The organism is Rhodococcoides kyotonense (assembly GCF_001645385.1).
Lineage (GTDB): Bacteria > Actinomycetota > Actinomycetes > Mycobacteriales > Mycobacteriaceae > Rhodococcoides > Rhodococcoides kyotonensis_B.
The window spans coordinates 132816-189325 of record NZ_LVHI01000004.1 but is presented as its reverse complement, the minus strand read 5'-3'; the positions used below and the strand labels follow the sequence as shown (position 1 = coordinate 189325).

The following is a 56510-nucleotide window of genomic DNA, read 5'->3' as shown; positions in this document are numbered from 1 at the left end:
TGCTGTTCCTGGTCAAGCTCGTCACCGGCCGATCGAGGGTCTGACCCACAGCGCACACGCAGCTGCCGGGGCATCTCACGTACTCTGTGAGGCCCCGGCAGCTGTCGTTTCGTCGGGCCCTGAACACGCACGAGAAGAAGGAGCGAAGTGGCACGCCGTCCCACCCCGATCGGTCAGGAACAGCGCACCGGCGCAGCACACTTCGTCGAGTTGATTCGTGACACCGTCCCGCCGATGCACCCCGCAGGACTTCCGTTCGTCGCAGGCCCGCTGGCTGTGGCCGCTCTCGGACGCAGGCACAAGTGGGTGCGTCGCGCAGGCCTGACCGCCGCCGGTGCGTGCGCCACGTTCTTCCGCCACCCCGGCCGCGTCCCACCGAATCGACCGGGCGTCGTAGTGGCCCCTGCCGACGGCTTGATCACGCTCGTCGACACCGCGGTTCCGCCGGCCGAGCTCGATCTCGGCACGACGCCGGTGCCGCGCGTCAGCATCTTCCTGTCCGTCCTCGACGTGCACGTTCAGCGTGTTCCGGTCGGTGGCGAGGTCATCGAGGTCGTGCATCGGCGCGGCCAGTTCAAGTCCGCCGACCTCGCCGAGGCGAGCGAGGTGAACGAGCGCAACAGCATGCACATTCGTACGCCGTCGGGCCACGACGTCGCCGTCGTACAGATCGCCGGTCTGATCGCCCGCCGCATCGTCAACAACGCGAAGGTCGGCGATACGTTGACCATCGGCGACACGTACGGATTGATCCGATTCGGATCTCGCCTCGACACGTACTTCCCCGCGGGCACCGAGTTGCTCGTCGAGCGCGGTCAGCGCGCAGTCGGGGCCGAAACCGTGCTTGCCGAACTCCCCCGATAGTCGGTGCGATGATCACCAGACGAGCGCGACCTCCCGCTGCTGTTCGACTCCTGCCGTCGGTGGTGACGATTCTGGCGTTGTGCGCCGGGTTGTCCGCGCTGAAGTTCGCGCTCGACGGCGAACTCGGTGTCGCGCTGGCGATGATCGGTGCCGCTGCGATTCTCGACGCCCTCGACGGGCGAATCGCCCGCCTGCTCGACGCCACCAGCAAGATCGGCGCCGAACTCGACTCGCTGGCCGACGCCATCTCCTTCGGTGTCGCACCCGCCCTGGTGCTGTACGTGACACTGCTCGAAGGCAGCAGCGCCGGCTGGATCATCGCGCTGATCTACGTCGTCGCGATGGTCCTGCGCCTGGCTCGCTTCAACACCTTGCTCGACGACGACAACACACCGGCCTACGCCCGCGAGTACTTCACCGGCGTGCCGGCTCCCGCGGGCGCCCTCATCGTGTTGGCTCCGATCGCGGCGTTCCAGGAATGGGGCGACGGCTGGTGGGCGTCGTTCTACGTCGTCGTCGGGTGGACGCTCTTCACAGCGGGGCTGGCGGTCAGCCGCATCCCGACGCTCGCGCTCAAGACCGTATCCGTTCCTCCCCGCATGGCCGCCGCGCTGCTCATCCTCGTCGCACTCGCAGCCGCAGCGTTGATCACCTACCCGCTGATCCTGCTGATGGTCCTGGTACTCGTCTACCTGATCCACATTCCGTTCGCCGTGCGCTCGCAGCGATGGGTCGCGGCCCGTCCCTACGCGTGGGAGGCGAAACCCGCCGAGCGTCGCGCCGAGCGTCGCGCGATCCGACGCGCCCCCGGTAACACGCGTCGCTCCGCAGCCCGGTTGGGTCTGCGTCGACCCCGAGGGCCGCAGTGACAGCCCCGGAGCTGGTCCTCACGGCACGACTCAACACATCGGCGGCCGACGCCAGACGCGGCGTCGTTCGGCTGCACCCGGAGGTACTGGCCGCGCTCGGAATCCGCGAATGGGACGCCATCGCGGTGATCGGTGCGCGTCGCACGGCCGCGGTCGCCGGACGCGCGCCGGACGGAACGCCGCCCCGGACGGCCCTGCTCGACGACGTCACCCTGTCGAACGCGGGCATCAAGGAAGACGGTTCCATCGCCGTCGCACCGGTAACGGTCTACGGCGCGAAGACGGTGACGGTCAGCGGTTCGGCGCTGGCGACGGGTTCGATCTCCGAGTCGACGTTGCGCCAAGCGCTGCTCGGCAAGGTGGTCACCGTCGGCGATACGGTTTCGCTCCTGCCCCGCGACCTCGGCCCGGGCACGAGCACCACTGCCGCGACGCTGGCACTCTCTCGAACCTTCGGCTTCACGTGGACGAGCGAACTGCTGACGGTGTCGAGCACGTCGCCGTCGGGTCCGGTCAGCGTGCAACCGAACACGGCGGTCAGCTGGGGCGAAGCACCGGCGTCCACACCCACCACTGCACGCGACACCCCGGCCGCGCTGCCGGTCACCGAACTGGTCGGGGTGTCCGCACAGCAGGCGAAGCTGTCCGAATGGCTGCGTCTGGCGCTCGACGAGTCGGAGCTGCTCGCGCGGCTCGGCGCGTCGGCGCACCTCGGCGTCCTGATCACCGGACCCGCGGGCGTCGGAAAGTCCACACTCGCCCGCGCGGTCCTCGCCGGTCGTACCGTCGCAGAACTCGACGGCCCGTCGATCGGCGCGTTGGACGCATCCGCGCGTGTCGACGCCGTCTCCTCGGCGATCGACGGTCTCGCCGGCTCGGGCGTCCTGCTGATCACCGACATCGATGCCCTGTTGCCCGCCACGGCCGAACCCGCGTCGACCCTCGTGCTCGATCAGCTCCGCCGCGCGGTGGACACTGCAGGCTTGGCGTTCGTCGCCACGACCGCACACCCCGAGGCCACCGATTCTCGGCTCCGCGCGCAGGATCTCTGCGACCGCGAACTGACGCTGTCACTTCCCGACGCCGTTGGACGGTCCGCCCTGCTCGAACACCTGTTGCGCACGGCGCCGACCGACGGACTCTCGCTCGGCGAGATAGCCGCCAGGACACCGGGTTTCGTCGTCGCCGATCTGGCTGCACTGGTCCGAGAAGCTGCGTTGCGGGCCGCGTCGCGGGCGAGCTCCGAGGGGTCGGACCCGCAGCTCGTTCAATCGGATCTGCTGGGCGCCCTCGACGTCATTCGTCCACTGTCTCGTTCCGGCGCAGAGGAATTGGCGATCGGCAGCCTCACCCTCGACGACGTCGGCGACATGGTCGAGACGAAACAGGCACTCACCGAGGCCGTGCTGTGGCCGCTGCGGCATCCGGATTCGTTCTCTCGCTTGGGAATCGAGCCGCCCCGAGGCGTGCTGCTCTACGGCCCTCCCGGCTGCGGCAAGACGTTCCTCGTGCGCGCGCTGGCAAGTTCGGGCCAGCTGAGCGTCCATTCCGTCAAGGGCGCCGAGCTGATGGACAAGTGGGTCGGGTCGTCGGAAAAGGCTGTGCGCGAGCTGTTTCAGCGTGCGCGCGACTCGGCGCCGTCACTGATCTTCCTCGACGAGGTCGACGCACTGGCACCTCGACGCGGGCAGACCAGCGATTCCGGCGTCGGCGATCGCGTCGTCGCGGCACTGCTGACCGAACTGGACGGCGTCGAACCGCTACGTGACGTCGTCGTGCTCGGGGCGACCAATCGACCGGACCTGATCGACCCCGCACTGCTGCGTCCGGGCAGGCTCGAACGCCTCGTGTTCGTCCCGCCGCCCGACGCGGAGGCGCGGGCCGACATCCTGCGTGCGTCGAGCAAATCCGTGCCGCTGTCCGACGACGTCGACCTCGATCTGCTCGCCACCGACCTCGACGGCTACTCGGCCGCCGACTGTTCCGCGCTCCTGCGAGAGGCCGCGCTGACGGCCATGCGCCGCTCGTTGGATGCCGCGTTCGTCACGGGCGACGACGTCGAGACCGCGCGAAAAACGGTGCGCCCCTCGCTCGATCCCGAGCAAGTGGCGCACCTGGAGGCCTACGGGTCGTGAGTGCGAATGTACAGCGGGCTGTACATTCGCACGCACGGGGCGCGTCAGCGCCAGCGCGCCAACAACTTCGACGCCTCACCGGCGAGTGCACCCTGGAACAGCGGGCCGAAACTGATGCGCCCCACGCCGAGTGACGCGAAGTGCGAGAGGTCGCCGTCGGCCGGGTTGGCAATTGCGTTGACCGGCAACGGAAGTCCCTCGACGAGACGCTTGTAGTCGTCGTCGCTGTGGAAGCCGACCGGGTACAACGAGTCCGCCCCGGCAGCCGCGGCGAGCTTCATCCGCTCGATGGCGCGCTCGACCCGATCGCTCTCGTCACCGACCTGCTTGACGAACAGATCGGTGCGCGCGTTCAGCACCACGTGCACGTCGGTTGCGTCCGACGCCGCACGCAGGGCACCGACGAAGTCCGCATGCTCCTGCGCCTCACGCAGACGACCACCTTCGCTGTGCACGGTGTCCTCGATGTTCAGGCCGACTGCACCGGCCGAGATCAAGCCGTCGATCAGACGCTTCGGATCTTCGCCGTATCCCGACTCGATGTCCACGGACAGCGGAACGTCGACGGCCGCGGTGATCTGCGAGATGCGCGCGAGCAACTCGTCGAACGTGATGCCCTCGTTGTCCGGCTTACCGATCGAATCGGACACCGGGTGGCTTCCGACGGTCAGCGCGGTGAATCCCGCATCGACGGCGAGCTTCGCGGACCAGGCATCCCACACCGTGGGGAGAACGACCGGGTCACCCGGCTTGTGGAGTTCGAGGAGGGTTGTTGCCTTCTGCGCCAAGCTCGACATTGAAGCTCCTAAAGGTTGGGAGAACGTACGTTCTCCCACACCGTACCTGCTTCAGTCGATCAGATCGAGCTTCTTCATATGGTCGAACACCATGAGCGAGCCGGGAGCGACGTCGGGCATCGCCGCGTACTCGTCCCGCGTGAAGTACCTGATCTCGGCGATCTCACTGGTCGGCACCGGCTCGGAACCCAGCTCGGCGACGAAGCAATGAATCTCGAGCGGGGTCCCGGACGGATGCCCCCACGCGTCGCAGGCGAAGACGCCGAGGAACCGGGCGTCGACGACGTCGGCATCCAACTCCTCGCGTATCTCCCGATGCAGAGCCTGCTCGGGCGTCTCACCGGGGTCGATCTTCCCGCCTGCCATGTAGAACGCGGTTTTCCCGGTCGAGCGCGCCTGGAGCATTCGACGGTCTCTCACATACGCCAACCCAGCGGTACGAATCACGAAAGCAAGGTATCCAATCTCTCGTACCCCTCGGTGACGCCCTTCTCCATACCGCTCTGGGCCATGCCGTCGCGCGCCTCGATCGACGGGAAGGTGCTCTGCCCTTCGATGCGAGTGCGTCCGTCGCCGAGATCGACGAAGGTGATCGACTCGATACTGACGACGTCGGGAACGTCCTCGTACTCGAACGTCTGAATCACGAAGTCGTTCTCACGCACGACGTGGAAGACACCGTTGAAGGCGAACGTCGCCCCCTCCGGGTCGGTGTGCACGTAGCGGTAACGGCCTCCCGTCGAGAAGTCGTAGGTGTCGAGCTTCATGTCGTAGCCGTTCGGTCCGAGCCACTGCACCACGAGCTCGGGGTCTCGGTAGGCGCGAAAAACTGCGTCGACGGGCGCGTCGAACTCACGCGTGATCGTGATGAACGGGACGCCGTCGGGCACGGTGATGGTCACGGGATTAGTCATTGCCGTAGTCCTTGTCGTTGGCCAGCAGTGCATCGAGCTTCCTGAACTGCTGTTCGTGGATGATGCGGTATTTGTCGATCCATGCGGTCAGCTCCTCGAGGCGCGCCGAGTCCAGATGAACCGGACGACGCTGCGCGTCGCGTGACCGGGTCACGAGCCCTGCCGCCTCGAGAACCTGAATGTGCCGTGAGACGGCTTGCTTGCTGATCTCGAACGGTTCGGCGAGATCGTTCACCGTCAACGGCCCACGACTGAGTCGGGCGACGATGGCACGCCGAACCGGATCGGCGAGCGCCATGAACGCCCCGTCGAGCCTGTCGTCCGTGACGCTCATGATCAACCAACTCCTTTATCAATCCATACGTTGATTACGGTAGGCGCCGACGCCCTCGCCGTCAACAGGTCTGTCCTTTTTGCACCAGTCGAGAGCCGCGCGGCCACGCAAAGTAATATGGGAGCCAACCCATACTCGCCGGCCGAGCACACGGCTCGCGAGCTTGATTTCTCGTTTTGTTCGCCTACTCGACGCCGCCCAACGACCACCGCGTCACCCGTCGAGGGTGACGCGACCCGAGACGACGGAGTACCTTTTTGCTCGCTATTTTGATTGCGCACACGGTCGCGGCCGTGCTCGCTCCGCTTCTGGTTCGCTGGTGGGGCCGTAACGCATTCTTCCCACTCGCGCTCGTTCCGCTCGTCAGTCTGGTCTGGGTCGTCGCGAACTGGAACACCGAACAGTTCCTCAGCATCGAGTGGGCCCCCGGCCTGTCGATGAACGTCGACATGCGCTTCGACTCACTGGCCGCGATCATGTCGGTGCTGGTCCTCGGGATCGGCGCGCTCATTCTGCTCTACTGCGCCCGCTATTTCGAGGACGACGAGCCGCGCCTCGGCATCTTCGCCGCCGAGATGGTCGCGTTCTCCGGTGCCATGTTCGGTCTCATCACCAGCGACAACATGCTGGTCCTGTACACCTTCTGGGAAATCACGACCGTCCTGTCGTTCCTGCTGGTCGGCCACTACGCCGAACGTGCCTCGTCACGCCGTGCCGCGACGCAGGCCCTCTTAGTCACCACCGCCGGTGGCCTCGCGATGCTCGTCGGCATCATCGTCCTGGGTCAGGTCGCCGGCAGCTACAACCTGTCCGACGTCGTCGCCGACGCCCCGTCGGGATGGCTGCCCGGCGTCGCGATCGTCCTGATCCTGATCGGTGCATTGTCGAAATCGGCCATCGTTCCGATGCACTTCTGGCTGCCGGGCGCGATGGCGGCACCGACGCCCGTCAGTGGCTATCTGCATGCCGCGGCCATGGTCAAGGCCGGTATCTATCTCGTCGCACGGATGGCGCCCGGCTTCGCCGACTCCGGGCCGTGGCGCGCCACGGTCATCTCGCTCGGACTGCTGTCGATGATCCTGGCCGGCTGGCGAGCGCTGCGCGCGTTCGACCTCAAACTGGTCCTCGCGTTCGGCACCGTCAGTCAGCTCGGATTTCTGATGGTCCTCGTCGGGATCGGTACCGAGAAGGCGATGCTGGCGGGTCTGACGATGGTCGTCGCGCACGCGATGTTCAAGGCCACGCTGTTCATGGTCGTCGGCATCATCGACCACACGACCGGCACCCGCGACATCCGTAAGCTCGCCCACCTCGGCAAGAAGGCCCCGTGGTTGGCCGTCATCGCCGCGTTGGCTGCCGCCAGCATGGCAGGTCTGCCGCCGTTCCTCGGATTCGTCGGCAAGGAAGCGGCGCTGTCCGCGGTGATCGAGACGCCGGTCCTGAACCCGACCGTCAGCGTGCTCGTCGTCACCGGCCTGGTCGTCGGTTCCATCCTCACCGTGACCTACAGCATCCGCTTCGTGTGGGGAGCGTTCGGCCGCAAGCAGCTCAAGCGACCGAGCCCGGCCGTCAAGAACATGCACGCGCCGACGGCCCTCTTCATGGCGGCGCCTGCATTCCTCGCGGTGCTCGGTCTGGTGTCGGGCATCTTCTCGCCGGTCGTCGACACCCTTGTCAGCCCGTACGCGCGCACGCTCGACGCATACGGCCAGGCGTCGTACCACCTGTCGCTGTGGCACGGATTCAACCTGCCGCTGGGTCTGACGGTCATCGTCGTGGTCGGTGGTGTGTCCCTCTTCATCGCGCACCGCATGGTCAACCGCCTGAAGTTCGAGCACCCGCCACTCGGCAACGCCGACCGCGTCTACGACTCGGTTCTGAAGTCGATGGACACCATCTCGCTCCGACTGACCGGCACCACGCAGCGCGGTTCGCTTCCTCTGACGCAGGGAACCATCCTGCTCACGCTGGTTCTGCTGCCGATGCTGCTGCTCGCCTTCGGACGCGAACCGGGTCTGAACTTCGTCTGGTTCGACACTCCGCTGCAGGTCATCGTCTCGCTCATCATGATTTCCGGCGCCCTCGGCGCGACGGTGATGCGCAACCGTCTGGCCAGCGTCATCCTCGTCGGACTCACCGGTTACGGCTGCGGCGTCATCTTCGCCGTCCACGGCGCACCCGACCTGGCGCTGACGCAGTTCCTCGTCGAGACGCTGACGCTCGTCGTCTTCGTGCTCGTGCTGCGCAAGCTGCCCGCCGAGGTCGACGACCGTGGCTCGGCCGGTTCACGCCTCCCGCGGGCGGCGCTGGCCATCGCCGTCGGCGTCACCGTCACCGTTCTCGGCGCGTTCGCGATGAACGCGCGCAGCGCGGAGCCGATCTCGCTGCAACTCCCCGACGCGGCCTACTACCTCGGCGACGGCAAGAACATCGTCAACGTGCTGCTGGTCGACATTCGTGCGTGGGACACCCTCGGCGAGATCTCGGTGCTCCTCGTCGCTGCGACCGGCGTCGCGAGCCTCGTGTTCCGCAACCGTCGCTTCGGCAGCGCACCGCGGGTGTCCGACGCCCCGGCCACGCAGTCCGACGGCGGCGTCGGCACCGATACGACGTGGCTGCTCGGCGGCGACCTGATCGATCCGCGGCATCGCTCGCTGATCCTCGAGGTCACGACGCGTCTGATCTTCCCGACGATCATGGTGCTGTCGGTGTACTTCTTCTTCTCCGGTCACAACGCGCCGGGAGGCGGATTCGCGGGCGGCCTGACGGCAGGTCTCGCCCTCGTTCTCCGTTACCTCGCCGGTGGTCGGTACGAACTCGGCGAAGCAGTTCCGATCGACGCGGGCAAGATTCTCGGCCTCGGTCTGATCTTCGCGTCGGGAACGGCGATCGCGTCGATGTTCCTGGGCGCGCCCGCATTGTCGTCGGCGACGATCGAGCTGACGCTGCCGGTGCTCGGTGACATCAAGTTGGTCACCGCGCTGTTCTTCGACCTCGGCGTGTACCTCATCGTGGTCGGTCTCGTACTCGACGTACTCCGAAGTCTCGGTGCACGTCTCGATGCACAGGTGGAGATGCAGAGCCAGGTGAACGCCCGATGATCGCGAACCTCGGAATGCTGATCGTCGTCGGCATCCTCGTCGCGACGGGGGTGTACCTGCTTCTGGAACGCTCGATCACCAAGATGCTGCTCGGACTTCTGTTGTTCGGCAACGGAATCAACATCCTCCTGCTGACGGTGGGAGGCCCGACGGGTACCCCGCCGATCGTCGGGCGCACGACGTCGATTCACGACACGATGGCAGATCCGTTGGCGCAGGCCATGATTCTGACCGCAATCGTCATCACGATGGGTATCGCGGCGTTCGTCCTGGCGCTCGCGTATCGCTCCTTCACGCTCAACACGAAGGACGACGTCGAGAACGACCCCGAGGACACCAAGGTCTCCAAGCGCCGGTCGATGGCCGAGATGCCCGACCGCGACCGGTCCGACGACCCCGTCACCGGCGAGCCGAGTTTCGGCGGCGACGCGTTCGACTCCGACGGCAACCCGATTCCGATCGAGGACCTCAAGAACCTCGAGGATCTCGAATGCTACGAGGATCTGCACGACGGTGACTTCGACGACGACGACGACGAACCCGAGATGAAAGGCCTCGACGGAATCGACAGCGCAGAAGAAGACCGAACCGCAGAACGCAGCGGTCAGAAGACGAAGCGGAAGAAGGGAGGCGCGAAATGACCATCCCCGTCGGCGCCATCTCCGCCCTCACTCCCCTGCCCGTCCTCATCCCGCTCTTCGCCGCCGCACTGACTCTGATCGCGGGTCGTCGTCCGCGGGTGCAACGGTTCATCACCGTCGTCGCGCTGACGGCCGTCGTCGTCGTGTCCGCCCTGCTGCTCTTCCTGGCCGACCGCGACGGCACGTTCGCGCTACAGGTCGGTGGCTGGGAGTCGCCGATCGGCATCTCGCTCGTCGTCGATCGCCTGTCGGCGTTGATGCTTCTGGTCAGCGCGATCGTGCTGCTGGCCGTCATGGTCTACTCGATCGGTCAGGGTATTCGCGACGGCAACGAGAACCAGCCCGTCTCGATCTTCCTGCCGACTTATCTCGCACTGAGCGCGGGCGTCTGCAACGCGTTCCTCGCCGGTGACCTCTTCAACCTGTTCGTCGGATTCGAAGTCCTGCTGGCCGCGTCGTTCGTGCTGCTGACTCTCGGTGCGAGCGCCGACCGCGTGCGAGCCGGTGTCTCGTACGTCATGGTGTCGATGGTGTCGTCGCTGATCTTCCTGTTCGGCATCGCACTGGTCTACGCGGCGACGGGCACGCTGAATCTCGCACACATGGCCACCCGCCTCGACGACGTGCCGTCGGGTACGAAAACGGCGATCTTCGCGGTTCTTCTCGTCGCATTCGGTATCAAGGCCGCGGTCTTCCCTCTGTCGACGTGGCTTCCCGACTCCTACCCCACGGCACCTGCCCCGGTGACCGCGGTGTTCGCCGGTTTGCTCACCAAGGTGGGTGTGTACGCGATCATTCGCGCGCACACGCTGCTCTTCCCGGACGGCAGCCTCGACAACGTGCTGATGGTGTGTGGCCTGTTGACGATGCTGGTCGGCATCTTCGGTTCCATTGCGCAGAGCGACATCAAACGACTGCTGTCCTTCACGCTCGTCAGCCACATCGGCTACATGGTGTTCGGTGTCGCGTTGTCGACGCAGTCGGGTCTGTCCGGTGCGATCTACTACGTCGCCCACCACATCATCGTGCAGACGACGCTGTTCCTGGTGGTCGGTCTGATCGAACGGCAGGCCGGATCGTCGTCGCTGCGACGCCTCGGCAGTCTCGCTGCCGCGAGTCCCGTTCTCGCGATCATCTTCCTGATCCCGGCGCTCAACCTCGGCGGCATTCCGCCGTTCTCCGGGTTCATCGGCAAGGTGGCGCTCCTGCAGGCCGGTAGCGCGCAGGGCAGCGTCCTCGCGTGGATTCTCGTCGCAGGCGGCACGGTGACCAGCCTGCTCACGCTCTACGTCATGGCCCGCGTCTGGACGAAGGCGTTCTGGCGTGCGCGTGCGGATGCTCCGGAGGGCGACCTGGCCGACAACAGCCCGTCGGTGCTGCTCGACGATTCGAGCGACATCCAGCTCGCCGACCGGGAGGACGTGGGCCGCATGCCCGCGTTCATGCTGATCCCGACGATCGGGCTCGTCGCGGTCGGGCTGGCGTTGACGGTGTTCGCCGGTCGCATCATCGACATCAGCGATCGTGCGGCCGCGGACCTACGCGATCGCTCGGTGTACATCGACGCGGTGCGAGGCGCCGAGTTCCTCGGGGACAAGACGATGGATCAGGTCGCGGGAGAAGAGGCAGGCCGATGACATTCCTCAACCGCTTCGTACTGCTTCGACTGTGGATCCTCGCGTGGCTGACGGCCGTCTGGGTGTTGTTGTGGGGCAACGTCAGTCCCGCGAACATCCTCGGCGGCATCGCCGTCGGAGTCCTCATCATGGTGCTGCTGCCGCTGCCGAAGGTTCCGGTCGAGGGTCGCGTCCACGTGTGGTCCCTGATCAAGCTCACCGCGTGGTTCTTCTACTACGCCGCCGAGTCGAGTGTGAACGTCGCATGGCTCGCGGTGCGGCCGAAGGCGCCCCCGGTCACCGGCGTGCTGCGGTGCCGTATCGCGATCAAGTCGGACCTCGTGCTGACTCTGTTCGTCGACGCGATGAATCTGGTGCCGGGAACGATGGTGCTCGAGATCGACCAGACCCGCAGGTTGCTGTACGTTCACGTCCTCGACATGGGCAGCCAGAAGGCCGTCGACTCGTTCTACGCGTACGTACGACATCTGGAGAAGCTCTTCATCGCCGGTTTCGAGCGTGACTCCGACTGGAAGCCGAGTCCGCTGCACTTCCAGGAGTACGAGCGCTACCACGGCGTTCTCGGCGACGACGTGACGACGTACCGCGAAGGCCGAGACGACAAGAAGACCGACGACGAGCGAAAGGGGAACTGGTCGTGACGATCGTTCTCGCCATCGCCGGCATCCTGCTGGTCGCGGCCGCCGTCGTCACGGCGTACCGCCTGCTCGACGGCCCGAGCACCCTCGACCGACTCGTCGCGATGGACACCATCCTCGCGGTGTCGATGTGCGGACTCGCGGTGTGGTCGGTCTACAGCAAGGACACGACGATCGTCCCCTCGATCGTCGCACTGTCGCTGGTCAGCTTCATCGGCTCGGTCAGCGTCGCACGATTCCGGGTGAGGGACGAATGAACATGTTGTTGGAAGTGATCTCGGCGATCCTGATTCTGCTCGGCGCGACGCTCGCGTTCACCGCTGCAGTCGGCATCGTCCGATTCCCGGACACACTGTCGCGCATGCACGCGGCGACCAAGCCTCAGGTCGTCGGCCTACTGCTCGTGCTGGCGGGTGCCGTCATCGAACTGCGGGGCAACGTCGACATCTGGATGCTCGTGCTCGTCGGCATCTTCACTCTCGTGACCGCACCTGTCATCGCGCACGTCGTCGGCCGCGTCGCCTACCGAGAACAGCGCGGACGCGACGGGCTGCTCATCGTCAACGAGATGGAGTCGGACGGAGACTAGGCCGGCCGCCCCACGTGGCCAGCGCCGTTCCCGGGGCGGCGAAGAACGTCGCGTAGAACATGCCGACGACGGCGCCCATCAGCACGAGGATCAGCGGACCGAACAGCTCGGGATAGTTGCCGAACTGCACGGCCAGGTAGCGGTAGCTCAGCAGAAGCACGACCATGATCATCGCCCCGAACGCAACGAGCCGCACCCGAGCGCGGTCCCAACCACGTTCCGGGTCGCGCAGGATCGACTCGAGCGTCAGACACAGTACGACGCCTGCAACGAGGTCGACGCCGTAGTGGTAGCCGAATCCGAGCGTCGCCGCGAGGGTGCAGACGAGCCATGCGGTTCCACCGAGCCGCAACCACCACGGGCCGCGTCGGGAATGCACGAAGAGCGCGAGTGCCCACGCGGTGTGCAGGCTCGGCATGCAGTTGCGCGGCGTCTCGCCGTCGAATCCGATGGCCGACGGGGTGCCGTCGAAAGGCACGACCGTCGGCCAGAAGTTGCCGAGTTGGAAGCCGTCGCCATCCGGACCGAACGCGAACACCGGACCGACCACGGGAAACAGAATGTAGAAGATCGGGCCGACGATGCCGATCAGCAGGAACGTGCGAACCAGATAGTGCGACGGCCACGCCCCGGTGGTCACGCCTCGGAGCTGGTAGATCGCGATCGCGATGGCGGCGACGGGCAGCTGGATGTAGACCCAGTGCAGCACCGCGTAGACACCGGGTCCGAGCTCGGCGAGTGCGCTGCCCACGAGCCACGACGGGTTGCCGAGCGCGTGATCGGCGAGCTGGGCGTATTCGTCGAGAACGTAGGGTCGCACGATCGTCGTGATCTGCAGCCACACGTCGCCGATCTTGGTCGCGAGGATCAGCAGACCCCCGAGGCACGCAGCTTTCAGTCCGCGCGGATCACGACGTGCGACGGCGTACAGCGCGAGACCGGTGAGCACGATGACGGCACCATTGCCGACCGAGAACGGCAGTCCCGCGTCGAGTCGTACGACGATCCCGACGAGATCGATGGCCACCGCGCTCGCCAACGCCCACACGCGCACGCGAGCCGCGACCCCGACCAACGCCAGAGCGAGCCCGCCCCACGGGACCGCCATCGATTTGGGGGTGCCGACGAAGTCGTTCACGATGCTCGGCAATGGACCGGAAAAACCGTAGCGCGACGCCACGAGTTGCAGCGACAACAACGACACCGCGACGACGGCAGCACCGATCGCGAAGGGACGCAGGGACCCCGACATCTGCGAGCCCGTGAGGGCGCGCTCTTCTCCCTGGAGCACGCCGTTCATAGTAAACGGTCGATGAACGGCGGATTACGACGAAACCGTCAGGCGTTCAGGTCCGTGACCAGCGACCGGACGACGGCCTTCAGGTCCCCGCCCGCGTCCGACGCGACGCGTCGCTGCCGCTGGTACGACGCGCCGAGACGGGGAATGTCGGCTACCGACGCCAGCTCGTCGGCGCACCCCAGGCGCTTGGCCGTCGGCGCCAACTTTTCGAGAAGGTCGTTCAGGTCGTCGGTGACCAGCCGCTCGTTGCTGTCGGCGTCGAGAATGATCTCGGCGTCGAGCCCGTATCGGGCGGCACGCCACTTGTTCTCCTGCACGTGCCACGGCGGGATGCTCGGAAGGTCTTCTCCCGCCTCGAGTCTGGTGTCGAGGTCGACGATCAGGCAGTGCGTCAGCGCGACGAGAGCGGCCAGCTCGCGCCTGGTGGACACACCGTCACAGACCCTGACCTCGATGGTTCCCCATTTCGGCGCCGGGCGAATGTCCCAGTGCATGCCACCGAGCTGTTCGATGACGCCGGTCTTCATCTGGTCCCGTACGAACCCTTCGAACTGACCCCAGTTCTCGAACTGGAACGGCAGACCGGCCGTCGGCAGCTGCTGGAACATCAGCGCCCTGTTGCTCGCGTATCCGGTGTCCGAACCCGCCCAGATCGGCGACGACGCGGACAACGCCAACAGGTGGGGATACTGCAGCAGCAGCGAATTGAGAATCGGGAAGACCTTGTGCGGAGACGAGACTCCGACGTGGACGTGCACACCCCAGATGAGCATCTGCCGACCCCACCACTGGGTACGTGCGATCAGCTCGTCGTAACTCGGCGAGCGCGTCAGCACCTGGGTCGACCATTCGGCGAACGGGTGCGTCCCCGCGCAGACCAAGTCGATTCCCAGCGGATCTGCCGCTCTCCGAACGAGATTCAGCGATTCGTCCAGATCGTCCATCGCTTCGCCGACGTTGTCACACACTCCGGTGACGAGTTCGACTGTGTTGCGGAGCAATTCCTTCGTGACCCGAGGCGTCTCGGCCCCGGCCAGCTCGGTGACACCGTCCATGACGGCGGCCGCCGAGTTGACCAGGTCCAGAGAGTCCTTGTCCACCAACGCTATTTCCCACTCGACTCCGAGAGTGGGGCGTGCCGAGCTGTTGAACGGAATCGCAGGTGGTGCGCCCGGCACGCTCGGAGAGTTCACCTACTGCAGAACTGCGCAGGCGGCGCGGCCGCCGGCGTCACCGGTCATCAACGTGTTCATGTCGGGAACCGCAGCGCCGTCGGGCAGCGTGTAGCGGGTCGGAATGTTCGCGAAGTTGTCGGCACCTTCGTGGATGATGACCGCGCGGCCACCGTCGGCACGCAGATCGTCGAGCGTGACGGCGTCGGTCGTCGTGACCAGGGTGCCGGTTCCGTCCTGTCCGATCTGCAGCGACGTCAGGTCACCGCTCGCGGGGTGCTCGGTGCGGCCGTCGACCTGAAGGTGACCGCCGGCGGACAGGAAGTTGCCCGGCTCTCCGCCTGTCGGAGCGGTCGAGTTCGGCTCGCACTTGCCGACGGTGTGGATGTGCAGGCCGTGGAAGCCGGGCGTCATGTTCTCGGCTTCGACGGTGACGACCAGATGGTCGCCCTCCTCGACGAAGGACACCGTGCCGACCGTGGTGCCCGACGCGTTCTCGAACTCCGCTTCGACGGTGCTCTCCGGATTGTCGGCAGCGACGCCGTGTCCGCTCGGATCCTCGTGTCCGGTCCACACCGGAGGAGTGGTTCCCGGAACGTCGGAGGGCGTCTCGGGGGCGCTGCAGGCAGTCAGGCCGAATGCCGCGACAGCGACGATCGGGGTAGCGAAACGCCAGGAGCGCATCTTCGATCGAGCTGTACTTGTCGGTGCCATGGGAGAAGCTCCTTCGTGGGGCCGGCGATACGGTTGCGTCGATCTTAACTATGCCCCGTAGTAGTAGCCGACCACGGGTTGTCAGCTGTTACTGCGTCACCATGACGATCACGCCGTCGCCGAATTCGCTGAGTGTCGCCGGGCGTGCTTGCGTGGTTGCGCCGAGTTGTTGGGCGATCTGCTGAGCCGCAGCCTGCTCGCCGGGGCCGGTTCCGTAGTAGACCGTCGTCGAGGGGATCTGAGAGGCGGCGTAGTTGCCGGTTTCGGCAATGGTCCAGCCGTCGGACGTCAGGGTTGCTGCGGTGTCGGCCGCCAGGCCGGACACGTCGCTGTTGTTGAGCACTCGCACATCGACATCGGCCGGGTCCACCGACGTCGTGGCCGACGCCGTCGCGGACGCCGACGTCGATCCAGCCGCAGAAGCCGACGTGGGGGCTGGCGCCGCTGCCGATGTGGGGGCCGCGGCCTGCTCGCTGGTCGTCGGTTCGGACGCTGTGTCGTCGCTGTCGTCCGAACCGGTCAAAGACAGTGCACCGATTGCCGCGAACAGAATCGCGAGCGAGATCAACACCATTGCCAGAGCGCGGAGCGGAGGACCGGACGATTCCGGGTTAGGACTGCTCACACCCGAAGACACTAGTTGATCGCAATCGCGGGCCTACGCACGTCAGATCTCGAAGCCGAGCCTGCGAGCCGCGCGGGCCTTCTGCCTACTTGCCCGCAGACGACGGAGTCGCTTGACCAACATCGGATCCGCGGCAAGAGCTTCCGGACGGTCGACGAGCGCGTTCAGCACCTGGTAGTAGCGGGTGGCGGACATCGAGAACAGTTCCTTGATGGCGTCTTCCTTCGCGCCCGCGTACTTCCACCACTGACGCTCGAAGGACAGGATGTCGTGCTCGCGACGGGTAAGGCCGTCGTCGCCCACCTCGTTGGGGTTCTTCGCATCGCCGGACTGCTGAGACTGGTTCGAGTCACGCGCTGCAGCGCCGTCCATCTCACTCCTCGACTTCTCGGACCCGCATCTGCGGAGTCGTTTCGCGGCCGAACATCCCGGCCCACTCGACCCGCACGAATTACACACGTGTGGTTCGCGATCATTCAACCACGCTGAGCACCGCCTACCGTGCGCGCGGCGCACGCGCGGCGCGTCGTACCCGGTTCACCGCGTGCACGGTCACGACCGGCCCGCCACTATTGTTGGTCAACATGGCAATTCTCCCCATCCGGATCGTCGGCGACCCGGTGCTGCACACCCCGACCGAAAAGGTCACCAAGACTCCCGCCGAACTCGCCGAACTCTTCGCGGACATGTACGAGACGCTCGACGCCGCGAACGGAGTCGGGCTTGCCGCGAACCAGGTCGGCGTACCGCTGAGACTGTTCATCTACGACTGCCCCGACCAGGGCCCGGACGGGAAGATGATCCGCCGGAAGGGCGAGGTCGTCAACCCGGTGCTGGAGACGTCGGCCATTCCCGAGACGATGCCCGATCCCGAGGACGACGACGAGGGCTGCCTCTCGGTTCCCGGCGAGCAGTTCCCGACGGGTCGTGCCGACTGGGCACGGGTCACGGGCACCGACGCCAAGGGCGATCCCGTCGACATCGAAGGCACCGGCTTCTTCGCGCGGATGCTGCAGCACGAGGTCGGCCACCTGGACGGATTCCTGTACGTCGACGTGCTCATCGGCCGCAACGCACGCGCGGCGAAGAAGGCGATCAAACGCGCCGGCTGGGGCAAGCCGGGACTGTCGTGGGTTCCGGGAACCGTCGAGGATCCCTTCGGTCACGAGGACTGAACCCGTGGGTCCACGGGTCGCGCTGCGCTACCTGCTGCCGTCCGGACAGAGTCACCCGATGACGGACGTCATCGGGGAACTCGTGGAGCACGACGAATCCGTCGTCGCGGTGCGGGCGTCGGACGGCCGGGTCGTGCGGGTGACGCCTGACCGCGTCGTCGCGTTGAAGGAGCTGGGCCCTCGACCGATTCGGACGTCGGAGATCAGGGGGCTCGAGCGGGCCGCAGCCGACGGGTGGCCGGGCGTCGAACAGGCGTGGATCGACGGATGGCTGCTGCGGGCCGGGCACGGTTTCACGGGCCGGGCGAACTCGGCGGTACCGGTCGAACCGTCGGCGTCGATGGAATCGCTTCCTCGGATAGTGCAGTGGTTCCACGCCCGCCTGCTGCCTCCGACGCTGCTGCTCCCGGACCGGCTCGGCGCGGTGCCGCCGGGATGGTCGACGCGCGACGAGACGCTCGTCATGGCGGCCGACATCTCGCAGGTGCCGCTTCCCACCGACTCGGTGTCGGTGATCGCGGATGCTCCCGGCGAGGACTGGCTCGGGTTGTATCGGTACCGCGGCCGCCGACTTCCGAGCCGCGCACTCGACGTCATCTCGTCGGTGCGGGACGGCGTGCTCGGCTTCGGCCGTATCGGCTCGGCGGCGAGCACGATGCTCGCCATCGGGCGGGCCGCGGTGACGGATGCTCCCGACGGCAGGCGCTGGGTCGGTCTGACGGCCGTCGAGGTGGCGCCCGCGCATCGACGCAACGGGCTCGGGACGCGGATGTGCGGCGAGCTCGTAGCGTGGGGGCGCGACCATGGTGCCACGCATGCCTACCTGCAGGTTTCCGCCGAGAACACCGGTGCGATCGCGATGTACCAGGGACTCGGATTTCTCGAGCATCACCGGTATCGGTACGCGGCTGCGCCACCCGTGCGCGCGAATGTATAGCGGGCTGCACATTCGCACGCACGGGTGCGAGCGCCTAAGGTGACGGCCGTGCGATTGGCTACCTGGAACGTGAACTCCGTCCGCTCTCGACAGGATCGGATCGTCGACTGGCTCGGCCGGTCCGACGTCGACGTGTTGGCGATGCAGGAAACCAAGTGCAAGGACGCGCAGTTCCCGTACGAGCGGTTCTCCGAGATCGGCTACGAGGTCGCGCACGTCGGGCTCAGCCAATGGAACGGCGTCGCGATCGCGTCGCGCATCGGTCTCGACGACGTGCGGATCGGCTTCGAGGATCAGCCCGGTTTCAGCAAGGATCCCGAGGTCGAGGCAGTCGTCGAGGCACGCGCCATCGGGGCCACGTGTGGCGGCGTTCAGGTGTGGAGCCTCTACGTCCCCAACGGTCGCGAACTCGCCGACCCGCACTACACCTACAAGCTCGAGTGGCTGGCCAAACTGCGCGCCGACGCCCAGGCCTGGGTCACCGCGGATCCCCAGGCGCAGATTGCCCTCGTCGGTGACTGGAACATCGCGCCCACCGACGACGACGTCTGGGATCCGGCCCTGTTCGAGGGCAAGACGCACACGTCGCAGGCCGAGCGCGACGCCTTCGAGGCATTCACCGAAGCCGGGTTCACCGAAGTCACGCGGCAATTCACGCCCGAACCGAAGACCTTCACCTACTGGGACTACACGCAGCTACGGTTCCCGAAGAAGCAGGGGCTGCGCATCGACATGGCGTTGACCTCGCCTGCGCTCGCGGCTCGCGTCAGCGGCGCCTTCATCGACCGCGAGGAACGCAAGGGCAAGGGCGCCAGCGATCACGCGCCGGTCGTCGTCGACATCTCCTGACGCGTCGGCGCCGAACGGACCGAGGGCGCCCCTGAGTCACTCCACGTGACCGAATGTCACCCTCGGTCCGGAAGCAGCCAATCACAGGTCACTCCGCCACGAGATCCAGGAACTCCGGATTCCGCGCGAGGTAGCGGCGGACGTACGTGCAGATGGGGACTATCCGCCATCCACGGTCTCGCGCAGTGTTCAGCGCGCCGCGCACGAGAACGCCTGCCCAGCCGCGGTCGCCGAACTCCTCTTTGACGACGGTGTGCATGAACGCCACCGCATCGTCGTCCGCGTCGCGATACCCGAGGATACCGACCAACTCGTCGCCGACGAACAGGTCGAAACGGTTGTGCGCGCAGTTGTCCTCGATACGCACTGCCGCGGCGACGGCCGCCTGCGACGTCAAGTCCATGTGATCCATGTCACTACTAGACCAGCAGCTCGACTTCTCGTCGACCGGACGTAGCGATTCGACGCCACGCCGAGTCGCAACCGTTACTTGTCGACAGGAACCATGAGGTCGGAGTACTCGGGATTCGCCGAGACGAATCGCTGCACGTACGTACAGACCGGCTTCACCTTCCAGCCGTAGGACCGCGCGTTGTCGAGCGAACGACGCACGAGGATCGCGGCGAGACCCTGATGCCCGAAATCTTCCGTGACGACGGTATGCATGAACGAGACGACACACGCGCGAGAACCGCGCTTTGCCGGACCTTCGAACTCGTAGAAGCCGACGATCCCTACCAGATCGCCGTTGAGCCTGAGTTCGAAACGGTTTTGATCCCTGTTTATGGAAACGTCAGCGCTGGGACTGCTCGCAAGCACGGGTCACCTCCTTTACCGAGGGTGATGTGTGTTGAATTCGTCGTGACCAATATGTGACCTGCACCACTATTAAACAGTGCACCGAGTGCCTTGTCACCCGTTTGTAGGAACAAACCTTCGGTGCCGTAGGTCCGCAACATAGATGCAACGTTCGGGCTGGTAACGCTCATAGCGGTTCACCATCGGCATTGTGATGCAACAACATTCATGCCGACGCATGCATCTGTCGTAGACGGTGAGACCGCGGCCGGTACTGTTTTCACTCGTGAAGTTCCTACCGCTGACCCCCCACGGCGCGACGCCCGTCCGCGCGCTCACGATCGCTGGAACGGACTCGGGCGGAGGCGCGGGAATCCAGGCGGACAGCCGCACGATGGCCATGTGCGGCGTCCATGCGTGCGTCGCCGTCGCCGCGGTGACGGTGCAGAACACGGTCGGCGTCAGCGGCTTCCACGAGATTCCTCCGACGGTCGTCGCCGATCAAATCCGGACCGTCGTGGGCGACATCGGCGTCGGCGCTGCGAAGACGGGAATGCTGGCGTCGTCGGCCATCATCGAAGCAGTGACCGCGACGTGCACCGAGGTCGGCATCGGCAACGCCGGCTCGATCCCGCTCGTCGTCGACCCGGTGTGCGCGTCGATGCACGGCGATCCCCTACTGCACGAAGAAGCCCTCGACGCCGTTCGGCACACCCTCTTCCCGATCGCGACCATCGTGACGCCCAACCTCGACGAAGTCCGATTGATCACCGGCATCGAGGTGGTCGACGACGCGTCGGCCCATCGTGCGGCGGAGGCCTTGCATGCGCTGGGTGCGCGGTATGCCCTCGTGAAGGGCGGACATCTGCGCACGTCCGAGCAGAGCACCGACATCTTGTTCGACGGCAACGAGTTCCTCGAGTTCACGAGCCCGCGCATCGACACCGGAAACGATCACGGTGGCGGCGACACTCTCGCTGCGGCGATCGCGAGCGCGCTGGCCAACGGTTACTCGATTCCCGACGCCGTCGCGTTCGGCAAGGAGTGGGTCACCCGCTGCCTGGCCGCGTCGTACGACCTGGGCGCGGGCCACGGCCCGGTGTCACCGCTCTGGCGTCTGCACGAGTCGCAGGATTCGTAGGTCCTCGGGTACGCCGTTCAGCTTCGGCGCGAAGAATCCGCGACGGTAGGGCCGCGCGGTCAGGCCGAGGTCGTCGAGCGTGCCGGGCGGCATGCTGTCGAGCGATCGCTGCGAGATCATCAGATTGCCGTTGCCGCCGGTCTCCATGACGCGGGAGGCGATCGTGACGTCGACGCCGAGCCAGTCCGATCCGATCTGCCGCGGATTTCCGGTGTGAATGCCTGCCCGCATGATCGGTGTGTAGCCGTCGACGTCGACGTAGGTCAGCGCCCTCCGGGCAGCCGCGACGGCGTACAGCGCTTTCTCGGGTCGATAGAAGACGGCCATCAAACCATCGCCCATCCGCTTCACGACGCGGCCCTGATGGGTTTCGATCGCCGGCTCGATCGCCTTCGACACCTGCCTCAGCAGCGTCAGCGTGTCGCTGTCCCCTGCGACGAGCGACCACGACGAGAACCCGACGAGGTCGGTGAACACGATGGTGACGTCGTGCTCCCCGCGACCTCGACCTGCTCGTTCGAGGAGAGCCTGCCACAGCTGAAGCGCACCGAGCCCGACCTCACGGGATGCACCGGGCTCGTCGTCCAGAAACCGATCGGCGACGCGTGCGACGGCGAGCGCCGAGCCCGGACCCGCCATCGACAGCGGGTCCCCGAACGACGGGTCCCCGGGCAGCACGTTCCGGATTCGTCGCACCGCGTCGACGATCACGGGACTGCGATCGACCGCGCGAACCCGGTCGATCGTCGACGTCCAGTACGAAGGCACGGATTCGAGCGTAACCGACGGTCACATGTACTTCACTCCCCCGAACGCGCCTCCGTGCGTGCGGCACCGACGGGAACGCCGTCCGGACCCTCGACGGATTGGGCGTAGGTGCCGATACCGAACGCCACTGCGGACGCGTTCTCGGCGAGCGCGGCGCGGTCGACGTTGGCGAGGGTGTCCTCGGCGGTGTGGTAGTTCTGGTCGAACGTCTCGTCGGCCGTACCGCCCCACTTCGCGGCTTGTTCCGGAGTCTTCTTCTCGTCCGCGCCGCTGAACACTCCGCCTGCCGGAATGCCGACCTCGATGAACGGGCCGTAATCCGATCGGCCGTCGAAGTCGGTGCCGTCGGCGGCGATGCCCTCCTGCTCGAGACGCTGCAGGAAGACCCGCTCGATGGCGTCGGAGCCGGGTGGTCCGGCGGGCGCGCCGACCTGGTCCGAGTCGTCACCGTCGTAGGCGAGGTAGCCGGCGTTGTGCGAGCCGATCATGTCGAAGTTGAGGTACAGCGCGATGTTCTGCTTGTCCTCGTCGCTGAGACCCTCGACGTACTTCGTGGATCCGACGAGACCCAGTTCTTCCGCGCCCCAGAACGTGAATCGCACGGCGTTGGTGACGTCGGGTTCGCTGCCCATCCGCAGCGCCGACTCGAGAACCGCAGCGGTTCCGGATCCGTTGTCGTTGATGCCGGGGCCTTCCGGCACGCTGTCGAGGTGCGCGCCCGCGACGACGACGTTCGCCGTGTCCCCGGTCTTCGTCTGCGCAATGATGTTGCGGCTCTTGGTCGTGGTCGTCTCGGTGTCGAGCGTCAACGTCAGCTCGGGTGCCGACGCGACCGCCGCGCCGTCCTCCTGCCCGACGCCGCCGGCAGGGATGCGCGCGATGTCCGAACCGCCGAGCGTCGCGCCGTCGAGCGGACCCGGTTCGTTGTTGACCACGACGATCGCCGACGCACCGAGATCGGCTGCGACAGTCTGCTTCTGGCCGAACGGACAGACGCCACGATCGACCACGACGACGGCGCCCTTGGGATCGAGGCCGTCGTAATCCGTTGCCTCGCAACCGGGTGAGTCGTCCTTGGGTGCGGCGACGACTCGGGCCGTCACACCGCCGTCCGGCGTCGAGGGTGAGTACTGCAACGCGCTCACCGGGATCTCCTGCCCGCCTGCCGACAGCGTCTGCGTCGTCGCCTCGAATTGGTCGAACTCGAATTCCGGTGTCTCCACTTCGAATCCAGCGGATTCCAACTGGTCGACGACGTAGTCGACGCTCGCGTCGTAACCCGGCGTGCCCGCGGCTCGATTCCCGTTGTTGTCGACGGCAATTCGTTCGAGCTGTTCGAGGTGCGCCACCACTGCGTCACCGGTGACGGCGTCGGCCAGACCTGGACCGTCCGGCGTCGCGACCGGGGTGGGTGCAGAACTGGCCGGTGGTTCGTCCCCCGAGGAGGACGAACAACCGGCCAGTACGAGTGCTCCGACTGCGACGCTTGCGAGAAGGGTCATCCGCTGCATGGATGCACCCTAGCCGCAACCTACGTCACGCGTCTCGGCGATTGGTCACGAACAGTGCGGCGCCGAAGACGATCGCGGTGAACGCGATGAAGTAGATAAGGCTTCCCCACGGTCCCCAGTGATAGTCGACTCCGCCGGCCTGGCCGAGGAAATGATTCGCGTTCCCGAAGGGGAGAAAGGGCTGAATTGCGCGGCCGAACGATCCGAACAGTCCGAAGAGCGACTCCACGAGCAGCGGCCACAGAAGAAGCAGCGCGATGGCTCCCGCCGACTGACGAAGCAGCGCACCGACACCGACGGCGACGAACACCTGCAGGAACGCGAGGATCGCGGTTCCGTAGATGACCCGCCACGTTCCGTCGACGTCGAAGCTCAACAACGCACCGGCGTCGGGACCTGCGACGGCCTTGCCGACGTAGAACGCCAGAATGCCGAGCACGAAGGACAGGACGAATCCGAACACACCGATCAACGACGCCTTCGCGACGAGCACCGAGGCACGGTTCGGAATGGCCTGGAACGTCGTGCGAATGATGCCGAAGCGGTACTCGCTGGTGACCGTCAGCGCCGCAAGGATCATGAGAACCATGACTCCCATACCGCCGACGCCGCTACCGACTACCTCGAACACGGTGGGCAGGTACGGGTCGAAGTCGGGCGTGTTACCGCTTGTCACCTCGTTCTCGTAGGACTGCATGCCGAGTTTGGCGGCGAGTCCGACGAAGAACGCCAGGCCGAGTCCGAGCACGATGATGGCGACGGTGCACCACCACGGCGATTTCGTCGACGTGATCTTGATGCGTTCTGCTGCAAGAACTCCCATTACAGTGCACCTCCCATGGCGTCGGTACCTTCACCGTGATACTGGACGTCTTGTCCGGTGAGCTTCATGAACGCCTCTTCCAAAGATCCTCGCTGCGAGGACAATTCGTGTAGAACGATGCCGTTTCGGCCGGCGATGTCTCCGATGGCGTCGGTCGTCGAATTCGTGACGACGAGCGACGGCTGCAGCTCGCCCTTGTCCGCAGGTTCGCGCACCGTCAGTCCGGCGGACGTCAGTGCACTGCGGAGAGCATCGAGCTGCGGGCTTCGGACGCGTACCGACGCCTCGGACGCATGATTGATGAAGTCCTGGACCGACGTGTCCGCCACCAGACGTCCGCGGCCGATGACGACGAGATGCTCTGCGGTCTGGGCCATCTCGGACAGCAGGTGACTCGACACGAGGACGGTACGTCCCTCGGCGGCAAGGCGCTGCATGAACTTTCGGATCCAGACGATGCCCTCGGGGTCGAGACCGTTGACCGGCTCGTCGAACAACAGGACCTTCGGGTCACCGAGCAGTGCGCCGGCGAGACCGAGCCGCTGCGACATGCCGAGCGAGAAGCCGCCTGCGTTCTTCTTCGCGACCTCGGAGAGACCGACGAGCCGCAGCACTTCCTCGACGCGCGACTTCGGGATGCCGTTCGACGCGGCCATCCACTCGAGATGCGCGCGGGCCGAACGATTGGGGTGCACCCACTTGGCGTCGAGAAGTGCTCCGACGGTACGCAGTGGCTGCGTGAGTTGGTTGTAGGGCTTGCCCTCGATGAGGGCCGTGCCGCTGGTCGGGCGGTCCAATCCGAGGATCATCCGCATGGTCGTCGACTTGCCAGCCCCGTTGGGGCCGAGAAAGCCTGTCACGATGCCCGGCTTCACCGTGAAGGTCAGATCGTCGACCGCTTTGGTGGCACCGTACTGCTTGGTCAGTCCCGTTACTTCGATCATGCGGACCACTGTCCCTCATGCGGGCCTGACCGCGCATCGGTCTGGGGTCGCGATGTATGTCATCCTTTCGGATGATGGCGGCTCCTACGTGCGTGCGAATGTATAGCCCGCTATACATTCGCACGCACGTAGGCCTTACATCGGCGAACTCGCCTGCGCCCAGAACCGCTTCGGGATGCGCCCGGCCCGACGGGCCTGAAATCCCGCTGCGACAGCGTGCTTCATCGCCGACGCCATGAGCGCCGGATCCTTCGCGCGTGTGACTGCCGTCGCGAGGAGGACTGCGTCGCAACCCAATTCCATTGCCAGCGCCGCGTCGCTCGCGGTACCGATGCCCGCGTCGAGAATGACCGGGACCCCTGCCGCGTCGACGATCATCTCGATGTTGTGCGGATTCGAGATGCCGAGACCGGTTCCGATCGGTGCGCCCAGCGGCATGACGGCGACGCATCCGACGTCCTCCAGCCTGCGCGCCAGCACCGGATCGTCGGTCGTGTACGGCAGCACGTTGAATCCGTCGTCGACCAGTTGTTCTGCGGCCTTGACCAATTCGATCGCGTCGGGCAGCAGGGTGCGCTCGTCGGCGATCACTTCGAGCTTCACCCAGTCGGTGTCGAGCGCTTCCCGGCCGAGCTGCGCCGTCAGCACCGCCTCCGCCGCACCGCGGCATCCGGCCGTGTTGGGCAGCGGCGCAATGTCGAGCTTGCGCAACAGATCCAGCACACCGGTGCCTCCGGCGGCGTCGACGCGTCGCATCGCGACAGTGGTCAGTTCGGTCCCGGAGGCGACGAGGGCCTCTTCCAGCACCGTCAGATTCGCGGCCCCACCCGTGCCCATGATGAGGCGGGAATCGAACGCCTTGTCGGCAATCTTCAGTGACTCAGCCACCCTGCACCGCCGTCAGAACCTCGATGTTGCAACCCTTTTCGACGGTCGTGGCGTCCCATCGGCTCTTCGGCAGCACGACACCGTCGACCGCGACGGCGATGCCCTTCTCCGGCATGGACAGTCGCGTCAACAACTGTGTCATGGTCAGCTGCTCGGTCAGCTCGTGGTCCTGCCCGTTGACGGTGATCATTGTTTCCTACCTATCTCGAATCGGGCTGGATCTGCAGCCTTCGCTTCGGGGAGTGCGTCGCCGGCGAGTAGTGCGGCGACGGCGTCTGCGGTGATGGGGGTCAGCAGAATTCCGTTGCGGCCGTGACCCGATGCGACGATGACGCGCTCGGAGATCCGGCCGATGACGGGAAGACCGTCGGGACTCATCGGTCGTAGTCCGGCTGCGGCTTCGTACAGTTCGTATTCGCCGATGCTGGGCATGAGGCGTTCGGCGTCGGCGATGAGGTCGCGTACGCCCGCGACGGTGACCTGCGTGTCGCGTCCGGATTCGTACTGGGTGGCGCCGACGACCAGGCCGTCGCCGCGCGGGACGAGGTAGATCGGCCGTCCGTGGACGCTGCCGCGAATGGTCCTGCTCGGAGCTTCGACGGCACTCGACCTGCGACGCAAGCGCAGGATCTCGCCTTTCACCGCACGGACGGGCACGTCGGGAAGCAGCGATGCCGTCCGATCTCCCGCCGCGACGACGATCTGATCGGCGTCCAGCGCGTCCATGTCGGTGACGGCTTCGGCGACGAACTCGACTCCTGTCGCAGCCTTCTGCAGCGCCGCGACGAGCAACCGGTTGTCGACGGCGAATTCGGTGGGCGCGAGCAGGCCGAGGCGGATGTTCTGCGCCAGCGACGGCTCCAGCTCGCGCACCTGGGCGCGGCTCAACACGTCGAGCCGATGCCCCTGCTCCCCGACGAATTCGGCGATGGTCCGCAGGTCCGCGGCATCGGCAGCGTCGAGCGCGACCGTCAGCGATCCCGTCGACGAGAAGACGTCGCCCGGGAGTGAACGCGCGAACTCCGGCCACCGCGCCAGCGAGTGAGCCCCGAGCTCGAGCAGGTCGTGTTCGCCTGGCCACCCTTCGGACAGCGGCGCGAGCATGCCGCCCGCGACCCAGGACGCTCCGGTTCCGACGGCCGGGTCGTACAGGCGCACCGACCAGCCGTCGCGTGCCGCGCGGACCGCCACGGCCAGGCCGATGACACCGCCGCCGACGACTGCCAGGGACTTGGACATTCTGTTCCACCTCACTCCCTGCGCCGGCATGATCCGGTTCAGGTATTGACGGTAAGGACCGGCGTGTCCACTCTCAGCCCTGCGAACCCCAGGACTCCCGTGTATCTACGTACTCCCGACAGACTACCGTTTGCAGAGTGCATCCCTACGAGAGTCCCCAGAACCAGACGGCGCGCGAGCGTTTGGCATCGGCTCGCCTCTACCTGTGCACCGACGCCAGGCGCGAGAAGGGCGATCTTGCCCAGTTCGCGGAAGCGGCCTTGTCGGGTGGCGTCGACATCATTCAGCTCCGCGACAAGAACTCGGCGGGCGAGCGCGAGTTCGGTCCGCTCGAAGCGAAGGACGAACTCGCCGCGTTGGCGATTCTGTCCGCCGCCACCAAGCGTCACGGGGCGCTTCTGGCCGTGAACGACCGCGCCGACCTCGCGTTGGCGTCGGGCGCCGATGTCCTGCATCTCGGCCAGGGCGACCTGCCGGTGCACTACGCGCGCGAGATCCTCGGTCCCGACGTCGTCATCGGCCGGTCGACGCAGAATCGCAACCAGGCTTCCCTCGCCGCGATCGAGGACGGCGTCGACTACTTCGCGACGGGCCCCGTGTGGGCGACGCCGACGAAGCCCAACCGTTCCGCGGCAGGCCTCGAACTCGTGCGCAGTACCGCCGAATCGGCTCCGGCGCGTCCGTGGTTCGCGATCGGCGGGGTCGACGCGACCAACGTCGACGAGGTCCTCGAGGCGGGCTGCGAGCGGATCGTCGTCGTTCGGGCCATCACTCAGGCACGGGATCCCCAGGCCGCGGCGCGAGAACTGGCGTCGAAGCTACGACGCTGAGCCCAACCACGCCAGCACCGTCGACGGGGCAAGCACGTGCACCGACGTCGGCACGCGTTGTCGAAGACCTCGGTCGGCGGTGACGAGCGCGGTCAGGCTGTCGGCCGCCTCGGCGCGGCGGGCGAGTTCGTCGTCGCCGCTACCCGGCGCATGGATGACGGGGACGCGGGCGTCGTCGAACGCCGCGCTACGCGCCTCGCCCTCGAGGACGGCGTCGATGTGAGTCAACCATCCGAAGTCGCCGCCGGGTAGTTCGACGGTTCTCGGCACGGCATCGGCGAGCGACGTCAGCAGCTCGCCGGTGGCGCCGCTGCGGTCGCGCCACCAGCCGTTCGGACGCGAGCCGAGCACGTTTGCCGTGTCGAGCAGGATGCGGAGCGGCGTCGCCCGGAGCGTCGGCCAGGCGATCTCGAAGCCGGGGTGCAGCGGCAGCTGATCGACCATGTCCTCGGGAACCCAACGCAGTTCGGTACTTTCACCGTTCGGCGTCGTCTCGAGTTGACCCGGGGCATCTGCGACGACGGTCGTGTACGTCCATCCACTGTCGGCGCGTGCGGTGACCTTCTCGCCGCGCACGTGCACGAATTCGGCTGCGATCGCCGCTTCTTCCTCCGCTTCGCGGACCGCGGCGTGCACGGTGGTCTCATGACTGTCGCGTGCCCCGCCCGGCAACGCCCATGTTCCGCCCTGGTGCGACCACAGCGCGCGGTGTTGCAGCAGCACGGTCGGTGTCCCGTCGGCAGCAGGAGCGCGCAACAACAAACCAGCGGCGCCGTGCCTGCCCCAGTGCCGCGTGCCGTTCTCGCCTACAACCCACCCGTCACCGTCGCCGCGCATACGACACACCTTAGGTGAACCGACATGCAGTGTGTTCACGGTCCGAGTACACGCGCTCACTGCTGCTTATATGCTCGACTCTGTGACTGTGGTCGGCACTACACCCTCTGCTGCCGTACCTCCCACGACTGCAGCCTCCGCCGCGAGCAGCGATCCGCGGCGGGACCTGCAGCGGCTGGTGCGTTCGACGCCCGTGCGCATGATCGCGTTCGGCGTCGTGCTGATCGTGGCATTCGTCGCCACCGGTCTCGTCACGTCGGTCGCCGTCTCCGATCGCGCGCGCACTCTCGACACCCTGCTCGTCCGCACCGAGCCTCTCGCCAATTCGGCCCAGAACCTGTACGGCGCTTTGTCGGTCGCCGACGCGGCCGCGTCGACCGCCTTTCTCGCAGGAGGTCTCGAACCGCAGGAGACCCGCGACCGCTACACACGGGCGATCGGCGACGCGGGGGCCGAGCTGATTCGGGCATCCAACGGTCTCGGCGACTCCGACGACGACGCGCGCACGGTGCTGATGGAGATCGCCGCGGGTCTGCCCGTGTACACCGGACTCGTCGAGACGGCCAGGACGAACAACCGAGTAGGCAATCCCGTCGGCGCCGCGTACCTCGGTGAAGCCTCGAATCAGATGCAGACGGTTCTGCTTCCGCGCGCCGAGCGCCTGTACACCGAGCAGTCCGCCCGCGTTGCGACCGACCAGGAGCGATTCATCCGTCCGCCGTTGTTCGCGATCGCGTTGGTCGTTCTCTGCCTCGTCCTTCTCGTGCTCGCCCAGATCTTTCTGGCGGGGCGCACCAACCGAACGTTCAACTGGGGCTTCCTCGGGGCGACTGCGACGATGACCGTTCTGCTGGGATGGATGCTGGTCGGCGGAATCGTCTCGTCGACGGCCACGGACCGTGCTCTCGATCGCGGCGTCGCGCCGTTGCAGAGTCTGACCTCCGGTTTCATCCTCGCCCAACAGGCACGTGCCGACGAGACCCTCGACCTGGTGCGCCGCGGGAGCAGCCGGGGCTACGACGCCGAATTCACCACCAACACAGACAAATTGACGACTTTGTTCGCCGACGATCCGGACATCTCCGCCACGCTGACCGCATGGAAGGCCTCGCACGCCCGAATCGCCGACGCTCTCGGCACCGGCGACTTCGCGACCGCTGTCCTCATCACCACGGGGAGCGGAGTCCAGGATTCGTCGACCCAGTTCCGTGCACTCGACAGCAAACTGGTCGACGGCATCGAACAGGCTCGAATCGAGTTACGTGGCAACGTCATTCGTGCGAAGTCGGCACTGGCGGGCATGGCGTCCGGCGCGGTGGCGCTGACGATCGTCGCTGCTGCTGCCGTCGCCGCCGGCATCGCACCGAGACTGCGGGAGTACCTGTGAAAACTTCTGTCGCAGTTGCCGTTCTGTTCATGATCGCGGTGCTCACGGCCGGATGCACGACGGATCCGCCCATCCCTGAGGTACCGGACGTCGAATACTCCGGCACACCGTTTCCCGACGGCGCAGGGCCCGCATCCGCCACGCAGGACCCGGGCCCCCAGGACGTGCAGTGCTCCAGACCGACTGCGAGCCTTCGTCCGACACCGGCGGGCACCGTGCCTGCTCCCCCCACCCCGACGGTCGACGCCATTCGCGAGCGCGGGCGTCTCATCGTCGGTCTCGACACGGGCAGCAACCTCTTCTCCTTCCTCGAGCCGATGGACGGCAAGCTCGTCGGCTTCGACGTCGACATCGCCCGCGAGATCGCGCGAGACCTGTTCGGCGATCCCGACCGCATCGACTTCCGCATCCTGACGTCCGCGGAACGCATCGAGGCACTGCAGAACTCGACGGTCGACGTCGTCGTCAAGACGATGACCATCACGTGTGCACGCAAGGAGCAGGTGTCGTTCTCGACCGTCTACTTCCAGGCTCAGCATCGTGTGCTGGCGGTGCGGAACTCGGGAATCAACGGCGTCGCCGACCTCGCGAACAAGCGGGTGTGCGCGGTGGACGGTACGACGTCGCTGCGTCGTCTCGAACGCATCGTTCCGACCGCGCAGATCGTCACGGCAGCGATGTGGTCGGATTGCCTTGTCGTACTGCAACAACGGCAGGTCGACGCCATCAGCACCGACGACACGATCCTCGCGGGTCTCGCCGCGCAGGACCCCTATCTCGAACTCGTCGGTACCAGCCTGAGCCCGGAGGCGTACGGCGTCGGCATCAAGAAGGAGAGCGACGACTTGGTCCGGTTCGTCAACGGCACGCTCGAACGCATTCGCGCCGACGGCACCTGGAACCGTCTGTATTCGCGCTGGCTCACGGTCATGGGTGCCTCGCCCGGTCCGCCGTCCCCGTCGTACGTGGACTGAGCAGGCACATGAAGGCACGCGATCCGGAAACCCCCACCGGGCCGGCAACAGCCCCAGCGGCGATGACCGCCGCGTCCGAACGTACTCAGGCTGCCGAACGAACGCAGGCTTCGGAACGCACCCAGGCGGCCGAGAGAACGCAGGCCGCGGAACGGACTCAGGCCGCGGTCATGGCTCGGTCGTCGCGCTCGTCGCGCACCTCGGGGCGGACGCGGTCGGGACGCACCAACGGAATTCGCCGACGGCTCGGCGCCGGGCTGGTCGACGTCCCTCGCGTCGATCCGGTCGATCCCGCCACGGCGGTCATGAAGGACCCGACGGTTCCGCAGAAGAAGCGGTTCTGCTGGAAGTGCAACTCACCGGTCGGCCGCAGCTCGGCAGGTGATCCCGATCAGGAATCGGGTACGTGCCCGCATTGCGGTGCGCACTACGACTTCTCACCGCTGCTCGAGCCGGGCGATCTGGTCGTCGGCCAGTACGAGGTGCAGGGCTGCATCGCGCACGGTGGCCTGGGCTGGATCTATCTCGCGATCGACCGCAACGTCAGCGACCGCTGGGTCGTCCTGAAGGGTTTGCTGCACTTCGGCGATGACGAGGCGCATGCCGTCGCGGTCGCCGAGCGACAGTTCCTCGCCGAGGTGGCGCATCCGGGCGTCGTGAAGATCTACAACTTCGTCGAACAGCCCCGCGGCGACGGAACCAAGGTCGGCTTCATCGTCATGGAGTACGTCGGCGGACGATCGCTGCGCGACATATTGTCCGCACGCGACGATCACGAGCGTATGCCGGTCGAGCAGGCCATCGCGTACGTCCTGGAAGTGCTGCCCGCGTTGTCGTACCTGCATTCGATCGGTCTGGTCTACAACGACCTCAAACCCGAGAACATCATGGTGACCGACGATCAGATCAAGCTGATCGATCTCGGCGCCGTCGCGGGTATCGAGGACTACGGATACCTGTACGGCACCGCCGGCTACCAGGCTCCGGAGATCGTCAAGACCGGGCCGACGATCGCATCCGACATCTACACGGTGGGAAGAACTCTCGCCGTACTGACACTCGAGATGCCGTCGACCGGTGGGCGTTACGACCCCGGCATTCCGTCACCCGACGATCACGAACTGCTGCGCACGTATCCGTCGTTCCATCGATTGTTGATGCGCGCCACCAATCCGGATCCGACGAGGCGCTTCGCGACGGCCGATGTGCTGGCCAGCCAAGCAACCGGTGTTCTGCGAGAAATCCTCGCGCAGCAGACCGGAACCGAGCGACCCGGCCTGTCCACCGCGTTCAGTCCTCCGCGCACGGTGTTCGGCACCGAGGAATCCGTCGGTCGGACCGATACGTACGTCGACGGCAAACTTCGCGGTGACAAGCTCGGTGCGCGAGAAGTCGTGTCGGCGTTGCCCGTTCCGCTCGTCGACCCGACCGATCCCAGTGCACCGCTGTTGGCCGCCGCCGTGCACAGCGAGCCGCAGCAGACTCTCGACTCGCTGGCGCACGCTCGTCGTAACGGCATCGAACGCTTCGCCGACGGCTCCACCGGTGGTCTCGAGATCACTCTGGCCGAGGTGAAGGCGCACATCGACCTCGGCGACGTGGCGACCGCGAATTCGGTGCTGTCACAGGTCAAGACCGGCGACGAGGACCCCTGGCGAGTGCAGTGGTACTCGGGACTGCTCGCTCTGCTCCGGGGCGAACTCGTCTCAGCGCACCGACATTTCGAGAAGGTGCTCGACGCCATGCCGGGCGAACTCGCGCCGAAGATCGCTCTGGCCGCGAGTGCCGAACTCATCGTCGAGAACAATCCGAACCTGGAGGCCGACGAACGCGACATGTGGCGCGACCGGGCGGAGTCGTACTACCGCGTCGTCTGGCGGACCAGCCGGGCGGTCGTCAGCTGTGCGTTCGGTCTGGCCCGCCAGCTCGCCTACCGGGGCGAGACGGACGCCGCAGTGGCCACCCTGGACCAGGTGCCGATCAGTTCGCGGCACTATTCGGTGGCCAGGATGACGTCCATCTTGACCTTGCTGATGGACCGGCCGTCGAAAGACCTGCAGGAGGAGGACTTTCGCGAGGCTGCGCGCCGCGTCGGGGCACTTCCCCGCAGCGAGGCCCGCGCGCTGCAGATGCGGACCCTCGTCCTGGCGATGGCGATGGACTGGATTCGGTCCGGTCACGCATCCGAGGCCGAACGCGAGCCCATCCTCGGGGTGCACTTCACCGACACCGGGCTCGCGAAGGGCACCGAGAAAGGCCTACGGGCTTTGGCGCGCAACGCGACCGACCGCGCTCATCGGTTCACGCTGGTCGACCTCGCGAACGCGATCAGGCCTCGGTCGCGGTTCTGACCATGAGCCCGCGGAACGACCATGTGCGTGGGAATGTACAGCCGGCTGTACATTCGCACGCACGGGTCGCGTCAGCGGCTGCTGACCAGGGCATCTGTCGCGCGGGCGATGGCGAGTTCCTCGTTGGTCGGCACGACCAACACCGTCACCGCTGATCCGTCCGTGGAGATCACCCGAGCGACTTTGCCGCGCTGCGCATTTCGTTCCGGATCGATCTCGATACCGAAGCCCTGGAGATTCGCGAGCGCATCCGCTCGGACCTGCGACGCGTTCTCGCCCACGCCTGCGGTGAAGGCGATGACGTCGAGGTGCCCGAGGTCGACCATGTAGGCGCCGATGTACTTGCGTAACCGGTGGATGTAGACGTCGTAGGCCAGGGCTGCGTCGCCGTCCCCGCCGTCGATACGCTGTTGCAGTGCACGGAAGTCGTTGATGCCGGACATCCCCTTGAGCCCTGACCTGCGGTTCAGCAATTCGTCGATGGCGTCGACGTCCATGTCGGCGCTGCGGCGCAGGTGCATCACGATTCCGGGGTCGATGTCGCCGCTGCGTGTCCCCATGACGAGCCCTTCGAGCGGCGTCAGCCCCATCGACGTGTCGATCGGCTCCCCTGCCCTGATCGCCGACGCGGACGCCCCGTTGCCGAGGTGCAGGACGATCTGGTCGAGCCCCTCCCTGCCGAGAAACTTCTCGACCTGCTGCGACACGTATTCGTGCGACGTTCCGTGGAAGCCGTAGCGCCGAATTCCATACTGGCGAGCGGTGTCTCGATCGATCGCATAGGTCGACGCGGCTGCGGGCAGCCCGTGGAAGAACGCCGTGTCGAACACTGCGACGTGCGGTACGTCGGGCAACTGACGCCTGGCGACCTCGATGCCGAGCACGTTCGGCGGATTGTGTAGCGGCGCCAGGCTGCTCAGCTCGTCGATCTGCTTCAGGACCGCGTCGTCGACGACCGTCGGCCGGTAGAACACTTCGCCGCCGTGTACGACGCGATGCCCGACGGCAGTGACGCTGTCATGGAGGTCGACGCCCGCGTCGGCCAGCATGTCGAACGCGATCTGCAGACCCTTGGCGTGATCCGGGATCTCGAGGCGCTTCTCGGACTCGTCCCCGGGAAGATCGAGTACGACGCGGCCCTCGGTCTCACCGATCTGCTCGACGAGACCGGTTGCGCCGGCGGTTCCGTCCTCCGGTTCGACGAGCTGGAACTTGATGGACGAGGAGCCGGAGTTGACGACGAGAACGGTCATGCTTCTTTCGACCCCTGAGCTTGGATGGCGGTGATGGCGACGGTGTTGACGATGTCCTCGACGAGTGCGCCGCGCGAGAGGTCGTTGACGGGTTTCGCCAGGCCCTGCAGCACCGGCCCGACGGCGACGGCTCCCGCGCTACGCTGTACCGCCTTGTACGTGTTGTTGCCGGTGTTGAGGTCCGGGAAGATGAACACCGTTGCGCGTCCGGCCACCTCGGAGTCGGGGAGCTTGGACTTCGCGACCGACGGCTCGATGGCCGCGTCGTACTGAATGGGCCCTTCCACCAACAGTTCCGGGCTGCGTTCGCGGACGAGCTTCGTCGCCTCGCGCACCTTGTCCACGTCGGCGCCCGATCCGGAGTCACCGGTCGAGTACGACAGCATCGCGACGCGCGGGTCGATGCCGAACTGCGCCGACGTCTGCGCCGACGAGATCGCGATGTCGGCCAGCTGCTCCGCCGTCGGATCCGGGACGATCGCGCAATCGCCGTATGCCAGAACACGATCGGACAGGCACATCAGGAAGATGCTGGACACGGTGTTCACGCCGGCTGCGGTCTTGATGATCTCGAACGACGGCCGAATGGTGTGCGCCGTCGTGTGCGCGGCGCCGGACACCATGCCGTCGGCAATTCCCTTGTGCACCATCATCGTTCCGAAGTACGAGATGTCGGTCATGATCTCGCGAGCACGTTCGATCGTCATGCCCTTGTGCTTACGAAGCTCGGTGTAGTCGGCGGCGAACTGCTCGGCGTGATCGGAGGTTTTCGGGTCGAGGACGGCGACGCCGTCGAGCGAGACGCCGAGTTCGGCTGCGCGCCTGCGGATCGGCCCCTCTTCGCCGAGGATCGTCAGTTCCGCGACCTGGCGCTGTAGTAATCGACCGGCCGCACGCAGGATTCGGTCGTCGTTGCCCTCCGGGAGCACGATGTGTTTGCGGTCCGCTCTGGCACGTTGGATGAGCTGGTACTCGAACATCTGCGGCGTCATGATCGACGGGATGCTGAGTTCGAGGCTGTCGAGCAGTGCCTGCGCGTCGACGCGCTGTTCCATCAGGCTGAGGGCGGTGTCCACCTTGCGCTGGGAGCCGACGGCGACGCGTCCACGTGCTTTCGCGGCTGCCGACGCGGTGTCGAACGTGCCGAGGTCCGTGGTCAGGATGGGCAGACGCGGCCCGAGGCCTGCGACGAGTCGCGCGATGGCCGGGTGCGGTTCGATTCCTCCGTTCATGATGATCCCGGCGAGTGACGGAAAGCCCTCTGCTTCATGCGCATTGACGAGCGCGAGCAGAACGTCCGATCGGTCGCCGGGCGCGATGACGACGACGCCTTCGGTGAGTCGTTCGAGGATGTGCTCCGCCGTCATACCGCCGACCATGACGCGGAGTGCCTCACGCTGCATCAATTCGGAGTCGCCGCTGTAGAGCGTGCCGTCGACGGCGTCGAGAAGTTCGGCCATGGTCGGTGCGACGAGCAAGGGAATCTCCGGCAGACTCCACGCAGGCACGCCGAGCGGTTCGAGTGCGGCGGTGACGTCGTCGAGGCGGTCGGGGTCGCATCGGTTCGCGACGATGGCCACCAGATGCGCGTGATTGGCGCGAAGCTCGGACTGGCTCAGCTGCGCCAGCTGCACGATCTCGTCCGGCGACCTCTCCGATCCGCGCAGCGACAACAGCACGGGCGCACCGAGATTCGCGGCGATACGAGCATTGAAGCTCAGTTCGCTCGGGCTGCCGACGTCGGTGTAGTCGCTGCCGACGATCACGACCGCGTCGCACTGCGCGGCGACGTCGTGGAAGCGCGAGACGATCTCGCCGAGGGCCGCGTCGGGATCGGCATGTACTTCCTCGTACGTGACGCCGAGAGACTGCTCGTACGAGAGATCCGCCGTCGTGTGATCGACGAGCAGCTCGAGAATGTAGTCGGGCTCGTCCGTCGAACGCGCAATAGGGCGGAAGACGCCGACGCGGGCCGCCGACGCGCACAACATCTGCAGCACGCCCAGCGCGATGGTCGATTTACCGGTGTCGCCCTCCGGAGAGGCGATGTAGATGCTCGATGCTCGCTCGGCCATGCCAGCCAGAGTAGCGGGTGAGTAGTTGACAGAAGGTGACCTGCCGTAGTCGGATCTGTCATGGCCGAATCACCGTTTCCCGACGTCCGCTGGGGCAGCGAGAACAGCATCATTCGTAAGCCTGCGATCGCGTTCGCCGCGACGAAGCCCGGGTCATGGGTCATCCGGAACCTCGCAGGCATCGACCGGAGACTTCTCGAGCGCACCGACGGGAAGTACACGATCCTCGGGCCCATCGCCGCGCCCGTCGTCTTGCTGACGACGACAGGTCGAAAGTCGGGGGCGCCACGGACCTCACCGCTGCTGTACTACCGGGAGGGCGACACGCTGTACGTCGTCGGCAGCAACTTCGGGCAACAGCATCACCCGGCCTGGACGTCGAACCTGCTCGCCGATCCGCATGCGTCCGTCGCGATCGGGGGCAAGAGAATTCCCGTCACGGCCACACCCGTTCTCGGGGACGAGAAAGTGCGGATCTACGACGCGTTCAACGACATGGTCCGGGTGTACGGCGAATACAAGACCCGGACCGATCGGGAAATGCGGATGTTTGCGTTGACTGCGGACTGACCGCCATCGCTTGCCCCCGGATCGGCATCGATGTCACGCGGCAACCGTCTATCGGATGCCACGGACCATCGATGCCGACAGGAGAGCCGACGAAAGCTCGCAAAACTACCCCAGCTTGCGCAACCGCGGCGCCAGGTCGCGCTCGAACAACTCCAGGAACCGCTTCTGGTCGTGACCTGGCGCGTGGAACACGAGGTGGTTGAGCCCGGCGTCGGTGTACTGCTTGACCTTCTCGACCGCCTCGTCCGGATCCGACGCCACGATCCACCGCTTCGCCACCTGCTCGATCGGCAATTCGTCGGCCGCCTTCTCCATCTCGATCGGGTCGTCGATCGAATGCTTCTGCTCCGGCGTCAGCGACAACGGCGCCCAGAAGCGAGTGTTCTCCAAAGCCAGATCCGGATCGGTGTCGTACGAAATCTTGATCTCGATCATCTTGTCGATCTCACCGGCATCGCGCTCGGCCTTGCCCGCACCCTCTTCGACGGCAGGCAGCAACTTGTCGGTGTAGAGCTCCATGCCCTTGCCCGACGTACAGATGAACCCGTCACCAGCCCGGCCTGCGTACCGTGCCACCACCGGACCACCCGCAGCGATGTACACCGGAATACCACCCTCGGGCACGTCGTAGATCGACGCGCCCTTCGTCGTGTAGTACTCGCCCTCGAAGTCGACGCGGTCGCCGAGCCACAGCTCGCGCATCAACCGCACAGACTCCCGCAACCGCGCGATACGCTCCTTGAACTCCGGCCACTCGCCGGTGAACCCGGTCGCGATCTCGTTGAGCGCCTCGCCGGTACCGACACCGAGCATGATGCGCCCCGGGTACAGGCAGCCCATCGTCGCGAAAGCCTGCGCAATCACCGACGGGTTGTACCGGAACGTCGGCGTCAGCACCGATGTGCCCAACTGAATCCGCTCGGTGCGCTCACCGACCGCCGTCATCCACGCCAACGAGAACGGCGCATGCCCACCTTCGTGACGCCACGGCTGGAAATGATCGCTGACGGTCGCCGAGTCCATCCCGTGCTGCTCGGCCAACACACCGAGTTCGACGAGCTCCCGCGGACCGAACTGCTCCGCCGACGCCTTGTACCCGAGCTTCAACGCCTGTGCCACGCTCTACTCCCTCGTCCTTAGTCATCAGTCACTTCGATTGTGCACGCCGAGTCCGCCGAGTCCTCTGCTTACTCGATTCCGAGCACCGTGATGACGGCTGCGAGGATCGCGATTCCACCGATTCCGACGGCGAACAGCCACAATTCCTTCGCCTCGGGCATCGGCGCGCCCTGTTCCAGCGCCTTGCGCACCTGCAGCCAGCGACGCAGGCCGACCATGGCCGCCGACGCAGCCATGAGGATGAGGACGAGTCCCAATCCGGTGCGCACCCAGCCGGTGCTGAAGTCCGGGACCAGGTGCACGATGGCGATGCCACCGGCCATCAGACCCAGTGATGTGCGCATCCACGCGAGGAACGTGCGTTCGCTGGCGAGGGTGAAACGTTCGTCCGGACGGGTCGACGGATCATCGGTCACGGACCAACAATAACGATCAGGCCGATTCGAACCATGGTCACTCCTGCCGCGACGCGTCCTGGGTCTGGCCGGCCCGGCTCGCGCGCGCCGCGAGCGAGGGTGACATCCGGTCACTCTGAGTGACCGGTTGGCCGCATTCGGTCCGGTCCCGCGGTCCGGTCAGCCAGGAATCCGTACGAGCGTCAGCCGAGATTCCTGCCGAAGCTCGAACCCGATCGACAGGTACAGCCGAATTGCGTGCGTGTTGGCTGCCGACGCGTGCAGGAACGGCTCCTCGCCACGCGCGCGGATGAGGTGCCCGACGGCCCGGACCAGGTCGGTCGCGAGCCCCCGCCCTCGGTAGGCGGGGTCCGTACATACGGCACTGATCTCGGTCCAACCCGCCGGATGCATTCGCTCCCCGGCCATCGCCACCAACGCCTCGCCGTCACGCACGCCGAGATAGGTTCCCAGCTCGAAGGTCCGAGGCAGGAACGGTCCCGGCTTGGTGCGCTCGACGAGGTCGAGCATCTCCGGCACGTCGTCGGCGCCGAGAACGATCGCGTCGGGATACGGCCGCGTCTCGAGGTGCGTGCCGACGAGCTGTACGAGCCCGAACTGGTCGACGACGTCCCACCCTGCGGGAACCCGGTGTCCGACGCCCGTCAGCGACACGATTTCGCCGGGCCCGAACAATGCGGCGATGTCGTCCCAGTCCCCTGTCTCGATGACGGGCGGGTGCCCGAGGAACGGCGCGACCTCGGGGTCGAACCGGAATACTCGTCCCGATCCCGACACCCGCGCGAACCGGGCATGCGCCCCCACCAGAGATCCTCTGACCGGGTCGTCCAGTGGGTGACCGTCGACGTCCTGCGTGCTCACTGCGTGCCTTTCGACGGTGCTTACCCGGTCACGTCGAGGATGTCGATGACGAAGACGAGGCTGTCGCCCGCCTCGATTCCCGCACGCGGTTGACCGTCGGGGTAACCGTCGGCGGACGTCATTGCGACGGCGACCTTCGAGCCGACCGTCTGGCCTGCGATGGCCTTCTGGAATCCGGTGACGACACCGGTCAGCGGGAATTCGGCGGGGGTACCGCGCTCGTAGCTGCTGTCGAAGACCGACCCGTCCCGCCCGTTGACGCCCATGTAGCACACCGCCACCTGAGCAGCGTCGGCCACAACGGGCCCGGACCCTTCGTTCAACGTGTGCACCTGGGTCTCGGACACCGCGAAGGGCGCCTCGACCTGGACCGACGGCGTGGTCGAGTCCGTCGAACCGATGACGGCGACGCTGCCCGTGTCGCCGTCCAAGGTCCACTCCGGGTCACCCGCATCGCTCGGCGCTTCTGTGGGGCAGGACGTGGTGGAGGGTGCCGAACCGGCATCGGCATCGGAAGGCTCGGAGGAATCCGAACTGCAGCCCGAGAGCATCAGGGCCAGTGCGGTCCCAACTACGAATCCGGTCGAGGACAGGCGAGAAGTTTTCACGCGCTCACGGTACAGACTCTCGTGCTGTTGCGGCGCGACGCACACTTTTCGGCGACGACATCGGCAGTGCCGCAGTGTGTTTGCTGGAACAGGTTTCGGATCCGCACGGAAGAGAGAACCATCGAGTCGGAAGTCGATCCCGAACTCGACAGTGAAGGAGACGCAATGAGCGACAACATCTACCGCGTGACCGAGATCGTCGGAACATCGACGGAGGGCACGGACGACGCGGTTCGCAAGGCGATAGCTCGCGCGAACGAAACGTTGACGAACCTCGACTGGTTCGAGGTCGTAGAGACGCGCGGCCACATCGAGAACGGGTCGATCGCCCACTTCCAAGTGACGATCAAGGTGGGCTTCAAGCTCGAATGACGTTCGCCTCGTGCGTGGGAATGTATAGCCCTCTATACATTCCCACGCACGTGCGGCGCAGCCGCTTCCTGCCAGCGAGAGAAGAGGAACAGAGTGACTGTCACGATCGACGCACACGAGTTGAAAGCGCAACTGGCGAGCGATGATCCGCCGGTTCTGCTCGACGTCCGGTGGGCTCTCGGTGACTCCGAGGGCCGTGAGCATTACCGCGACGCACACATTCCCGGTGCCGTGTTCGTCGACCTCGACAACGAGCTCGCGAGCCACGGCGAACCGTCCGACGGCCGCCACCCGCTCCCCGAGATCTCCGACCTGCAGAACGCCGCGCGTAGCTGGGGAATCGGTTCCGGCTCCCGCGTCGTGGCGTACGACAACACCGGTAATCTCGCGGCTGCACGCGCATGGTGGCTGCTGAGGTGGGGAGGCTTGACCGACGTCACTCTTCTCGACGGCGGACTGGCTTCCTGGACAGCGGCGGGTTTCGAGACCGCGTCTGGCGACGAGATCCCTGCGCCCGGCGACGTGGAGTTGACCCCAGGTCACCTTCCGACGCTGACGGCCGACGAAATCGAGAGCTACTCCGGCACGTTGCTCGACGCACGTGCACCCGAGCGTTATTCGGGTGAGACGGAACCGATCGACCCGAAGGCGGGCCACATCCCCGGCGCAATCAACGCACCGACTGCCGCCAACCTGGACGCCGACGGGCGGTTCCTGTCTGCCGATGCGTTGCGTGAGCGGTTCGACTCCGCCGGCGCGGACGTCGCCGTCTACTGCGGATCGGGAGTGACTGCGGCACATCAGATCGCGGCGTTGGCGATCGCAGGGATCGATGCGGCTCTGTACCCGGGTTCGTGGTCGCAGTGGTCGAATCAACCGAACAGGCCCGTCGCGACCGGCGCCTCAACTCGGTGACGAGCCTCCGGCAGTCAGCCGTGGACGGACAGATTTTCTGCGGCCCGCGCACAGGCGAGGCCACGCGCCGAGTGATCGTCGAACCACCCCAAGTCGAACACTCGCTTCAGCCACGTCATGTCCCCTATCGAACACCGTGACGCCACCGAGTGGAACAGTTCGAATCACCGAGATTCGAACTGCGGCAGTTCCAGGTTTTCCCGGAACGCAGCACCGAGGTAGTCGCGACCGACGATTCCCCGACGCCGTAGCTCCGGCAGCAACCCGTTCAACGCAAAGTCACGAGTCCGTGGGTCGGCGAGGCCGCCGATCGAGATGACGTCGAGAACGCCGGCGTCGTAGCGCTGCGCGATCGCGTCGGCCAGCTGATCGGGTGTCCCAGCCTCGGCCCAGTGACCCGTGTCCTTCGACGCAATGATCAACTCGCGCAGTGTCTTTCCCTCCGCCGCGAGCTTGCCGAAGATTTCGACGCGGCCGCGTCGGCGATTCACGGCCTTGGGGTCGGGCAGCAGATCGACCGGAATCGGCTTGTCCAGCTGCAGTTCCGACAGATCGACCTCCCCGCCGAGCATGTCGGCGAGCCGAACGCGCCCCGCGTCGAAGTCGGTCGACTCCTCCCGCTCCTTCACCAGTTGTCGCACCTCCGCCTCGGAAGCGCCGTAGGTGGCATGGAACGACGAGAAGATAAGCGGGAGCTTGTCTCCGCGACCCAATTCTGCTGCGCGAGAACGGATCGTCTTCGTGTAGGTGACCGCATCTTCGAGCGTCGCGAGCGACGTGAAGACCACTTCGGCGAACCGCGCACCGAGTTCGATCCCTCCCGCGGACTGACCGGCCTGGAACTGTACCGGCCGTCCCTGCGGCAGCGACGGAATGTTGAGCGGCCCCTGCACGGTGTAGTACTTCCCGCGGTAGTCGATCGGCTGCACGAGCGACGCGTCGAGCACGGCACCGTCCGTGCCCGGCGTCAGAGCACCGGGTTTCCAGCTGTCGTACAGCGCGTGGACCACCTCGAGGGATTCGGTGGCGCGTGCGTACCGCTCCTCCGGGCTCGGCAGATCCTGGTCGCCGTAGTTCTCTTCACCGAGTGACGACGTCACCGCATTCCACGCGGCTCTGCCGTTGCTGACGTGGTCGAGGGTCCCGAACAGCCGGGCCAGATTGTATGGGTGGTGGAACGTCGTGGTCACCGTGGCGATCAGTCCGACGTGCTTCGTCACCGCAGCCAGCGCCGCCAGATAGATCAACGGTTCCTGCGCACCGATCGCACCCTGTGCACCGAAGCTCAAGAGGTCGGCTGCGAACAACGCGTCGATCCTGTTGTCCTCGGCGATCTTTGCGACCTCCAACGACGTCGCCAGGGTGGACTGCGTCGGATCGACGGCCAGGTCGTAGATGTCGAGACCGCCGCTGACGCCGGTGACGGTCTTGAGTGTTCTGCGGCGCCCGGCGGATGTCATCCTGCGTGTGCCTTTCGCTGTCGAATCCCTCTCCAAACGCGCAATTTTAAGAACACAACGCCAACGGCACCAGGAATAAAATCACCGTGATTCTGGGTCGATACCTGCGTGTGGGATCACGGACGGACATGGTTACTGTCGTGCTGATCTCCCAGATTCCCCTGGGTTTCGTCGGACACGAGACAGAGTCGATCGAGGCACCATGACGAGCATTCCCGAACAGCACCGCATCGCGATCGTCGGCGCAGGCCCTCGCGGTACCGGTGTACTCGAGCGTCTGCTCGCCCATCTCGCGGACCTCGACGCGGCCGACACCACGTCGATTCATATCGTCGATCCCTTCCCCGCAGGCGCGGGCCGAATCTGGCGCGGCAACCAGTCCCCGTTGCTCTGGATGAACTCGGTCGCCGCAGACGTCACGATGTTCACCGACGAGACGACGACCGTCGACGGCCCGATCAAGCCCGGCCCGACGTTGGCCGAGTGGGTCCTGCCGAACATCGGGACACTGAAGTCGGATCCCGAAGTCGCGCCGGAGCTCGAGACGTTCACGGCCCAGTCCTTCGCGTCGCGGACACTGCAGAGCCGATATCTGGAGTGGGTGTTCGCGCAGGCCGTCACCGATGCACCGGCCACGGTCGAAGTCCACCGCAGCACCGTCGTCGACATCGCGGACTCACCGGACGGCTCGCAGACACTGACTCTCGACGACGGTTCGACGCTCGACGTAGACGTCGTCGTCCTCGCGCAGGGTCACCCGGACGCTCTTCCGTCGTCGGCCGAGACCTACCTGCAGAAGTTCGCCGATTCGCACGACCTGACATACGTGGGTCCCGGGTACACCGCGGACCTCGATCCGGACGTGGTGCCGTCGGACGAGCCGATCCTCGTCGCCGGTCTCGGACTCGCGTTCATCGACTGGATGGTTCTGCTCGCCGAGAGCCGCGGCGGTGTGTTCTCTCGTGGCATCGACGGCGACCTGATCTACGAGCCTTCCGGACGCGAACCGATCGTCTACGCAGGTTCGCGACGCGGCGTCCCGTATCACTCGAAGATCGGATACGACATCGCCGCCGCCCGACCTCCGCTGCCGAAGTACTTCACCGCCGACGCATTTCCCGGCGACGGGTGGCTCGATTTCCGACGCGACGTCTGGCCACTGGCCGCGAAAGAGCTTGCGGGAGCACACTTTCACGAGCTGTTCGCCTCCCATCCCGAACGCACCACCGGTGAGTGGGCGGATTTCGACGCGCGGTTCGCTGCCCTCGAGCGGGGATCGACCGAGGCACGCCGACTCGTGGAGGCGTTCGTGCCCAAGGACGACGACCGGATCGATCTCGACCTGATCGACCGACCGTTGACGGGTGAGTCCTACGACGACGTCGACGACGCCACCGCACGCATCATCGGATACATCGACGCCGATCTCGCACGCCGCGCCGATCACCACTACAGCAGTGACGCCGCAGTGTTCAGCGCTTTGCTGTCGGTCTACATGACCACCGGAGAACTGTTGCGCCGCGGCCGCATTCCGGCTGCGTCGGTCGCCATGGACATCGAAGGCTGGCTGCACTCCTTCTTCAGTTTCGTCGCCAGCGGTCCACCTCCGCAACGGCTCGACCAACTGCGCGCCCTGGCGTCATGCGGCGTCGTCAGGTTCCTCGGCCCCGACACTACGTTCAGCGCCGACACCACGGACGGGGTATTCGTCGCGCAGAGCGCAGCCCATCCCGAAATTATTACGGCGAGAACACTTGTCGACGCCCGCCTCCCGGTCGCGTCGATCCGGTCAAGTGGCGATGCGCTGCTGCGTACCCTGCACTCCCGCGGCGAGATGGTGGAGATCCGAGCGAACGAGCGCAGCGCCGCGAAGATCTCGGTCGACGGCAGATCTCGAATCATCAAGGCCGACGGCTCGGTTCACGAACAGCGCTACGCCGTCGGGCCATGGGTAGCCGGGCACAATTGGTCGTCGGCGTTTCCCCGGCCGCAGACGAACGCAGGATTCTTCCGCCACAACGACGCGTTGGCGCTCGAGTTGCTTCGGTAGCCGGTCGACCCCTACGAGCTCTATCCCGTCTCGATCAGCAGCACACCGCCGATGATCAGCGCTATCCCGGCCGACATCATGGCCGTCAACGGCTCCTTGAACAGAATCTTGCCCGCGATGGCCGTCAGAGCGACGCCTGATGCTGCCCACACGCCGTAGGCCACGCCGATCCCCATTCCTGCCGACAAGGCCAGCGCCAGAAACGTGAACGCGGCGCCGTAGCCGACGACGACCGGGACGAGCCACAGCTTCTTACGACCACCCTCGGACGCGCGCAGCGACAGCGTCGCGATGACTTCGGTGACGATGGCGCCGGCGAGAAAGAACCACATCAGGTAGTCACCTCACGCCGTGCAGCCCGACCCGCGCCGAATTCGACGAGCACGACGCCCGCGATGACCAGCAGAATGCCCCCGATCATCGGTGCGGTGAGCGCCTCGTCGAAGATCGCATTACCCAGGATCGCCGTCAACGCGATACCGGCCGCAGCCCAGATGCCGTACGTCTTGCCGATCGGTGCCCCGCCACGCAGGATCAACGACAGAAAGACGAACGACGCGCCATAACCTGCAACGACGACCGCGTACCACGCCGGTGTGTCGACAGCTGCCTTCATCGACAGGGACGCGGTTACTTCCACCGTGATCGCCGACGCGAGTAGCGCCCAGTACTTGTTGCCCACGCTACGGACCAACGAGCAGGAGCTGCCGAAGATTCCGCGCGAGAAGTCAGGGAATCAGTACGAACTTCCCCCGTGGGTGCTCGGCCTTCAGCTCCGCGTGCGCCGTGGCGGCGTCGTCGAGCGGGAACGTCTTCGCGATCGTGATGCTGATGTCCCCTGCTCCTGCGGAGTTCACGAGGTCCAGACGCGCCTTCTTGCGTCGTTCTGCGCTCTCCGGGTTTCCACCGCCGACGGACTGGAAGCCGTCCGTGCCCGCACGCTCGAAGGCCGCGATGGTCACGATCCGCTGCTTGTCGGCGACGAGTTCGAGTGAGACGTCGACGGCCTCGTCGGTACCGACGGTGTCGATCGCGACGTCGACGCCGTCGGGAGCGAGCTCTTTCACTCGACCCAGTAGGCCCTCACCATATTCGACGGGCTCGGCCCCGAGGCTGCGGAGTTCGTCGTGATTCACCTGGCGAGCTGTCCCGATGACCCGCGCGCCCCTCGCCGTCGCCCGCTGGACGACGACGGACCCGACGCCTCCTGCCGCGCCGTGCACGAGGACGGTGTCGCCTTTGCCGACGTTCGTCACCACCAGCGTGTCGTAGGCCGTCCCCGCGACGACCAACAGGCCTGCTGCCTCTTCCCAACCGAGAGACTCGGGCTTCGGCAAAACTGCATCGGCGGGAACCAGCAGCCTCTCCGCATAGGCTCCTTGAGCGCCCGACACGATGACCTCGTCGCCCACCGAGATGGGACCTGCAGGCCCGGTCGCCGCACTGCCCACCTCGAGAACGACGCCGCTGGCCTCGCTTCCGAGATGACGCGGGAGCGTCGACTCGTCACTACCGAACGCGCCGCTGTACACCTTGTAGTCGAACGGGTTGACGCCGATTGCCTTGACCTCGACGAGCACCTGCCCTGCAGACGGTTTCGCGAGCGCCTCGTCGACGATGCGTACTACCTCGGGTCCGCCGAATGCCGTTGCTACTGCTGTCCGTGTCATGTTTCGTTCCCCTTTTCGTGCTGCATCGTTGGTCCGTTGTACCTGTCTATCGGATGTCGCGGTCCATCGATGCGGAACTCAGACCCGCAACCGCGGCAAGCCCCACTCTTTGCCGAGCAGTTCGTAGGACCGAAGCCGGTCCGCGTGATCGTGAGTGATCGTCGTGACCACCAGTTCGTCTGCGCCCGTCGCCTTCTGCAGACCGTCCAACTTCTCTGCGACAGTCGCTGCGGACCCGACGAATTGCGTCGCGACCCGATCTTCCACCAAAACCTGCTGTTCGCCGGTCAGCGGCTCTGCGGTCTTCGGATCCGGGTACGGAATCGCGCCGTGGCCGCTACGAATGCTGTACACCCACTGCGGGAAAGACGACGCCAGATATGCTGCGTGCGAATCCAACTCGGCGACAACGACATCCGCCGATACTACGACGTACGGCTCGCGTGAAGTCGACGACGGCACGAATGCCGCGCGGTACGCCTCGACGGCGTCGAGCGTCGTCCCGGGGCTCACGTGATAGTTCGCGACGAACGGCAGACCGCGCGCGCCCGCGACCTGCGCACTCTGTCCGCCGCTGCTTCCGAACAACCACAGTTCGACGTCGGCGCCCGCGCCGGGTGTGGCCGTCAGCGCCAGCCCCGACGACGTCGTGAAGTCGTCGTTCAGGAATGCGATGACATCACCGACCTGCTCGTCGAAGTCGGGTATCTCCGCATGGGGGTGCTGGAGGACGTGCGCGACCTCCGCACGCCGCTCCGATCGCAGCACGCCGGCGGCATCGGGCGCACCCTCGTCCGCCGATGCTTCCGTGCGACGCTGGCTGGACCTGCCGATACCCAGGTCGATCCGCCCCGGGTACAGCGCGGCGACGGTTCCGAACGCCTCGACGACCGACGCGGCCGTGTGATGACCGATCTGCACCGCAGCCGATCCGACGCGAATCCTGTTGGTAGCAGCAGCGATCAGACCGATGAGAACGGCAGGTGACGAACTCGCCGCAGCCACGAAATGGTGTTCCGCCACCCAATACCGCTCGTAACCCCACTCCTCGGTCTGCCGCGCCAGATCGAGAGTGTTGCGCAGAGCCTGCTGAACAGTGGACCCCTCGCTGATCGGCGACAGGTCGAGAACGTTCAGCGGCACTCGCGTCACGCAGGGACCTCGAATTCCGGTGTCTTCTCCCCTGCTTCGACGGCGACGGTCAGCTTGTTTTCCGCGGGAGCGACCGGGCACGTCGCGTAGTCGGTGAACGCACACGGTAGGTTGGACGCCCGGTTGAAGTCGAGAGTGACACGACCATCGGCATCCGGATCCTCGACCGCGAGCGAACGGGACGCCGGATAGGTCGTCACACCACTCGTGGCGTCGGTGAACAAAATCTGCAGTCCACCCTTTTTACCGCCAAATGCGACGAACTGCTGACGCTCACCACCCAACTCGAAATCGATGGTTCCGACGGCGGTGTGATGATGCTCCAAGCCTTCGACGACGGCTCCCGTCGTCACGATCTTCACTTCCGGGTACGGCGTGAACGTGCCTGTGACAGTCCACCGTTCGGAGGGTGCGTACGCCGGAATGCCCTGGAACGACTGCAGGTGAGGCGATTTCGGATCGTGCACACGCAACGCCACCGACCCGGTCCGACGAATGACCTCGATGCGTCGCTCACCGTCCTCGACCAGAATGCCGGGGGCACCTTCGACGGGTTCCAGACGCTCGACGTCCAGACCCTCGATGTGAACGGCATCCGCGTCGGCCTTCCATCGGCCGGGAAGGTCGGCGACGGTCTCGAATTCGTCGGTGAGCCAATACAATCCGGTGAGCGCGACCCAGCCGAGCGGGTCACGATAGTAGCTCTCCCGCTCGGCGTGCCAGGTGTTCCACTGGATTTCCAAGCTGTGGACCGTAGTGGTCATGACGCTCGTACTCCTTCACGCTCGTCGGTGTCGTGTGGGTGGGCGAGTCCCAAGTGCTCGCGCAGCGACGTACCCGTGTACTCGGTGCGGAAGCTGCCACGTTCCTGCAGCAGCGGAACCACCTTGTCGACGAATTCGTCGAGGCCGGCGGGCGTGATGTGCGGGACGAGGATGAACCCGTCGCACGCGTCGTTCTGCACGTAGCTGTCGATCTCTGCAGCCACCTGGGCGGGAGTACCGACGAACTGCTGACGCGTCGTCACCTCGATGATCAATTCGCGGATGCTGAGGTTCTTCGCCACGGCGCGCTCGCGCCACTCACGCGCAACCTGAACCGGATCGCCGTGTCGGACGCGGCCCCGCGTGATGTTGACGTCGTCCGCCGGATCCTCGGAGGGCAGCGGTCCGTCGGGGTCGTACGACGACAGGTCACGGCCCCACACCTGTTCGAGGAACGAGATCGCAGTCTGCGGCCCGACCTGCTGGTGGCGGATGACGTCGCCACGCTCGTGCGCCTCGGCGTCGGTGTCACCGAGGACGAACGTGGCCGCGGGCAGCACCTTCAGATCGTCGTGCGCACGGCCGTACTTCGCGAGCCTGCCCTTCACGTCCGTGTAGAACGCCTGCCCGGCCGCGAGTGTTCCGTGGACCGTGAAGATCGCGTCGGCCTTGGCTGCGCCGAACTCGCGGCCTTCGTCGGAATCTCCTGCTTGCAGCAGAACCGGATGGCCCTGCGGGCTGCGCGGGACGGTGAACGCAGCGTCGATGTCGAACTGCTCCGCGCTGTGCCGGACGCGACCGACCGCGTCGGTACGTCCGAAGATGCCGTTCTCACGATCGACGACGAGGTCGTCCTCGCCCCAGCTGTCCCACAGCTTCCGTGCGACGTCGATGATCTCGCGGGCGCGGACGTACCGATCCTTCCGGTCCAGGTAGCCGCCGCGGCGGAAGTTCTCACCGGTGAACGCGTCGGACGACGTCACCATGTTCCACGCGGCGCGGCCGTTCGACAGATGATCGAGGGTCGCGAACTGCTTGGCCAGTTCGAACGGTTCGTTGAACGTCGTGTTGATCGTGCCTGCGAGTCCGAGATGCGTCGTGACGGCGGCGAGCGCGTTCAACACGATCAGCGTATCGGGACGCCCGACGACGTCGAGATCGTGAATTCTGCCCCGGTGCTCGCGCAGCCTCAGTCCTTCGGCGAGGAAGAAGAAGTCGAACAGACCGCGTTCGGCCGTCTTCGCGAGATGCACGAAGGAGTCGAACTCGATCTGGCTCTTCGACGCCGGATCGCTCCACACCGTCGTGTTGTTGACGCCGGGAAAATGCGCGCCGAGGTGAATCTGTTTCCTACGCTCGACCATCACAACGCTCCTTCTGCATAACGGTTCACCGGACGAGACAGGCCGAGACGTTCCCTCAGCAGTCCGGGTGCGCCGCCGCCCGATTTCGGCAGCGCGGCAACACCGGATACCAGTGCCAGCGGCCGGAACGTCACGCCGTCGACGATTCCCGACAGTTCCGTCACCACCGCCTCCAGCCCGGCGCGGTCACCCACGTACCGCACGGTGTCCGACGCATACGGCTCCCACGAGTCCAACTGTTCGACATCTGCTGCAGCAGAATCGGATACGAGCACATCGACGTCCAGCAGGACTGCCACGTTCACCGGGTCGCGCCCCTGTGCAACGACGGCCCGCCGGACACGTGCGGCGACGACGGCAGCCTCGGCGGTTGTCGCTGCCGTGACGCGTACGACGTCGGCGCGCGCGGCCGCGACGGCCAGCGAATGCTCGTCGGTGACGCGCACCGCCACGATGGGCTGCCCCTGCGGTGACCGCGGCGTGATCGACGGGCCCTTCACCGAGAAGTAGTCGCCCTCGAAGTCGATGTAGTGCAGTTTGTCTCGATCGATGAACCGCCCGGTGCTCTGATCGCGGATCTCCGCGTCGTCCTCCCAGCTGTCCCACAGCCGCGTCACGACCTCGACCGCGTCGTCGGCCTCACGCCACAGATCGGCCGCGTCCTGAACACCTTTGCGGCCGAACGCCTTCGCGTCGTCGACGCCGGGTGACACCGCGACCTCCCAGCCGGCGCGGCCGTGCGATGCGAAGTCGATGCTCGCGATCTGCTTCGAGACGTGGAACGGCTCGGTGTGCGTGACGGTGACCGTCGGGATCAGTCCGATCGACGAGGTGGCTGCCGCGGCACGTGCTGCGATCGATGCGGCGTCGAGTTGGCCGAACGACGCGGTCGTGTGCGCCCCGCGTGCGAACGAATCGGAGATGAACGCGAAGTCGACGCCCGCACGCTCGGCGAGTTCGAGCAGTTCGGTCCAGTAAGCCGCAGTGAACAGGTCCTCTGCGCGGGAATCCGCTCGCCGCCAGGACGCCGGATGCCTGCCGGTGCCCTGCAATTCGACAGCAGTGAGGAAAGCTCTGTCAGGCATGAAGTGTCTCCTTGTGGGTGCCCGGTATCGCTGCCAGCAGTTCGCGCGTGTACTCACGCTGGGGTGAATCGAAAATTGCTGCGGTCGTGCCGTATTCGACGATCGATCCGGACTGCATGACGGCAACGGTGTCACTGATCTGCCTGACCACCGCGAGATCGTGTGAGATGAACAGGTAGCTGAGCCCCAGTTCGTCCTGCAGATTCGAGAGCAACGTCAGAATCTGCGCCTGCACGGATACGTCCAATGCCGACACCGGCTCGTCGAGAACGAGCAGTTCCGGATGCAGCGCCAACGCGCGGGCGATCGCGACGCGTTGGCGCTGGCCGCCGGACAGTTCGGCAGGTCTACGGTGCAGATAGTCCGACCCGAGCGCGACATGGTCGAGCAGTTCGGCTGCGCGCGTCGTTCTTTCCGCCGACGAACCGACCTTGAATGCGTCGAGCGGTTCACGCACGATCTGTTCGACGCTCAACTTGGGGTTCAGTGACGCGTACGGGTTCTGGTAGACGATCTGCACGCGGCGACGCAGCGCTCGCAGCGCGGAGCCTTTCAACGTGGAGACCTCGGTCCCGTCGAACGTCACCGACCCCGACGTGGGTGTCTCGAGACCGATGGAGATGCGCGCCAGAGTGGACTTGCCCGAGCCCGATTCACCGACGAGCGACAGCGTCCGGCCGCGTTCGACGGTGATCGACGCCGTCTTCACGGCGTCGAGCGACACACCGCGGCCGATGCGGAACGTCTTGGACACGTCCGACACGGTCAGAATCGGATCCGACGCCGGACGCTCCTGCCGCACCTCGGTACTCAGACTGGGCGCCGCGGCGAGCAGGGACTTGGTGTACTCGTGCTGTGGATTCGCGAGAACGTCTGCCGTGCGGCCGGTTTCGACTATCTCGCCCTTGCTCATGACGACGAGCCGATCCGAACGGTCTGCGGCGACACCGAGATCGTGCGTGATGAGTAGAACCGCAGCGCCCGTCTCCGCGATCCGGGCATCGAGGTGGTCGAGAATGCGGCGCTGGACGGTCACGTCGAGCGCGCTGGTCGGCTCGTCGGCGATGACCAGTTCCGGCCTGCACGCCAGGGCAATGCCGATGAGTACACGCTGGCGTTGACCACCGGAGAGGTCCTGCGGGTACTGCCGAGCGCGGACCTCCGGGTTGTCGATGCCCGCTTCGGTGAGGATACGGATCGCTTCGACCTTCGCGGATCGCTTGGTCGCAAGACCGTGCACCCGAAGCACTTCGGCGACCTGGTCACCGATGCGGATGACCGGGTTCAGCGACGTCGTCGGATCCTGCGGGACCAGTCCGATGTGTGCGCCGCGGAGACGATCGAGCCTTTTCTCCGACGCGTCGTCGATGCGGTCCCCGTCGAACGTGACCGTGCCTCCGGTGACATGGCCGGAGCCGGCGAGCAGACCGATGATGGCGTGCGCCGTCGTCGACTTGCCCGAACCGGATTCACCGGCGACCGCGACGACCTCGCCCTTCTCGACGGACAGGCTGACGCCGCGCACCGCCGTCGACTCACCGTAGGAAACCTGAAGGTCCCGGACCTCGAGGATCGGGCTCATCGCTTTCCTCCTTCGATGGCATGACCGATTCGGTGGGCGGACAGCACGACGGCGACGATGACGAGGCCGGGAAGCGTCGTCATCCACCACGCCGTGGCGAGGAAATTACGTCCCTCGGAGATCAACGAACCCCATTCGGGAGTCGGCGGGACCGCCCCGAAGCCCAGGAAGCTGAGCGACGACACCGCCAGCACCGCCATACCGAATTCGACTGCGGCCAGCGCGATCACAGGTGCGTAGCTGTTCCGCAGGATATGGCGTCGGAACACGTCGTACCACCGCACGCCCGACGCGTATGCCGCCTCGACGTAGAGCGAACGCCTCACCCTGAGCACTTCGGACCGCATGACGCGGGCGAAATTCGCGACGAGCGAGACACCGACCGCGATGGCGACGTTGGTGGTACCGAAGCCGAGCGCGGTCACGAGAGCGAGTGACAGTAGCAATGCCGGAATCGACAGCAGGACGTCGACGATGCGCATGAGCACGGCGTCGAGCACACCGCCGACGGCACCGGACAGCAATCCGATGAGAGAGCCCGCGACGAGGGCGATACCGACGGCCAGCAGCGTCGCTGTCAGCGACAGGCCCGCGCCGTGCACGACGCGGGTGTACACGTCGCGTCCGATGTTGTCGGTGCCGAACCAGTGGGCGGCGCTCGGGCCCTGCAGCTTGTCGGCGGGTACGCCCTTCAACGGATCACCGCTGGCGAACACGGACGGAAACAGGGCGAACCCGACGGCGAGGAGCAGTACGACCGCCGACAGCACGAGCCAGACGTTCTTCAGCCAAGACCGCGGCGAGCGACGCCGCGGAGCGGATACCGACGGCGTGGACGACGGCGCTGGCGTGAGAACCTCGCGAATCAGAGTGTCAGACACCGACTTTCTCCTTCGTTGCGCTCGCAGGGCTTTCGGACTTTTTGTAGTCGGCAACGATCCGCGGGTCGATCAGCGGGTAGAGCACGTCGACGAGCAGGTTGATCGCGACGAACACCAACGACGTCAGGACGACGATGCCCTGGACTACGGGAATGTCCTGCGCCATCACCGAGGTCTGCGTCAATCGTCCGACGCCTGCCCGGGAGAAGACCGTTTCGACGACCACCGATCCGGCGAGGAGGTTGCCGACGAGGACGCCTGCGATCGTGAACGCCGGAATCGACGACAACCGGGCGACATGCTTGGTCTGCACGCGCAGACGCGAGACACCCTTGGCGCGCGCCGATTCGACGAACGGCTGCTTCCACGTGGTCGTCATGGACGTCGCGAGGACCTGAGCGATGACCGCGCCCGTCGGCAATGCCAGCGTGATCGCGGGCAGCACCAGCGACGAGAACCCCTGGTCACCGAACGCCGGGAACAGTCGCAGTTGGAACGAGAACAGTTGCAGCAGGAGCAGTCCGACCCAGAACGTCGGGACGGCGACCCCGAGTGGCGGGATCGACAACAGGATGTTGCGCAACCATCCAGCGCGGGTGTACGTCGCGAGGAACGCGACCGTGCCGCCGAAGAGCACGGCCAACACGAGGGCGCTGAAGGCAAGCGCCAGCGTGCTGGGCAGCGCGTCGAAGATCGCCGTCGTCACCTTCTGCCCGGTGGCGATCGAGTACCCGAAGTCACTTCGGACAGCGCCGCTGAGCGAGTTCCAATACTGAACCCACACCGGCTGATCGAGGCCGTACCGCGCCTGCAACTCCGCGATCGCGGCGGCATCGACCGGGGTACCTGCTCCCCCGCCGTCGGCCGCGATGCTGACCGGATCGGACGGCAGGAGGAACAGCACGACGAACGAGATCGTGAACGCCGCCCACAGGACGACGATCGCCTGCAGTACACGCTGTGCGAGGTACCGGGTCATGACTACTGTCCGCTCAGCCAGGTGTCGAAGAACTGAAGACGGGCCGACGCCTCGAATTTCAGGTCCTGCACGGTCGGGCCTGCACCGATCGCCTGCGACAACTCGATGGTCGGGATCCACAGGCCGTTGTCGAGCACCTGCTGCTGCGCGCGACCGATGATCTCGTTGCGTTCTGCGGTATCGGTGGTGGCCAGTTCCTCGGTCAGCGACGCGTCGAGATCGGGAATCGGGCCGCGGGCGTTCAGGTTTCGGCCGTCGACGGCGAACGACGTGCGCAGGATGTCACCGTCGGCGCGCGTGCTGTTGTAGTACGTGGAGTCGTAGTCCTTGGTTCCCTGACGCGCGGTGGCCTCGGCATTCGAGACCAGTTCGAGCTGCAGATCGACGCCGACCTCACGCAACTGCTGCTGGGTGAGCTCCAGGATTGCCTGGTTACCGGCGAACACGGCACTGAACATGACCTTGAAACTCAGCTTCTGGCCGTCTTTTTCACGGATGCCGTCTGCTCCCGGGACCCAGCCTGCCGCGTCGAGTATGGATTTCGCCTTCTCGGGGTCGTAGGTGACGTCCGCGAGTTCGGTGTAGCCGGGAGTCCTACTGGCCAGCGTGCTGGTTGCAGTCTTGAAGTCCGGGCCGAGAATGGTGTCGACGAGTTCCTGACGGTCGATCGCCGGAACGAGGGCCTTGCGCACCTCGGGATCCTGCAGCGCACCCCGAGTCACGTTGGGCTGGATGCCGAACGGCGTGCCCGGATTCGACGTCGTCAGGATCCGTCCGCCCGTGGCCTCGATCTGCGGGGCATCCTGTGGAAGCGCGTCGCTGATCGCGTCGAGCTGATTCGACGACAGGCTGCCGGTACGGACACCCGATTCGGGGACGACAGTGAATTCGATCGTGTCGAGGTAGGCCTCACCGTCGTGACCGAAAACATCCGAGCCCCAGCCATATCCGGCTCGCTTGGCGAGCGTCACCGATTTGTCCTGCTGGTAGTCGGCATACGTGAACGGACCGCTACCGATATTGCTGCCGTCGCACCGCGCCTCGGCCGGCTTCGCGACGGTGGCGAGCGACTGAATTCCGAGCTGCGGCGTCGACGTCGCCTGCAGGAACTGCGCATTCGGACCGTTGAATTCGATCTTCGCGGTGAGCGGGTCGACGACGGTGGTGCCGACGTAGCCGGACAGGTAGCTGCCGCCGAGCGGAGACTTCGCTGTGGTCAGGGTGTTCACGACCGAGTCGAAGTTGGCCTTGACCGCCTCGGCATCGACCGGCGTGCCGTCACTGAAGGTGACACCGTCCTTCAGGGTGAACGTGAACGACGACGCGTCAGGGGCCACTTCCCAGCTGTCCGCGAGCCACGGCGTGATCTCACCGGTCTCGGGATCCTGGTCGGTGAGCGAATCGACGATCTGACGAATGACGTAGATCGTCTGATTCGTGCCCGACTGCGCGGGATCGGAGCAGGTCGGCGCACCGGACAGGCCGTAGCGCAGCGTTCCGCCCGCCTGCGGCTCACCGGCGTCGGCGGTGGTCGACGTGGAACTGCCGCCAC

59 protein-coding genes and 1 riboswitch (2 of these 60 cut by a window edge) are annotated in these 56510 nt (G+C 65.9%); of the genes, 22 read left to right on the top strand and 37 right to left on the bottom strand.

Going from position 1 to position 56510, the window contains the following annotated elements; all coding sequences use genetic code 11:
• The 4 genes from A3K89_RS04065 to A3K89_RS04050 form a co-directional block, all read left to right on the top strand.
• A protein-coding gene (locus tag A3K89_RS04065; RefSeq protein WP_068422131.1) for a GlsB/YeaQ/YmgE family stress response membrane protein crosses the window boundary here: on the top strand, positions 1-44 show its final stretch. It extends 226 nt beyond the left edge of the window; 44 of the gene's 270 nt are visible here — the last part of the coding sequence; the start codon falls outside the window, past its left edge; it ends in the stop codon at positions 42-44.
• Positions 45-147: 103 nt separating this feature from the next.
• Positions 148-864, top strand: coding sequence for a phosphatidylserine decarboxylase (locus A3K89_RS04060; RefSeq protein WP_068422127.1), 717 nt, complete (start codon positions 148-150; stop codon positions 862-864).
• 8 nt (positions 865-872) lie between these two features.
• A complete protein-coding gene (gene pssA / locus A3K89_RS04055) occupies positions 873-1733 on the top strand; it encodes a CDP-diacylglycerol--serine O-phosphatidyltransferase (RefSeq protein ID WP_068422124.1) in 861 nt (286 codons plus the stop codon).
• Positions 1730-3868, top strand: a complete 2139-nt coding sequence (locus tag A3K89_RS04050; protein ID WP_068422122.1) for an AAA family ATPase — start codon at positions 1730-1732, stop codon at positions 3866-3868. The genes pssA and A3K89_RS04050 overlap by 4 nt, the downstream gene beginning before the upstream one ends.
• A 44-nt stretch (positions 3869-3912) precedes the next feature.
• Here the strand turns inward: A3K89_RS04050 and A3K89_RS04045 are convergent, their stop codons facing one another.
• Genes A3K89_RS04045 through A3K89_RS04030 form a run of 4 tightly spaced genes read right to left on the bottom strand, consistent with a single transcriptional unit; the run spans position 3913 to position 5913 of the window.
• Complete coding sequence (locus tag A3K89_RS04045; RefSeq protein WP_068422120.1) at positions 3913-4665, bottom strand: isocitrate lyase/PEP mutase family protein; 753 nt, start codon at positions 4663-4665, stop codon at positions 3913-3915.
• A gap of 51 nt (positions 4666-4716) precedes the next feature.
• Positions 4717-5112: an NUDIX hydrolase gene (locus A3K89_RS04040; RefSeq protein WP_346764459.1), complete on the bottom strand. Its 396-nt coding sequence runs from the start codon at positions 5110-5112 to the stop codon at positions 4717-4719.
• A complete protein-coding gene (locus tag A3K89_RS04035; RefSeq protein WP_068422116.1) occupies positions 5109-5579 on the bottom strand; it encodes an SRPBCC family protein in 471 nt (156 codons plus the stop codon). Before A3K89_RS04035 ends, A3K89_RS04040 begins: the two co-directional genes overlap by 4 nt.
• Positions 5572-5913: an ArsR/SmtB family transcription factor gene (locus tag A3K89_RS04030; protein WP_068422113.1), complete on the bottom strand. Its 342-nt coding sequence runs from the start codon at positions 5911-5913 to the stop codon at positions 5572-5574. The genes A3K89_RS04035 and A3K89_RS04030 overlap by 8 nt, the downstream gene beginning before the upstream one ends.
• Positions 5914-6170: 257 nt before the next feature.
• On the opposite strand from A3K89_RS04030, the gene A3K89_RS04025 reads away from it, so the two are divergent.
• Genes A3K89_RS04025 through mnhG form a run of 6 tightly spaced genes read left to right on the top strand, consistent with a single transcriptional unit; the run spans position 6171 to position 12519 of the window.
• Positions 6171-9014, top strand: coding sequence for a Na+/H+ antiporter subunit A (locus tag A3K89_RS04025; RefSeq protein WP_068422110.1), 2844 nt, complete (start codon positions 6171-6173; stop codon positions 9012-9014).
• Entirely contained in the window at positions 9011-9655 is a 645-nt protein-coding gene (locus A3K89_RS04020) for a Na(+)/H(+) antiporter subunit C (RefSeq protein ID WP_068422107.1), read from the top strand. Before A3K89_RS04025 ends, A3K89_RS04020 begins: the two co-directional genes overlap by 4 nt.
• Positions 9652-11292 (top strand): Na+/H+ antiporter subunit D, encoded by a 1641-nt coding sequence (locus A3K89_RS04015; RefSeq protein WP_068422105.1) that lies wholly within the window; start codon positions 9652-9654, stop codon positions 11290-11292. Before A3K89_RS04020 ends, A3K89_RS04015 begins: the two co-directional genes overlap by 4 nt.
• Positions 11289-11933, top strand: coding sequence for a Na+/H+ antiporter subunit E (locus A3K89_RS04010; RefSeq protein WP_068422102.1), 645 nt, complete (start codon positions 11289-11291; stop codon positions 11931-11933). The genes A3K89_RS04015 and A3K89_RS04010 overlap by 4 nt, the downstream gene beginning before the upstream one ends.
• Positions 11930-12187: a monovalent cation/H+ antiporter complex subunit F gene (locus A3K89_RS04005; protein ID WP_068422099.1), complete on the top strand. Its 258-nt coding sequence runs from the start codon at positions 11930-11932 to the stop codon at positions 12185-12187. Before A3K89_RS04010 ends, A3K89_RS04005 begins: the two co-directional genes overlap by 4 nt.
• Positions 12184-12519 carry a monovalent cation/H(+) antiporter subunit G gene (gene mnhG / locus A3K89_RS04000; protein ID WP_068422096.1) on the top strand — a complete coding sequence of 112 codons (336 nt, stop codon included), beginning with the start codon at positions 12184-12186 and terminating at the stop codon, positions 12517-12519. Before A3K89_RS04005 ends, mnhG begins: the two co-directional genes overlap by 4 nt.
• Here the strand turns inward: mnhG and A3K89_RS03995 are convergent.
• The 5 genes from A3K89_RS03995 to A3K89_RS03975 all read right to left on the bottom strand — a co-directional run bounded on the left by A3K89_RS03995 (position 12491) and on the right by A3K89_RS03975 (position 16702).
• Entirely contained in the window at positions 12491-13771 is a 1281-nt protein-coding gene (locus A3K89_RS03995) for a phosphatase PAP2 family protein (RefSeq protein WP_240931388.1), read from the bottom strand. The two genes, mnhG and A3K89_RS03995, sit on opposite strands and share 29 nt — an antisense overlap.
• Positions 13772-13857: 86 nt before the next feature.
• Positions 13858-14997 (bottom strand): glutamate--cysteine ligase, encoded by a 1140-nt coding sequence (locus tag A3K89_RS03990; RefSeq protein ID WP_254303399.1) that lies wholly within the window; start codon positions 14995-14997, stop codon positions 13858-13860.
• A 15-nt stretch (positions 14998-15012) separates the two neighbouring features.
• Positions 15013-15705 carry a superoxide dismutase[Cu-Zn] gene (gene sodC / locus A3K89_RS03985; RefSeq protein WP_068422090.1) on the bottom strand — a complete coding sequence of 231 codons (693 nt, stop codon included), beginning with the start codon at positions 15703-15705 and terminating at the stop codon, positions 15013-15015.
• A gap of 88 nt (positions 15706-15793) precedes the next feature.
• Positions 15794-16330 (bottom strand): LytR C-terminal domain-containing protein, encoded by a 537-nt coding sequence (locus A3K89_RS03980; protein ID WP_174551357.1) that lies wholly within the window; start codon positions 16328-16330, stop codon positions 15794-15796.
• 42 nt (positions 16331-16372) lie between these two features.
• Positions 16373-16702, bottom strand: coding sequence for a DUF3263 domain-containing protein (locus tag A3K89_RS03975; protein ID WP_068422084.1), 330 nt, complete (start codon positions 16700-16702; stop codon positions 16373-16375).
• Between the two features lie 212 nt (positions 16703-16914).
• On the opposite strand from A3K89_RS03975, the gene A3K89_RS03970 reads away from it, so the two are divergent.
• The 3 genes from A3K89_RS03970 to A3K89_RS03960 are packed head-to-tail and all read left to right on the top strand — an operon-like array spanning position 16915 to position 19291.
• Complete coding sequence (locus tag A3K89_RS03970; protein ID WP_068422291.1) at positions 16915-17505, top strand: peptide deformylase; 591 nt, start codon at positions 16915-16917, stop codon at positions 17503-17505.
• Positions 17506-17509: 4 nt separating this feature from the next.
• Positions 17510-18442 (top strand): N-acetylglutamate synthase, CG3035 family, encoded by a 933-nt coding sequence (locus tag A3K89_RS03965; RefSeq protein WP_068422081.1) that lies wholly within the window; start codon positions 17510-17512, stop codon positions 18440-18442.
• Positions 18443-18490: 48 nt separating this feature from the next.
• Positions 18491-19291, top strand: a complete 801-nt coding sequence (locus tag A3K89_RS03960; RefSeq protein WP_068422281.1) for an exodeoxyribonuclease III — start codon at positions 18491-18493, stop codon at positions 19289-19291.
• Between the two features lie 88 nt (positions 19292-19379).
• On the opposite strand, the gene A3K89_RS03955 is transcribed toward A3K89_RS03960, so the two are convergent.
• Both A3K89_RS03955 and A3K89_RS03950 read right to left on the bottom strand, forming a co-directional pair.
• Positions 19380-19703 (bottom strand): GNAT family N-acetyltransferase, encoded by a 324-nt coding sequence (locus A3K89_RS03955; RefSeq protein ID WP_068422078.1) that lies wholly within the window; start codon positions 19701-19703, stop codon positions 19380-19382.
• 74 nt (positions 19704-19777) lie between these two features.
• Complete coding sequence (locus A3K89_RS03950) at positions 19778-20110, bottom strand: GNAT family N-acetyltransferase (RefSeq protein ID WP_068422076.1); 333 nt, start codon at positions 20108-20110, stop codon at positions 19778-19780.
• Between the two features lie 265 nt (positions 20111-20375).
• Here A3K89_RS03950 and thiD point away from each other — a divergent pair, with 265 nt between their 5' ends.
• Positions 20376-21230 (top strand): bifunctional hydroxymethylpyrimidine kinase/phosphomethylpyrimidine kinase, encoded by an 855-nt coding sequence (thiD, locus tag A3K89_RS03945; RefSeq protein ID WP_068422075.1) that lies wholly within the window; start codon positions 20376-20378, stop codon positions 21228-21230.
• On the opposite strand, the gene A3K89_RS03940 is transcribed toward thiD, so the two are convergent.
• The 7 genes from A3K89_RS03940 to thiO form a co-directional block, all read right to left on the bottom strand.
• A complete protein-coding gene (locus A3K89_RS03940) occupies positions 21192-21998 on the bottom strand; it encodes an adenylate/guanylate cyclase domain-containing protein (protein WP_068422074.1) in 807 nt (268 codons plus the stop codon). The genes thiD and A3K89_RS03940 overlap by 39 nt on opposite strands.
• A 32-nt stretch (positions 21999-22030) precedes the next feature.
• The gene (locus A3K89_RS03935; RefSeq protein ID WP_068422066.1) at positions 22031-23509 is read right to left on the bottom strand and encodes a M28 family peptidase; all 1479 of its coding nucleotides are present in this window, start codon (positions 23507-23509) and stop codon (positions 22031-22033) included.
• Between the two features lie 25 nt (positions 23510-23534).
• Complete coding sequence (locus A3K89_RS03930; protein ID WP_068422063.1) at positions 23535-24332, bottom strand: ABC transporter permease; 798 nt, start codon at positions 24330-24332, stop codon at positions 23535-23537.
• Positions 24332-25276 carry an ABC transporter ATP-binding protein gene (locus tag A3K89_RS03925; RefSeq protein WP_068422278.1) on the bottom strand — a complete coding sequence of 315 codons (945 nt, stop codon included), beginning with the start codon at positions 25274-25276 and terminating at the stop codon, positions 24332-24334. Before A3K89_RS03925 ends, A3K89_RS03930 begins: the two co-directional genes overlap by 1 nt.
• Positions 25277-25411: 135 nt before the next feature.
• A complete protein-coding gene (locus tag A3K89_RS03920) occupies positions 25412-26164 on the bottom strand; it encodes a thiazole synthase (protein WP_068422049.1) in 753 nt (250 codons plus the stop codon).
• Positions 26157-26354, bottom strand: coding sequence for a sulfur carrier protein ThiS (thiS, locus tag A3K89_RS03915; protein ID WP_068422047.1), 198 nt, complete (start codon positions 26352-26354; stop codon positions 26157-26159). The genes A3K89_RS03920 and thiS overlap by 8 nt, the downstream gene beginning before the upstream one ends.
• The gene (gene thiO, locus A3K89_RS03910) at positions 26351-27403 is read right to left on the bottom strand and encodes a glycine oxidase ThiO (protein WP_068422045.1); all 1053 of its coding nucleotides are present in this window, start codon (positions 27401-27403) and stop codon (positions 26351-26353) included. The genes thiS and thiO overlap by 4 nt, the downstream gene beginning before the upstream one ends.
• A riboswitch (TPP riboswitch) is annotated at positions 27402-27514 on the bottom strand. It overlaps the preceding gene by 2 nt.
• Before the next feature lie 26 nt (positions 27515-27540).
• On the opposite strand from thiO, the gene thiE reads away from it, so the two are divergent.
• Positions 27541-28233, top strand: coding sequence for a thiamine phosphate synthase (gene thiE, locus A3K89_RS03905; RefSeq protein ID WP_068422043.1), 693 nt, complete (start codon positions 27541-27543; stop codon positions 28231-28233).
• On the opposite strand, the gene A3K89_RS03900 is transcribed toward thiE, so the two are convergent.
• Positions 28222-29070, bottom strand: a complete 849-nt coding sequence (locus A3K89_RS03900) for an NUDIX domain-containing protein (protein WP_068422040.1) — start codon at positions 29068-29070, stop codon at positions 28222-28224. The two genes, thiE and A3K89_RS03900, sit on opposite strands and share 12 nt — an antisense overlap.
• Before the next feature lie 82 nt (positions 29071-29152).
• On the opposite strand from A3K89_RS03900, the gene A3K89_RS03895 reads away from it, so the two are divergent.
• The 3 genes from A3K89_RS03895 to A3K89_RS03885 all read left to right on the top strand — a co-directional run bounded on the left by A3K89_RS03895 (position 29153) and on the right by A3K89_RS03885 (position 33782).
• Positions 29153-30457, top strand: coding sequence for a hypothetical protein (locus A3K89_RS03895; RefSeq protein WP_084423567.1), 1305 nt, complete (start codon positions 29153-29155; stop codon positions 30455-30457).
• Positions 30458-30486: 29 nt separating this feature from the next.
• Positions 30487-31431, top strand: coding sequence for a glutamate ABC transporter substrate-binding protein (locus A3K89_RS03890; RefSeq protein WP_068422276.1), 945 nt, complete (start codon positions 30487-30489; stop codon positions 31429-31431).
• Positions 31432-31493: 62 nt separating this feature from the next.
• Positions 31494-33782, top strand: coding sequence for a serine/threonine-protein kinase (locus A3K89_RS03885; protein WP_068422273.1), 2289 nt, complete (start codon positions 31494-31496; stop codon positions 33780-33782).
• Between the two features lie 71 nt (positions 33783-33853).
• Here A3K89_RS03885 and A3K89_RS03880 read toward each other — a convergent pair whose 3' ends face one another.
• Together A3K89_RS03880 and pta are read right to left on the bottom strand one after the other, a co-directional pair.
• Positions 33854-35035 (bottom strand): acetate kinase, encoded by a 1182-nt coding sequence (locus tag A3K89_RS03880; protein ID WP_068422036.1) that lies wholly within the window; start codon positions 35033-35035, stop codon positions 33854-33856.
• On the bottom strand, positions 35032-37110 hold the full coding sequence (gene pta / locus A3K89_RS03875) for a phosphate acetyltransferase (RefSeq protein ID WP_068422029.1): 2079 nt from the start codon (positions 37108-37110) through the stop codon (positions 35032-35034). The genes A3K89_RS03880 and pta overlap by 4 nt, the downstream gene beginning before the upstream one ends.
• Positions 37111-37170: 60 nt before the next feature.
• Between pta and A3K89_RS03870 the strand changes: the two genes are divergently transcribed.
• Positions 37171-37680, top strand: a complete 510-nt coding sequence (locus A3K89_RS03870) for a nitroreductase/quinone reductase family protein (protein ID WP_068422027.1) — start codon at positions 37171-37173, stop codon at positions 37678-37680.
• 105 nt (positions 37681-37785) lie between these two features.
• Here A3K89_RS03870 and fgd read toward each other — a convergent pair whose 3' ends face one another.
• From fgd to A3K89_RS03850, 4 genes are all read right to left on the bottom strand, one after another.
• Positions 37786-38799, bottom strand: a complete 1014-nt coding sequence (gene fgd, locus A3K89_RS03865; RefSeq protein ID WP_068422025.1) for a glucose-6-phosphate dehydrogenase (coenzyme-F420) — start codon at positions 38797-38799, stop codon at positions 37786-37788.
• A gap of 68 nt (positions 38800-38867) precedes the next feature.
• Positions 38868-39215, bottom strand: a complete 348-nt coding sequence (locus A3K89_RS03860; protein ID WP_068422020.1) for a YidH family protein — start codon at positions 39213-39215, stop codon at positions 38868-38870.
• Positions 39216-39374: 159 nt separating this feature from the next.
• The gene (locus A3K89_RS03855; RefSeq protein ID WP_068422019.1) at positions 39375-40076 is read right to left on the bottom strand and encodes a GNAT family N-acetyltransferase; all 702 of its coding nucleotides are present in this window, start codon (positions 40074-40076) and stop codon (positions 39375-39377) included.
• Between the two features lie 20 nt (positions 40077-40096).
• The gene (locus tag A3K89_RS03850; protein ID WP_068422018.1) at positions 40097-40627 is read right to left on the bottom strand and encodes an FKBP-type peptidyl-prolyl cis-trans isomerase; all 531 of its coding nucleotides are present in this window, start codon (positions 40625-40627) and stop codon (positions 40097-40099) included.
• A gap of 222 nt (positions 40628-40849) precedes the next feature.
• On the opposite strand from A3K89_RS03850, the gene A3K89_RS03845 reads away from it, so the two are divergent.
• Both A3K89_RS03845 and A3K89_RS03840 read left to right on the top strand, forming a co-directional pair.
• Positions 40850-41056: a dodecin gene (locus A3K89_RS03845; protein WP_068422270.1), complete on the top strand. Its 207-nt coding sequence runs from the start codon at positions 40850-40852 to the stop codon at positions 41054-41056.
• A gap of 93 nt (positions 41057-41149) precedes the next feature.
• Complete coding sequence (locus tag A3K89_RS03840; RefSeq protein WP_068422017.1) at positions 41150-41971, top strand: sulfurtransferase; 822 nt, start codon at positions 41150-41152, stop codon at positions 41969-41971.
• Positions 41972-42135: 164 nt separating this feature from the next.
• On the opposite strand, the gene A3K89_RS03835 is transcribed toward A3K89_RS03840, so the two are convergent.
• On the bottom strand, positions 42136-43431 hold the full coding sequence (locus A3K89_RS03835) for an NtaA/DmoA family FMN-dependent monooxygenase (RefSeq protein ID WP_068422015.1): 1296 nt from the start codon (positions 43429-43431) through the stop codon (positions 42136-42138).
• 202 nt (positions 43432-43633) lie between these two features.
• Here A3K89_RS03835 and A3K89_RS03830 point away from each other — a divergent pair, with 202 nt between their 5' ends.
• A complete protein-coding gene (locus A3K89_RS03830; RefSeq protein WP_068422014.1) occupies positions 43634-45481 on the top strand; it encodes an FAD/NAD(P)-binding protein in 1848 nt (615 codons plus the stop codon).
• 20 nt (positions 45482-45501) lie between these two features.
• Here the strand turns inward: A3K89_RS03830 and A3K89_RS03825 are convergent, their stop codons facing one another.
• From A3K89_RS03825 to A3K89_RS03775, 11 genes are all read right to left on the bottom strand, one after another.
• Positions 45502-45813, bottom strand: a complete 312-nt coding sequence (locus tag A3K89_RS03825; RefSeq protein ID WP_068422008.1) for a DMT family transporter — start codon at positions 45811-45813, stop codon at positions 45502-45504.
• Entirely contained in the window at positions 45813-46163 is a 351-nt protein-coding gene (locus A3K89_RS03820) for a DMT family transporter (protein ID WP_084423558.1), read from the bottom strand. The genes A3K89_RS03825 and A3K89_RS03820 overlap by 1 nt, the downstream gene beginning before the upstream one ends.
• Before the next feature lie 46 nt (positions 46164-46209).
• The gene (locus tag A3K89_RS03815; protein WP_068422006.1) at positions 46210-47151 is read right to left on the bottom strand and encodes an NADP-dependent oxidoreductase; all 942 of its coding nucleotides are present in this window, start codon (positions 47149-47151) and stop codon (positions 46210-46212) included.
• Between the two features lie 78 nt (positions 47152-47229).
• Positions 47230-48303 carry an MsnO8 family LLM class oxidoreductase gene (locus tag A3K89_RS03810; protein ID WP_068422002.1) on the bottom strand — a complete coding sequence of 358 codons (1074 nt, stop codon included), beginning with the start codon at positions 48301-48303 and terminating at the stop codon, positions 47230-47232.
• Positions 48300-49067 (bottom strand): DUF1684 domain-containing protein, encoded by a 768-nt coding sequence (locus tag A3K89_RS03805; RefSeq protein ID WP_068421999.1) that lies wholly within the window; start codon positions 49065-49067, stop codon positions 48300-48302. Before A3K89_RS03805 ends, A3K89_RS03810 begins: the two co-directional genes overlap by 4 nt.
• Entirely contained in the window at positions 49064-50431 is a 1368-nt protein-coding gene (locus tag A3K89_RS03800) for an NtaA/DmoA family FMN-dependent monooxygenase (protein ID WP_068421996.1), read from the bottom strand. The genes A3K89_RS03805 and A3K89_RS03800 overlap by 4 nt, the downstream gene beginning before the upstream one ends.
• The gene (locus A3K89_RS03795; protein ID WP_068421993.1) at positions 50431-51516 is read right to left on the bottom strand and encodes an LLM class flavin-dependent oxidoreductase; all 1086 of its coding nucleotides are present in this window, start codon (positions 51514-51516) and stop codon (positions 50431-50433) included. The genes A3K89_RS03800 and A3K89_RS03795 overlap by 1 nt, the downstream gene beginning before the upstream one ends.
• Positions 51509-53098, bottom strand: coding sequence for a dipeptide ABC transporter ATP-binding protein (locus A3K89_RS03790; protein ID WP_068421991.1), 1590 nt, complete (start codon positions 53096-53098; stop codon positions 51509-51511). Before A3K89_RS03790 ends, A3K89_RS03795 begins: the two co-directional genes overlap by 8 nt.
• A complete protein-coding gene (locus A3K89_RS03785) occupies positions 53095-53979 on the bottom strand; it encodes an ABC transporter permease (protein WP_174551356.1) in 885 nt (294 codons plus the stop codon). The genes A3K89_RS03790 and A3K89_RS03785 overlap by 4 nt, the downstream gene beginning before the upstream one ends.
• Positions 53972-54958, bottom strand: coding sequence for an ABC transporter permease (locus tag A3K89_RS03780; protein ID WP_068421989.1), 987 nt, complete (start codon positions 54956-54958; stop codon positions 53972-53974). Before A3K89_RS03780 ends, A3K89_RS03785 begins: the two co-directional genes overlap by 8 nt.
• 2 nt (positions 54959-54960) lie before the next feature.
• Positions 54961-56510: the 3' portion of an ABC transporter substrate-binding protein gene (locus A3K89_RS03775; RefSeq protein ID WP_068422264.1), read on the bottom strand. Its footprint extends 67 nt past the window's final position; only the last 1550 of its 1617 coding nucleotides appear in the window; its start codon lies beyond the right edge, outside the window; it ends in the stop codon at positions 54961-54963.

What these genes read in the sequence shown, in the direction of transcription:
- mnhG (WP_068422096.1), top strand. Translation starts at nt 12,184, where the DNA reads ATGAACATGTTGTTGGAAGTGATCTCGGCGATCCTGATTCTGCTCGGC.
- A3K89_RS03930 (WP_068422063.1), bottom strand. Translation starts at nt 24,332, where the DNA reads ATGGGAGTTCTTGCAGCAGAACGCATCAAGATCACGTCGACGAAATCG.
- pta (WP_068422029.1), bottom strand. Translation starts at nt 37,110, where the DNA reads ATGGCCGAGCGAGCATCGAGCATCTACATCGCCTCTCCGGAGGGCGAC.
- A3K89_RS03900 (WP_068422040.1), bottom strand. Translation starts at nt 29,070, where the DNA reads ATGCGCGGCGACGGTGACGGGTGGGTTGTAGGCGAGAACGGCACGCGG.
- A3K89_RS03890 (WP_068422276.1), top strand. Translation starts at nt 30,487, where the DNA reads ATGATCGCGGTGCTCACGGCCGGATGCACGACGGATCCGCCCATCCCT.
- A3K89_RS03825 (WP_068422008.1), bottom strand. Translation starts at nt 45,813, where the DNA reads ATGTGGTTCTTTCTCGCCGGCGCCATCGTCACCGAAGTCATCGCGACG.
- A3K89_RS03870 (WP_068422027.1), top strand. Translation starts at nt 37,171, where the DNA reads ATGGCCGAATCACCGTTTCCCGACGTCCGCTGGGGCAGCGAGAACAGC.
- A3K89_RS03885 (WP_068422273.1), top strand. Translation starts at nt 31,494, where the DNA reads ATGACCGCCGCGTCCGAACGTACTCAGGCTGCCGAACGAACGCAGGCT.
- A3K89_RS03845 (WP_068422270.1), top strand. Translation starts at nt 40,850, where the DNA reads ATGAGCGACAACATCTACCGCGTGACCGAGATCGTCGGAACATCGACG.
- thiO (WP_068422045.1), bottom strand. Translation starts at nt 27,403, where the DNA reads ATGTCCAAGTCCCTGGCAGTCGTCGGCGGCGGTGTCATCGGCCTGGCC.
- A3K89_RS04030 (WP_068422113.1), bottom strand. Translation starts at nt 5,913, where the DNA reads ATGAGCGTCACGGACGACAGGCTCGACGGGGCGTTCATGGCGCTCGCC.
- A3K89_RS03955 (WP_068422078.1), bottom strand. Translation starts at nt 19,703, where the DNA reads ATGGATCACATGGACTTGACGTCGCAGGCGGCCGTCGCCGCGGCAGTG.
- A3K89_RS03975 (WP_068422084.1), bottom strand. Translation starts at nt 16,702, where the DNA reads ATGGACGGCGCTGCAGCGCGTGACTCGAACCAGTCTCAGCAGTCCGGC.
- A3K89_RS04045 (WP_068422120.1), bottom strand. Translation starts at nt 4,665, where the DNA reads ATGTCGAGCTTGGCGCAGAAGGCAACAACCCTCCTCGAACTCCACAAG.
- A3K89_RS03835 (WP_068422015.1), bottom strand. Translation starts at nt 43,431, where the DNA reads ATGACATCCGCCGGGCGCCGCAGAACACTCAAGACCGTCACCGGCGTC.
- A3K89_RS04035 (WP_068422116.1), bottom strand. Translation starts at nt 5,579, where the DNA reads ATGACTAATCCCGTGACCATCACCGTGCCCGACGGCGTCCCGTTCATC.
- A3K89_RS03800 (WP_068421996.1), bottom strand. Translation starts at nt 50,431, where the DNA reads ATGGTCGAGCGTAGGAAACAGATTCACCTCGGCGCGCATTTTCCCGGC.
- A3K89_RS04010 (WP_068422102.1), top strand. Translation starts at nt 11,289, where the DNA reads ATGACATTCCTCAACCGCTTCGTACTGCTTCGACTGTGGATCCTCGCG.
- A3K89_RS04015 (WP_068422105.1), top strand. Translation starts at nt 9,652, where the DNA reads ATGACCATCCCCGTCGGCGCCATCTCCGCCCTCACTCCCCTGCCCGTC.
- A3K89_RS03790 (WP_068421991.1), bottom strand. Translation starts at nt 53,098, where the DNA reads ATGAGCCCGATCCTCGAGGTCCGGGACCTTCAGGTTTCCTACGGTGAG.
- A3K89_RS03880 (WP_068422036.1), bottom strand. Translation starts at nt 35,035, where the DNA reads ATGACCGTTCTCGTCGTCAACTCCGGCTCCTCGTCCATCAAGTTCCAG.
- A3K89_RS03850 (WP_068422018.1), bottom strand. Translation starts at nt 40,627, where the DNA reads ATGCTCTCGGGCTGCAGTTCGGATTCCTCCGAGCCTTCCGATGCCGAT.
- A3K89_RS03830 (WP_068422014.1), top strand. Translation starts at nt 43,634, where the DNA reads ATGACGAGCATTCCCGAACAGCACCGCATCGCGATCGTCGGCGCAGGC.
- A3K89_RS03995 (WP_240931388.1), bottom strand. Translation starts at nt 13,771, where the DNA reads ATGTCGGGGTCCCTGCGTCCCTTCGCGATCGGTGCTGCCGTCGTCGCG.
- A3K89_RS03805 (WP_068421999.1), bottom strand. Translation starts at nt 49,067, where the DNA reads ATGACCACTACGGTCCACAGCTTGGAAATCCAGTGGAACACCTGGCAC.
- A3K89_RS03795 (WP_068421993.1), bottom strand. Translation starts at nt 51,516, where the DNA reads ATGCCTGACAGAGCTTTCCTCACTGCTGTCGAATTGCAGGGCACCGGC.
- A3K89_RS03970 (WP_068422291.1), top strand. Translation starts at nt 16,915, where the DNA reads ATGGCAATTCTCCCCATCCGGATCGTCGGCGACCCGGTGCTGCACACC.
- A3K89_RS03925 (WP_068422278.1), bottom strand. Translation starts at nt 25,276, where the DNA reads ATGATCGAAGTAACGGGACTGACCAAGCAGTACGGTGCCACCAAAGCG.
- A3K89_RS04020 (WP_068422107.1), top strand. Translation starts at nt 9,011, where the DNA reads ATGATCGCGAACCTCGGAATGCTGATCGTCGTCGGCATCCTCGTCGCG.
- sodC (WP_068422090.1), bottom strand. Translation starts at nt 15,705, where the DNA reads ATGGCACCGACAAGTACAGCTCGATCGAAGATGCGCTCCTGGCGTTTC.
- pssA (WP_068422124.1), top strand. Translation starts at nt 873, where the DNA reads ATGATCACCAGACGAGCGCGACCTCCCGCTGCTGTTCGACTCCTGCCG.
- A3K89_RS03935 (WP_068422066.1), bottom strand. Translation starts at nt 23,509, where the DNA reads ATGCAGCGGATGACCCTTCTCGCAAGCGTCGCAGTCGGAGCACTCGTA.
- A3K89_RS03815 (WP_068422006.1), bottom strand. Translation starts at nt 47,151, where the DNA reads ATGACACGGACAGCAGTAGCAACGGCATTCGGCGGACCCGAGGTAGTA.
- A3K89_RS03780 (WP_068421989.1), bottom strand. Translation starts at nt 54,958, where the DNA reads ATGACCCGGTACCTCGCACAGCGTGTACTGCAGGCGATCGTCGTCCTG.
- thiS (WP_068422047.1), bottom strand. Translation starts at nt 26,354, where the DNA reads ATGATCACCGTCAACGGGCAGGACCACGAGCTGACCGAGCAGCTGACC.